Annotated in this window: 47 protein-coding genes and 5 pseudogenes (1 of these 52 only partly in view); 27 read left to right on the top strand and 25 right to left on the bottom strand. The window is 61.1% G+C overall.

Features of this window, described 5'->3' with window-relative positions; genetic code table 11:
• From Q8M42_RS19250 to Q8M42_RS19240, 3 genes are all read left to right on the top strand, one after another.
• The coding region (locus tag Q8M42_RS19250; RefSeq protein ID WP_305285325.1) for a transposase at positions 1 to 164 on the top strand (164 nt) is incomplete at its 5' end.
• A gap of 394 nt (positions 165 to 558) precedes the next feature.
• Positions 559 to 2223: a VRR-NUC domain-containing protein gene (locus tag Q8M42_RS19245; RefSeq protein ID WP_304868449.1), complete on the top strand. Its 1665-nt coding sequence runs from the start codon at positions 559 to 561 to the stop codon at positions 2221 to 2223.
• A complete protein-coding gene (locus Q8M42_RS19240) occupies positions 2220 to 4514 on the top strand; it encodes an ATP-dependent DNA helicase (RefSeq protein WP_304868448.1) in 2295 nt (764 codons plus the stop codon). The genes Q8M42_RS19245 and Q8M42_RS19240 overlap by 4 nt, the downstream gene beginning before the upstream one ends.
• Before the next feature lie 13 nt (positions 4515 to 4527).
• Here the strand turns inward: Q8M42_RS19240 and mnmH are convergent, their stop codons facing one another.
• Both mnmH and selD read right to left on the bottom strand, forming a co-directional pair.
• Positions 4528 to 5628: a tRNA 2-selenouridine(34) synthase MnmH gene (mnmH, locus tag Q8M42_RS19235; protein WP_304868446.1), complete on the bottom strand. Its 1101-nt coding sequence runs from the start codon at positions 5626 to 5628 to the stop codon at positions 4528 to 4530.
• Positions 5628 to 6662 (bottom strand): selenide, water dikinase SelD, encoded by a 1035-nt coding sequence (selD, locus tag Q8M42_RS19230; protein WP_304868444.1) that lies wholly within the window; start codon positions 6660 to 6662, stop codon positions 5628 to 5630. Before selD ends, mnmH begins: the two co-directional genes overlap by 1 nt.
• Positions 6663 to 6834: 172 nt before the next feature.
• On the opposite strand from selD, the gene Q8M42_RS19225 reads away from it, so the two are divergent.
• From Q8M42_RS19225 to phnE, 4 genes are read left to right on the top strand one after another with little or no spacing between them, the layout of a single operon-like run.
• The gene (locus Q8M42_RS19225; protein ID WP_304868442.1) at positions 6835 to 7686 is read left to right on the top strand and encodes a putative selenate ABC transporter substrate-binding protein; all 852 of its coding nucleotides are present in this window, start codon (positions 6835 to 6837) and stop codon (positions 7684 to 7686) included.
• Positions 7683 to 8480 (top strand): phosphonate ABC transporter ATP-binding protein, encoded by a 798-nt coding sequence (locus Q8M42_RS19220; RefSeq protein ID WP_304868441.1) that lies wholly within the window; start codon positions 7683 to 7685, stop codon positions 8478 to 8480. The genes Q8M42_RS19225 and Q8M42_RS19220 overlap by 4 nt, the downstream gene beginning before the upstream one ends.
• On the top strand, positions 8474 to 9301 hold the full coding sequence (locus Q8M42_RS19215; RefSeq protein WP_304868440.1) for an ABC transporter permease: 828 nt from the start codon (positions 8474 to 8476) through the stop codon (positions 9299 to 9301). The genes Q8M42_RS19220 and Q8M42_RS19215 overlap by 7 nt, the downstream gene beginning before the upstream one ends.
• Positions 9298 to 10065 carry a phosphonate ABC transporter, permease protein PhnE gene (phnE, locus tag Q8M42_RS19210; RefSeq protein ID WP_304868439.1) on the top strand — a complete coding sequence of 256 codons (768 nt, stop codon included), beginning with the start codon at positions 9298 to 9300 and terminating at the stop codon, positions 10063 to 10065. The genes Q8M42_RS19215 and phnE overlap by 4 nt, the downstream gene beginning before the upstream one ends.
• A 461-nt stretch (positions 10066 to 10526) precedes the next feature.
• On the opposite strand, the gene putA is transcribed toward phnE, so the two are convergent.
• Positions 10527 to 14468 (bottom strand): trifunctional transcriptional regulator/proline dehydrogenase/L-glutamate gamma-semialdehyde dehydrogenase, encoded by a 3942-nt coding sequence (gene putA / locus Q8M42_RS19205; RefSeq protein WP_304868438.1) that lies wholly within the window; start codon positions 14466 to 14468, stop codon positions 10527 to 10529.
• 540 nt (positions 14469 to 15008) lie between these two features.
• Here putA and Q8M42_RS19200 point away from each other — a divergent pair.
• Complete coding sequence (locus tag Q8M42_RS19200) at positions 15009 to 15296, top strand: hypothetical protein (RefSeq protein WP_304868437.1); 288 nt, start codon at positions 15009 to 15011, stop codon at positions 15294 to 15296.
• Positions 15297 to 15348: 52 nt separating this feature from the next.
• On the opposite strand, the gene Q8M42_RS19195 is transcribed toward Q8M42_RS19200, so the two are convergent.
• The 17 genes and pseudogenes from Q8M42_RS19195 to Q8M42_RS19120 all read right to left on the bottom strand — a co-directional run bounded on the left by Q8M42_RS19195 (position 15349) and on the right by Q8M42_RS19120 (position 32432).
• Positions 15349 to 16590 (bottom strand): EAL domain-containing protein, encoded by a 1242-nt coding sequence (locus tag Q8M42_RS19195; protein WP_304868436.1) that lies wholly within the window; start codon positions 16588 to 16590, stop codon positions 15349 to 15351.
• 3 nt (positions 16591 to 16593) lie between these two features.
• Complete coding sequence (locus tag Q8M42_RS19190) at positions 16594 to 17646, bottom strand: chemotaxis response regulator protein-glutamate methylesterase (protein WP_304868435.1); 1053 nt, start codon at positions 17644 to 17646, stop codon at positions 16594 to 16596.
• Positions 17646 to 18149, bottom strand: a complete 504-nt coding sequence (locus Q8M42_RS19185) for a chemotaxis protein CheD (RefSeq protein WP_304868434.1) — start codon at positions 18147 to 18149, stop codon at positions 17646 to 17648. Before Q8M42_RS19185 ends, Q8M42_RS19190 begins: the two co-directional genes overlap by 1 nt.
• A complete protein-coding gene (locus tag Q8M42_RS19180; protein ID WP_304868433.1) occupies positions 18146 to 18967 on the bottom strand; it encodes a protein-glutamate O-methyltransferase CheR in 822 nt (273 codons plus the stop codon). Before Q8M42_RS19180 ends, Q8M42_RS19185 begins: the two co-directional genes overlap by 4 nt.
• Before the next feature lie 27 nt (positions 18968 to 18994).
• The gene (locus tag Q8M42_RS19175) at positions 18995 to 19528 is read right to left on the bottom strand and encodes a chemotaxis protein CheW (protein WP_304868432.1); all 534 of its coding nucleotides are present in this window, start codon (positions 19526 to 19528) and stop codon (positions 18995 to 18997) included.
• A gap of 149 nt (positions 19529 to 19677) precedes the next feature.
• A pseudogene (locus Q8M42_RS21060) lies at positions 19678 to 20437 on the bottom strand (methyl-accepting chemotaxis protein); the annotation flags it as partial.
• A 204-nt stretch (positions 20438 to 20641) separates the two neighbouring features.
• Positions 20642 to 21172, bottom strand: a pseudogene (locus tag Q8M42_RS21055) (MCP four helix bundle domain-containing protein); the annotation flags it as partial.
• 29 nt (positions 21173 to 21201) lie between these two features.
• Positions 21202 to 23400, bottom strand: a complete 2199-nt coding sequence (locus Q8M42_RS19165; RefSeq protein ID WP_304868430.1) for a chemotaxis protein CheA — start codon at positions 23398 to 23400, stop codon at positions 21202 to 21204.
• The gene (locus Q8M42_RS19160) at positions 23397 to 23735 is read right to left on the bottom strand and encodes a lipid asymmetry maintenance protein MlaB (RefSeq protein WP_304868429.1); all 339 of its coding nucleotides are present in this window, start codon (positions 23733 to 23735) and stop codon (positions 23397 to 23399) included. Before Q8M42_RS19160 ends, Q8M42_RS19165 begins: the two co-directional genes overlap by 4 nt.
• Positions 23736 to 23747: 12 nt before the next feature.
• On the bottom strand, positions 23748 to 24116 hold the full coding sequence (locus Q8M42_RS19155) for a response regulator (protein WP_182834340.1): 369 nt from the start codon (positions 24114 to 24116) through the stop codon (positions 23748 to 23750).
• 30 nt (positions 24117 to 24146) lie between these two features.
• Positions 24147 to 24731 (bottom strand): annotated as a pseudogene (locus Q8M42_RS21050) (methyl-accepting chemotaxis protein); the annotation flags it as partial.
• A 798-nt stretch (positions 24732 to 25529) separates the two neighbouring features.
• Positions 25530 to 26171, bottom strand: coding sequence for a response regulator transcription factor (locus tag Q8M42_RS19145; RefSeq protein ID WP_304868427.1), 642 nt, complete (start codon positions 26169 to 26171; stop codon positions 25530 to 25532).
• A gap of 294 nt (positions 26172 to 26465) precedes the next feature.
• Positions 26466 to 27710 (bottom strand): cyanophycinase, encoded by a 1245-nt coding sequence (locus Q8M42_RS19140; RefSeq protein ID WP_304868426.1) that lies wholly within the window; start codon positions 27708 to 27710, stop codon positions 26466 to 26468.
• 267 nt (positions 27711 to 27977) lie between these two features.
• The gene (locus tag Q8M42_RS19135) at positions 27978 to 28742 is read right to left on the bottom strand and encodes a transporter substrate-binding domain-containing protein (RefSeq protein WP_304868425.1); all 765 of its coding nucleotides are present in this window, start codon (positions 28740 to 28742) and stop codon (positions 27978 to 27980) included.
• Between the two features lie 168 nt (positions 28743 to 28910).
• Positions 28911 to 30191, bottom strand: coding sequence for an OprD family porin (locus Q8M42_RS19130; protein ID WP_304868424.1), 1281 nt, complete (start codon positions 30189 to 30191; stop codon positions 28911 to 28913).
• A gap of 78 nt (positions 30192 to 30269) precedes the next feature.
• A complete protein-coding gene (locus tag Q8M42_RS19125) occupies positions 30270 to 30593 on the bottom strand; it encodes a hypothetical protein (RefSeq protein ID WP_304868423.1) in 324 nt (107 codons plus the stop codon).
• Between the two features lie 72 nt (positions 30594 to 30665).
• Positions 30666 to 32432 (bottom strand): cyanophycinase, encoded by a 1767-nt coding sequence (locus Q8M42_RS19120; RefSeq protein ID WP_304868422.1) that lies wholly within the window; start codon positions 32430 to 32432, stop codon positions 30666 to 30668.
• Between the two features lie 509 nt (positions 32433 to 32941).
• Between Q8M42_RS19120 and Q8M42_RS19115 the strand changes: the two genes are divergently transcribed.
• From Q8M42_RS19115 to Q8M42_RS19045, 15 genes are all read left to right on the top strand, one after another.
• Positions 32942 to 33718 carry an ABC transporter substrate-binding protein gene (locus Q8M42_RS19115; RefSeq protein ID WP_304868421.1) on the top strand — a complete coding sequence of 259 codons (777 nt, stop codon included), beginning with the start codon at positions 32942 to 32944 and terminating at the stop codon, positions 33716 to 33718.
• 93 nt (positions 33719 to 33811) lie between these two features.
• Positions 33812 to 34501, top strand: a complete 690-nt coding sequence (locus Q8M42_RS19110; protein ID WP_304868420.1) for an ABC transporter permease — start codon at positions 33812 to 33814, stop codon at positions 34499 to 34501.
• Between the two features lie 15 nt (positions 34502 to 34516).
• Positions 34517 to 35212: an ABC transporter permease gene (locus tag Q8M42_RS19105; protein WP_304868419.1), complete on the top strand. Its 696-nt coding sequence runs from the start codon at positions 34517 to 34519 to the stop codon at positions 35210 to 35212.
• A 9-nt stretch (positions 35213 to 35221) separates the two neighbouring features.
• Positions 35222 to 36334, top strand: coding sequence for a succinylglutamate desuccinylase/aspartoacylase family protein (locus Q8M42_RS19100; RefSeq protein WP_304868418.1), 1113 nt, complete (start codon positions 35222 to 35224; stop codon positions 36332 to 36334).
• A 20-nt stretch (positions 36335 to 36354) separates the two neighbouring features.
• Positions 36355 to 37122: an ABC transporter ATP-binding protein gene (locus Q8M42_RS19095; protein WP_305285300.1), complete on the top strand. Its 768-nt coding sequence runs from the start codon at positions 36355 to 36357 to the stop codon at positions 37120 to 37122.
• 132 nt (positions 37123 to 37254) lie between these two features.
• Entirely contained in the window at positions 37255 to 38202 is a 948-nt protein-coding gene (locus Q8M42_RS19090) for a MurR/RpiR family transcriptional regulator (RefSeq protein ID WP_304868416.1), read from the top strand.
• 223 nt (positions 38203 to 38425) lie between these two features.
• Positions 38426 to 39220 carry an outer membrane protein OmpK gene (locus Q8M42_RS19085; RefSeq protein ID WP_304868415.1) on the top strand — a complete coding sequence of 265 codons (795 nt, stop codon included), beginning with the start codon at positions 38426 to 38428 and terminating at the stop codon, positions 39218 to 39220.
• A 150-nt stretch (positions 39221 to 39370) separates the two neighbouring features.
• Complete coding sequence (locus Q8M42_RS19080; protein ID WP_304868414.1) at positions 39371 to 39865, top strand: LEA type 2 family protein; 495 nt, start codon at positions 39371 to 39373, stop codon at positions 39863 to 39865.
• 50 nt (positions 39866 to 39915) lie between these two features.
• Positions 39916 to 40257: a zinc ribbon domain-containing protein YjdM gene (locus tag Q8M42_RS19075; RefSeq protein WP_304868413.1), complete on the top strand. Its 342-nt coding sequence runs from the start codon at positions 39916 to 39918 to the stop codon at positions 40255 to 40257.
• A 284-nt stretch (positions 40258 to 40541) separates the two neighbouring features.
• A complete protein-coding gene (locus Q8M42_RS19070) occupies positions 40542 to 41069 on the top strand; it encodes an oxidoreductase (RefSeq protein WP_304868412.1) in 528 nt (175 codons plus the stop codon).
• Positions 41062 to 42645, top strand: a complete 1584-nt coding sequence (locus Q8M42_RS19065; protein WP_304868411.1) for a GGDEF domain-containing protein — start codon at positions 41062 to 41064, stop codon at positions 42643 to 42645. Before Q8M42_RS19070 ends, Q8M42_RS19065 begins: the two co-directional genes overlap by 8 nt.
• Positions 42646 to 42652: 7 nt before the next feature.
• Positions 42653 to 43015: a response regulator gene (locus tag Q8M42_RS19060; RefSeq protein WP_304868410.1), complete on the top strand. Its 363-nt coding sequence runs from the start codon at positions 42653 to 42655 to the stop codon at positions 43013 to 43015.
• A 1-nt stretch (position 43016) separates the two neighbouring features.
• On the top strand, positions 43017 to 43619 hold the full coding sequence (locus tag Q8M42_RS19055; protein ID WP_304868409.1) for a hypothetical protein: 603 nt from the start codon (positions 43017 to 43019) through the stop codon (positions 43617 to 43619).
• A gap of 120 nt (positions 43620 to 43739) precedes the next feature.
• Positions 43740 to 44462, top strand: a complete 723-nt coding sequence (locus tag Q8M42_RS19050) for an ABC transporter substrate-binding protein (protein ID WP_304868407.1) — start codon at positions 43740 to 43742, stop codon at positions 44460 to 44462.
• A 34-nt stretch (positions 44463 to 44496) separates the two neighbouring features.
• On the top strand, positions 44497 to 44691 hold the full coding sequence (locus tag Q8M42_RS19045) for a hypothetical protein (protein ID WP_304868405.1): 195 nt from the start codon (positions 44497 to 44499) through the stop codon (positions 44689 to 44691).
• 18 nt (positions 44692 to 44709) lie between these two features.
• Here Q8M42_RS19045 and Q8M42_RS19040 read toward each other — a convergent pair whose 3' ends face one another.
• Positions 44710 to 45420 (bottom strand): hypothetical protein, encoded by a 711-nt coding sequence (locus tag Q8M42_RS19040; RefSeq protein WP_304868403.1) that lies wholly within the window; start codon positions 45418 to 45420, stop codon positions 44710 to 44712.
• A gap of 316 nt (positions 45421 to 45736) precedes the next feature.
• On the opposite strand from Q8M42_RS19040, the gene Q8M42_RS19035 reads away from it, so the two are divergent.
• The 3 genes and pseudogenes from Q8M42_RS19035 to Q8M42_RS19025 all read left to right on the top strand — a co-directional run.
• A complete protein-coding gene (locus tag Q8M42_RS19035; RefSeq protein ID WP_304868401.1) occupies positions 45737 to 46462 on the top strand; it encodes an endonuclease in 726 nt (241 codons plus the stop codon).
• Positions 46463 to 46534: 72 nt separating this feature from the next.
• A complete protein-coding gene (locus Q8M42_RS19030; protein WP_304868400.1) occupies positions 46535 to 47116 on the top strand; it encodes a DUF1415 domain-containing protein in 582 nt (193 codons plus the stop codon).
• A 326-nt stretch (positions 47117 to 47442) separates the two neighbouring features.
• Positions 47443 to 48636 (top strand): annotated as a pseudogene (locus tag Q8M42_RS19025) (FimV family protein); the annotation flags it as partial.
• Between the two features lie 75 nt (positions 48637 to 48711).
• On the opposite strand, the pseudogene Q8M42_RS19020 reads toward Q8M42_RS19025, so the two are convergent.
• Positions 48712 to 49815 (bottom strand): annotated as a pseudogene (locus Q8M42_RS19020) (hypothetical protein); the annotation flags it as partial.
• A gap of 342 nt (positions 49816 to 50157) precedes the next feature.
• Here Q8M42_RS19020 and Q8M42_RS19015 point away from each other — a divergent pair.
• Positions 50158 to 50517 carry a hypothetical protein gene (locus Q8M42_RS19015; protein ID WP_304868396.1) on the top strand — a complete coding sequence of 120 codons (360 nt, stop codon included), beginning with the start codon at positions 50158 to 50160 and terminating at the stop codon, positions 50515 to 50517.
• Positions 50518 to 50729: 212 nt separating this feature from the next.
• On the opposite strand, the gene Q8M42_RS19010 is transcribed toward Q8M42_RS19015, so the two are convergent.
• The 3 genes from Q8M42_RS19010 to Q8M42_RS21045 all read right to left on the bottom strand — a co-directional run.
• Positions 50730 to 51389 carry a M35 family metallo-endopeptidase gene (locus tag Q8M42_RS19010; RefSeq protein WP_304868395.1) on the bottom strand — a complete coding sequence of 220 codons (660 nt, stop codon included), beginning with the start codon at positions 51387 to 51389 and terminating at the stop codon, positions 50730 to 50732.
• Positions 51390 to 51493: 104 nt separating this feature from the next.
• A complete protein-coding gene (locus Q8M42_RS19005; protein WP_304868393.1) occupies positions 51494 to 52207 on the bottom strand; it encodes a DUF4349 domain-containing protein in 714 nt (237 codons plus the stop codon).
• 194 nt (positions 52208 to 52401) lie between these two features.
• Positions 52402 to 52622 carry the end of a methyl-accepting chemotaxis protein gene (locus tag Q8M42_RS21045; RefSeq protein ID WP_370692729.1) on the bottom strand. It continues 550 nt past the right edge of the window, so the window shows 221 of its 771 coding nt (coding positions 551–771); its start codon lies beyond the right edge, outside the window — the gene reads right to left on this strand; its stop codon occupies positions 52402 to 52404.

The following is a 52622-nucleotide window of genomic DNA, read 5'->3' as shown; positions in this document are numbered from 1 at the left end:
TCGAGCACCCGTTCCGGGTGATTAAACGTCAGTTCGGTTATGTGAAGACGCGCTTCCGGGGCCTGGCCAAAAACACCGCGCAACTGGTGACACTGTTTGCCCTGTCGAACCTGTGGATGGCGCGCAGACATTTGCTGACGAATACAGGAGAGGTGCGTCTGTAATGCAGGGAATAGCGACCGCGAGGTGCTCGCGGCGGCTAAAAAACCAGAAATAAGCGGATGATCTGAGCATTTTTGATCGATTTGCCGCTTTAAAAATCGGCGGGGGCTGAAGTCAGCCAGAAATACATGGCTACTTCAGACCATCCCTAGCCAGAGAAGACTGGCAATGGCCAGAATGGCGCCTTAGAAGGGCGCAGAATTGCTGGTTTTGTCCGGAATAGACCAGCAATGGATAGGTGTCGAACCGGGTTCAAATCCCCCCGGCCCACCAAATAAACATCTAAAGACGTCCACGGACGTCTTTTTTTGTGCCTGAAATTCTGTAAGTTCGGTGCGTCAGCACCCTACCTTCGCGCCTGTGGTTCATGGTTATTTGTTAGACGCAGGTATCTGTATGCCAATCGCAACCGGCACACCCATGCAGTCGCAACTCGATCCGCGCTTCTACTACCTAGCGAATTTCCGTCAGGCCCTCACCTGGCTGCAGGAGCGTTCAGCCGATCTGTTGAGCGAGGCGGAGCATGCCTTCGTGCGGCAGTTTTTCGCCATGGACACGCCCGCCCAGGCCCTGCTGGTGCGGATGATCATGCGCAAGGGCAATCACTTCCGGCTGAGCAAGCTGAGCTATGAGGAGATCGGTTGCACGCGCCTGGCGGCAAGGCCGCTGCTTGAGGCGGGCTGGGTGCGGTATGACGCCGAGCTGTGCCTGGAAGAGCTGTTCAAGCTGCTGCGCAAGGATGAAGTGCTCCAGCATCTGGCGGGTCCCACATCGAGAAAGTCGCAGAACAAAGCCGAACTGCTGGAGCAACTGACCGAGACTTGTGCCGAGCCACGCGCCTTTGCGGCCTGGTGCCCTGGCAGTGAGGAACAGATTGTCTCCCTGACCATCGACGCCCTGTGCGAGCGTCTGCGCCTGATGTTCTTCGGCAATCTGCGTCAGGACTGGTCAGAGTTCGTCCTCGCCGAGCTCGGCATTTTCCGCTACGAGCGCGTAGAGCTGACGGCCGACTCGCGCGCCTTTCGTCACCGGGCGGATGTGGACTGCTACCTGCACCTGCAGCGCAGCCGTGAGCAGTTCGAGGCCGGCGAGCCGCTTGCCAGCGTACTGCAACAGATCAGCGCCCTGGTCTGCGATACCCCCTTTCTGGCCGCGCGACGCAACAAGCTGTTGTTCCACATGGGCCAGCAACTGGAGCGCGAGGCAGACCTGGAAGGTGCGTTGGCGTTTTATAGCGACTGCCGTTATGTCGGCGCTCGCCTGCGGCAGATCCGCGTACTGGAGCGCCTGGGCCGCGCCGAACACGCCTATGAGCTGACGTTACAGGCCATCCAGGCACCGGAAAATGATGCCGAAGCCCAGGCGGTGGAACGTGCGTTGACGCGGCTGGCCCGCCAGCTCGGGCAACCACAACCTGGCAAAGCCAAGCCAGTAACGCCTGCACGGATTGACCTGAGCCTGCCAAGGCCCGAGGCGCAGAGTGTCGAGTTTGCCGTCAAAGCCCACCTGCATGAGCCCCAGGCGCCGGTGCACTATGTCGAGAACAGCCTGATCTGTAGCCTGTTCGGCCTGCTCTGCTGGCAGGCCATCTTCGCGCCGGTGCCGGGGGCCTTTTTCCACCCTTTTCACACCGCACCGGTGGATTTGCTCAGTGCCGACTTCCATACCCAACGCGAGGCGTTGTTTGCCACATGCATCGCCCACCTCGACTCGGATGCCTACAAGCAGGTAATCCGCGACAACTACACGGCGAAATTCGGCATCCAGTCGCCCTTCATATTCTGGGCCGCGCTGGACGAAACCTTGCTGGAGCAAGCGCTCGACTGCCTGCCCGCCGCGCACCTGCGGGCCTGGTTCAAGCGCCTGCTGCTGGACATCAAAGCCAACCGCGCCGGCATGCCCGACCTGATCCAGTTCTGGCCGGCCGAGCGGCGCTACCGGATGATTGAAGTCAAAGGCCCAGGCGACCGCCTGCAGGATAACCAGCGGCGCTGGCTGGCCTTCTGCGCCGAGCACGGCATGCCGGTGGATGTGTGTTACGTGCAATGGGCAGACGCGTGAATTATCAGGTCGCCGTGCGCGCACTGTGCGAATTTACCGCCAAGGTCGGTGACCTGGATTTGCGCTTTACCCCCTCGCCCACCGCCCAGGAAGGTATGACCGGGCACGCCATTGTGGTGGCCAGACGCGGCCCGACTTATTACGCCGAATTGCCGTTAAATGGCGAATACCAGGGCTTGCAGGTACGCGGCCGCGCGGACGGTTACGACCCTGAGGAAAACCTGCTGGAGGAGATCAAGACCCACCGCGGCGATATCAGTCGTATCCCGGAAAATCACCGCCTGCTGCACTGGGCACAGGCCAAGGTCTACGGCTGGCTGCTCTGCCAGGAGCGCGACATGCCAGAGATCAATCTGGCCGTGGTCTATTTCAACGTCATCACCCAGCATGAAACCGCCTTTCATCTGACCGCAACAGCGGATGAGCTGCGTAAGTTCTTCGAGCTCCAGTGCAGCCTATATATCCGCTGGGCCGAGTACGAGCGCGAGCATCGCCGCCAACGCGATGAAGCCCTGCTGCGCCTGCGCTTTCCGCATGCCGAGTTTCGCAGCGGGCAACGCCAGCTGGCCAATCAGGTTTACCGCGCCGCCCGTGACGGCCACTGCCTGATGGCCCAGGCCACCACTGGCATTGGTAAAACCCTCGGCACCCTGTTTCCGCAGCTCAAGGCCTTCCCCGAGCAGCAGTTGGATCGGTTGTTTTTTCTTACCGCCAAAACCCCCGGCCGGCGCCTGGCGCTAGATGCGCTGGCCACTTTGCGCAGTCAGGAAGAGGCGATGCCGCTACGGGTGCTGGAACATGTGGCGCGCGACAAGGCCTGCGAGCACCCTGACAAAGCCTGCCATGGCGACTCCTGCCCGCTGGCCAAAGGCTTTTACGACCGTTTGCCCGCAGCCCGCCAGGCCGCACTCGAAGGCCAGTGGCTAAGCCATGAAAGCGTGCGGGCAACCGCCCTAGCGCATCAGATCTGTCCTTATTATCTGAGCCAGGAACTGTGCCGCTGGGCGGATGTGGTGGTCTGCGATTACAACTATTACTTCGACATGGGCGGCCTGCTGTATGGCCTCACCTTGCTCAATGAATGGCGCATCACCCTGCTGGTGGACGAAGCCCACAACCTGATTGAACGCGCGCGTGGCATGTACACCGCCGAGCTCAATCAACAACGCTTTGAAGCGGTACGGCGCATTGCGCCGAGCGTGATGAAGGCGCCGCTGGAGCGCATCAGCCGGCACTGGCGGCAGCTTGAGCGCGACCAGGAAGTGGCGTATCAGGTCTACCCCACCGCGCCGGACCTGTTCGTCATGGCGCTGCAAAAGGCCGTCAGCACGCTCACCGATCACCTGAGCGAGCAGCCGGCGGGCAATGCCAGCGAGCTGCTGCACTTCTACCTCGATGCCATGCTGTTCTGCCGGCTGGCCGAGGCCTTTGGCGCGCACTCGCTGTTCGATATCAGCCGCGACGAGGGCAGTGGTCAATCGGTGTCCACCCTGTGCATCCGTAATATCGTGCCTGCGCTGTTTCTCGCCCCGCGCTTCGACGAGGCGCACAGCTGCACGCTGTTTTCCGCCACCCTGAGCCCGGCGAACTATTACGCCGACCTGCTTGGCCTGCCCGAGGAAACACCCTGGATCGATGTGGAATCGCCCTTTAGTGCCGAGCAGTTGCACGTCCAGGCTGTCAGCAACCTGTCCACCCGCTACGCCCATCGCGACTACTCGCTGGCCCCCATCGCTGCCCTGATTGCCCGCCAGTACGCGGAAAAACCGGGCAACTACCTGGCCTTCTTCAGCAGTTACACCTATCTGCAGGCGGTGCTGCAGGAGCTGCAGATGGCGTACCCGCAGATCCCGGTCTGGCAGCAGTCACGGCAAATGGATGAAAACGAGCGCCAGGCCTTTCTCGATAGGTTCTCCAGCACTGGCCGTGGCATTGGTTTTGCCGTATTGGGCGGAGCCTTTGGCGAGGGTATCGATCTGCCCGGCGACCGCCTGATCGGCGCGTTTATCGCCACCCTCGGCCTGCCGCAGATCAACCCGGTCAATGAAGAAATCAAACAGCGCATGGAGCTGATGTTCGGCAGCAACAAAGGCTATGGCTACACCTACCTTTACCCGGGTTTGCAGAAGGTGGTGCAGGCCGCCGGCCGAGTGATTCGCACAGTGCAGGATCAGGGCGTGGTCTATCTGATTGATGACCGTTTCAACCAGCCGGCGATCCGCAAGCTGCTGCCCAGCTGGTGGAAGGTCGAACGCTGCCGTTTGCCGTTAAACAAGGACCCGGTTCTCTAGCCGCGCATGCCGTTCAGTGTCGGCCTGCCTTGCGCTCAGTCAGGTAGGCGATGACCGCCGCCTGGTCACCAGCAAACTCGATACGCGCCGCCTTGCTCTCGCGCTGGTAGGCGTACATCGGGTCGTAGTATTCGCGCAGCAGCCCGGCAATCCAGTCGCGGTGCAGCGCAACCGCCCCGCTGCGCTGTTCATCCAGCGCCGCCTGCATGATGGTCAGCAAGCGCTGATAGCGCTCGCCGCCCAGGCGCTTCTGGATATTGCTCAGGCTTTGCAGCAGGCGCTCGGCGTAGAGCCGAAAGCCGTCTTCCTCACCGTGCAGGGCGATAAATTCGGCGCACAGGTTGACCACGTAATCGCGCAGGATGCGCTCGACGCGGTCCTCGAAGGCATCCTCCAGCCACACCAGCGGGTATTGCTGCATGCCCTGGTACAGCGCCAGCGGCACGTTGCAGCTGCCGACCATGCGGCCTTCGTCTTCCAGCACAAACTGCTCGGTGCCACGGGCGCGCTGCTTGAGCAGATCAATGGCCAGGCGGTTCTCGAAGTCGATCTGCGCCGGCTGGCCGCTGGCGCGTTTGCCGAAGCTGGAGCCACGGTGATTGGCATGGCCTTCCAGATCCAGGCTGTTATTGAGCTGCACCAGCACGTCGGTTTTGCCGGTGCCAGTGAGGCCACCGAGGATGACGAAATCACACTTGGCCACGGCCTGCTGGGTGGTTTCCAGCAGAAAGGTGCGCATCGCCTTGTAGCCGCCGATCACCCGTGGGTAGTCAATACCAGCTTCCGCCAGCCACTGCTGGGTGATCTGCGAGCGCAGGCCACCGCGAAAGCAGTACAGATAGCCATGCGGATTAGCCTTGGCAAACGCCGCCCAGGCCGCAACCCGCACGGCCTTGACCTGGCCGCTGACCAGCTGATGGCCGAGCGCGATGGCGGCGTCCTGGCCATGCTGCTTGTAGCAGGTGCCGACCCGCTGGCGCTCGCTGTCATCCATCAGCGGCAGGTTGAGCACACCGGGGAAGGCGCCTTTGCTGAACTCGACCGGAGCGCGAGCGTCCATCATCGGCAGATCATTGAGGAAGATCTCGCGGTAGTTGCTGCTGTTGTCGCGCATCACAGCACCTCTACCGCGTAGCACTGTCGCTCAACCAAACGGCCGATGGGCGCCAGATTCAAACCCAGCTCGGCGGCCACGGCGAGAAACTCCGCCTCGCCTTCTGGCGTCACGGCAATCAGCAGGCCGCCGCTGGTTTGCGGGTCGCACAGCAGGTCGCGCTGCTCATCGGTAATAGGCGCGATCTTCTCGCCATAGCTGTCGAAGTTGCGCAGGGTGCCGCCCGGCACGCAGCCTTCGGCTAGGTAGTAGTCGACCCCCGGCAAACGCGGCACGGCGGCGTAGTCGAGCTGGGCGGTGAGATTAGCGCCATCGGCCATCTCCACCAGATGGCCGAGCAGACCGAAACCGGTGACATCGGTCATCGCCGTGACCCCGGCCAGCTTGCCGAAACGCGAGCCGGGCTTGTTCAGAGTGCACATCCAGTCGCGCGCCAGGCCGACATCCTCGGGGCGCAGCTTGGCCTTCTTCTCGGCGGTGGTGAGGATACCGATACCCAGCGGCTTGCTCAGGTACAGCTGGCAGCCGGCGGTGGCGGTGTCATTGCGTTTCATATGGCGCTTGTTCACCACGCCGGTAACAGCAAGGCCGAAGATCGGCTCTGGGGCGTCGATGGAATGACCACCGGCCAGCGGAATACCCGCTTCATCACAGACCGCGCGGCCGCCACGGATCACTTCACGGGCCACTTCCGGTGGCAGCAGGTTGACCGGCCAGCCGAGGATGGCGATGGCCATCAGCGGATCGCCGCCCATGGCGTAGATGTCGCTAATCGCATTGGTGGCGGCGATGCGACCGAAGTCATAGGGGTCATCGACAATCGGCATAAAGAAGTCAGTGGTCGACACCACCCCACGCTCGTCGTCCAGGGCATACACCGCCGCATCATCACGCGAGGCATTGCCGACCCACAGCTTGGGGTCGAGGTTCTGCGCGCCACTGCCGGCGAGAATCACCTCCAGCACTTTCGGCGAAATCTTGCAGCCGCAGCCGGCCCCGTGGCTGTACTGGGTCAAACGGATCGGCTCGCTCATCGGTCAGGCTCTCGGCAAATCGGAAACAGGCCGGGGATTCTAGCAAAGCAGACCTTTGTCAAAGCGTTCCATATAATCGCGCCACATCGACTACCCTGACCACGACGCGCAGGCCTGCACATCTTCGGACCTGTTATTTAGATCCTTTCCGCTATTGAACCGGAGAATCCTCATGCTCACACGTACCCTGGCGCTCGCCGCCGGCGTTGCCCTGTCCTTGTCTGCCAGCCTGAGCCAAGCCGCCGAAGTACTACGCGTCAGCGCCATTCCGGATGAGGCACCGACTGAACTGCTGCGCAAATTCAAACCGCTGGGCGCCTACCTGGAGCAGCAACTGGGCATGAAAGTCGAGTTCACCCCAGTCGCCGACTACCCAGCCGTGGTCGAAGCGCTGGCCACTGACCGTTTGGACCTAGCCTGGCTCGGCGGTTTCACCTTCGTGCAGGCACGCCTAAAAACTGGCAATGCCATCCCACTGGTGCAGCGCGAGCAGGATGCGCAGTTCACCAGCAAGTTCATCACGGCCAACCCGGACGTGACCTCCCTGGCCGACCTCAAGGGCAAGACCTTTGCCTTCGGCTCGGTGTCGTCCACCTCCGGCAGCCTGATGCCGCGCTATTTTATGCTGCAGGATGGGATCAAGCCGGAAGACTTCTTCAGCCGCGTGGGCTACTCCGGCGCGCATGACGCCACTGCCGCCTGGGTTCAGGCCGGCAAGGTCGACGGTGGCGTGCTCAACGCCAGCGTGTGGGACAAACTGGTCGCTGCCGGCAAAGTCGACAGCAGCAAGGTCAAGGTCTTCGCCACCACCCCGACGTACTACGACTACAACTGGACCGTGCGCGGCACCCTCGACCCGGTACTGGCCGAGAAGATCAAAGCTGCCTTCCTCGCACTCGACCCAGCGAACCCCGAGCACAAGGCGATCCTCGACCTGCAGGCCGCCAGCCGCTTTATCGCAACCTCGCCTGAGAACTACAAGGGCATCGAGGACGCTGCGCGCGCCGCTGACCTGCTGAAATGACCCTGCGCCTCTGCGGCGCCAGCCTCAGCCACGGTAACGGAGTCCACGCCCTGCGCGGCGTGGACTTACATATCGCCGCCGGCGAGCGCGTCGCCATCATCGGCCCGTCCGGGGCCGGCAAGTCGAGCCTGCTCAACCTGCTGGCGACTGCCCTGCAACCCAGTGGCGGCGATATTCAGGTGCTCGGTGAGCAGCCGTGGCAACTGTCTAGCCGCCAACGCCAACGCCTGCGTGCGCGCATCGGCCTGGTGCATCAGGCGCCGCCTCTGCCGGCGCGCCAGCGGGTGGTTACTGCGGTGCTGGCCGGCAAGCTTGGTCAATGGGGCTTGGGCAAAAGCCTGCTGAATCTGTTGCACCCGCTGGATATCCCTGGCGTTCGCCGTGAGCTGGCCAAGCTGGATATGGCCGACAAGCTGTTCGCCCAGTGTCAGCAACTTTCCGGTGGCCAGCTGCAACGCGTGGGCATCGCCCGCGTGCTGTACCAGGCCCCCGAACTGCTGCTGGCCGATGAGCCGGTGTCGGCCATGGACCCGGTGCTGGCCGAGCACACGCTGAACGTGTTGTGTCGGCATGCCGAGCAGCATGGCGTGACCCTGGTCGCCAGCCTGCACGCGGTGGAACTGGCCCTGGCGCACTTCCCGCGCATCATCGGCTTGCGTGACGGGCAGATCCTGTTCGACCGCCCTGCCAGCGAAGTCGATCAGACCCAGCTCGACGCCCTGTACGCCAATGAGCAACTGCTCTCGCCGCCAACGCCCAGCGTGACCCTGAGCCTGCAGATCCCGCGATGCTAAACCGCGACACCCGCGACCCGGCCGCCCTGCCCCGCCTGCTGCTCACCCTGCTGGCACTGGCCCTGTTGTGGCCGGGTATTCAGCTCAGCGAGCTGGACCTGGGCGTGCTGCTGCAAGCCGACAGCCAGAGCGAGATGGGCCGCTTTGTCGCCGCCTTCTGGCCGCCGACCCATGACGCGGACTTTTTACAGTTACTGCTCGACGCCACCCTGCAAACCCTGGCCATTGCTACCGCCGGCATGGCCCTGGCGCTGCTATTGGCGATTCCGGCCAGCCTGCTGGCCAGCCGCGCGCTGTCGCTGTCGGCGGCGTCCCGTGGCGGCCGCCCCAAACCGCTGGCGCAGTTGCTGCGCTGGCCGGCGCGCAGCCTGCTGATCTTCCTGCGCAGCGTGCCGGAAATTGTCTGGGCCCTGCTGTTCGTCCGCGCCGTCGGCCTCGGCCCCACCGCCGGGGTGCTGGCCATCGCCATCACCTACAGCGGCATGCTCGGCAAGGTCTATGCGGAAATCTTCGAGTCGGTCGACCAGCGCCCGGCCCACGCCCTGCTGCAGGCCGGCAGCGGCCGGCTGGCGGCATTCGTCTACGGCATCCTGCCGAATGCCGCAGCGGAGCTGACCTCCTACACGGTGTACCGTTGGGAATGCGCGATCCGCGCCTCGGTGGTCATGGGCTTCGTCGGCGCCGGCGGCCTGGGCCAACAGATTGACCTGTCAATGCGCATGTTCGCCGGCGGTGAAGTGGCCAGCATGCTGCTGACCTTTCTGTTGCTGGTACTGCTGGCCGATCAGCTCAGCCGTGTGCTGCGCGGGAGGCTGGCATGAACCGGCTGATCAACCTGTTGCTGCTGTGCGGCATCGGCGCGGCGGTGATCGCCTCATTCGTTTACCTGGGTATCGATCTAGGCGCATTGATCAGCGGCGACAGCCTGGGGCAGATGTCCGGCTATGTGCGGCGCTTTCTCAGCCCGGATCTGAGTGCCGAACATCTGGCGGCCATCAGCCATGGCGCAATGGAAACCCTGGCCATGTCGGCCCTCGGCACCTTGCTCGCGGCGGTATTCGGCCTGTTGCTGGCCTTGCCCGCCGCAGGGCGCTTCGGCTGGCCGCTGCAGAGTGCGGCACGCTTGCTACTCAATGCCCTGCGCGCAATTCCGGAATTAGTCTGGGCTGCGCTGATGGTGCTGGCTGCCGGTCTTGGCCCAAATGCCGGCACCCTGGCCCTGGCCCTGCATACCGCTGGCGTACTCGGCCGACTATTTGCCGAAGCGCTAGAAAACACCCCAACTGCACCGGCCGAAGCGATTCGCCTGCAGGGCGGCAGCCAGATTGCCGCCTTCTGCTACGGCACCCTGCCCAACCTGTGGCCACAGCTGTTGGCCTACTGCCTGTATCGCTGGGAAAACAATATCCGTATGGCCAGCGTGCTGGGTTTCGTCGGGGCCGGCGGTTTGGGGCAAATGCTCTATGTCAGCCTCAGCCTGTTTCAGGAGCCTCAGGCAAGCACGGTGATCATCGCCATGTTGCTGCTGGTATTCGGCGTCGATGCGCTGAGCAGCTGGAGCCGGCAGCGCTGGATTCGCGCCTGATTCTGCAAACCGTAGGATGGGTTAGGCACCCACAAATTGACCTGCCGTTACCGAACAAACGTGCCGTAACCCATCATCGATATTCGCCCCACAAACGGGTACAGACATAAGCCACCCGATGGGTATCGCTGCGCTCAACGCCATCCTACGGTTAGTGGCTACGGCAGGATTTCGCACAGACTTGAACGTCGACAATAAGGGGGAGTAAGGCAGGTGGCCGATGTGGAACGGAGCGGGTAGCTCCGTTCCTGCGCCGCCGGGTAGGCGGACGCAGTGCATCGAAATGCCAGAGGGGAAGAAACGCATCGTACCGGGTGGGTAACCCTCCGTTGCCGGATGTACGACGGGCGCTGCAGTGCAGCATCAGACACCTGGGCAAGGTGCCTGGGGGTGGCGGTAAGCCGGTGTTGCCAACCACCCCGGCCGGCGAACCGGTCGGGGTGGGATGCTCGTAATCCCTGTTAGCCGATGGTCATCAGGCTGGCGTTGCCACCAGCTGCTGCGGTGTTGATGCTCAGGGCGTGTTCGATCAGCAGGCGCTCCAGCGGGATATCCGTCTCGCCTTTGTGCAAACCATGCACACCGATGATTGCGCCAGGGCGCTGAGCCGCTAGCTGGCAGACTTCGCGCAGCTGATCGGAGTCACCGTGATGAATGATGGCGTCGAACGTAGTGTCGCTTTCGCTCCACTGGCTGAGCACTGTGATGCGTTGCTGCACGGCCTTGGGCAGTGCAGCAAACAGCTCGCGGGTCAGCTCGCCTTCCTGCCACAGTACCTGGCAACCCACGGCCAAGGCCGCTGCCAGCTGCACCAGCAGGTCGCTGCGCTCATCAGCCAGACACAGCACATGCTCACGCGGCAGCAGGCTGTAGCTGTTGCGCTCACCGGTTGGGCCGTTGAGCATCTGCACGGTGCCGCTCTGCGCCAGCTCAACATACTGCGCGCTCAGGGCACTCAGGCTCGGCTCATGCTTGGCAGCCCAATCCTGCAGCGCCTGAATCACCTTGGCCTGCTCGGCCGGGCGCTGGATTTCGCCATTTTCCTGCTGCAGCTGCTTGGCCACTGCATCCTGCGGACGGGTCGCCAGCAGGCGGTACATATACAGCGGGCCACCAGCTTTCGGGCCGGTGCCGGACAAGCCTTCGCCGCCGAATGGCTGCACGCCAACCACTGCGCCAACCATATTGCGGTTTACATACAGGTTGCCGACCTTGGCGGTGTTGACCACCTGGGCAATGGTTTCGTCGATGCGCGTGTGCACGCCGAGGGTCAGACCGTAGCCGCTGTCGTTGATCTGCTGCAGCAACTTGCCCAGATCAGCACGCGGGTAGCGCACCACGTGCAATACCGGACCGAAGATCTCACGCTGCATCTCGTCGAAGCTGTCCAGCTCGATCAGCGTCGGCAGCACAAAGGTGCCGCGCTTGATGTCTTCACCCACGGCGCGGGCGGCCTGGAACACCTTGCGGCCCTTCTCGCGCATCTTCTCGATGTGCTGGTCGATATTGCCCTTGGCTTCCGCGTCGATCACCGGACCGATATCGGTGCTCAGGCGCTCCGGGTTGCCCAGGCTGTATTCGGCCATGGCGCCCTTGAGCATGTTGATCACTCGATCCGCCACGTCTTCCTGCACACACAGCACGCGCAGTGCCGAGCAGCGCTGGCCGGCGCTGTCGAAGGCCGAAGCCACCACATCGACCACCACCTGCTCGGTGAGCGCCGAGGAGTCAACGATCATGCTGTTGAGGCCGCCGGTTTCGGCGATCAGCGGAATGGTGCGGCCCTGGGCGTCCAGGCGACCGGCGAGGTTGCGCTGGATAATCCCAGCCACTTCGGTGGAGCCGGTAAACATCACGCCACGCACCCGCTCGTTGCCGATCAGGCCAGCGCCGACGGTTTCGCCACGGCCCGGCAGCAGTTGCACGGCGCCGCTCGGCACACCGGCGTCGAGCAGGATGCGTACAGCTTGAGCGGCGATCAACGGGGTCTGCTCGGCCGGCTTGGCCAGCACGGTGTTACCGGCAGCCAGAGCGGCGGCAACCTGACCACTGAAGATCGCCAGCGGGAAGTTCCACGGGCTGATGCACACCACCGGGCCCAGCGGGCGGTGGCTGTCATTGCTGAAGTGGTTGCGCGCCTGCGCCGCGTAGTAGCGCAGGAAGTCCACCGCCTCGCGCACTTCGGCAATGGCGTTGGCGAAGGTTTTGCCGGATTCACGCACCAGCAGGCCCATCAGCTGCTGCATTTCCGCTTCCATCTGGTCGGCGGCGCGATCGAGCACGGCGGCGCGCTCGGCCGGCAGGGTCGACTGCCAGATCTGCCCGCTGGACACGGCGCAGAGCACGGCGTTGCGTACATCCTGCTCACTGGCCTCATGCACATGGCCAACGATGTCGCGGTGGTCCGCCGGATTGCGTACCGGCTGCGCTTCACCCAGCTCAGGCGCTTCGCAACCGAGCAGCGGCATGGCCTTGTAGGCGTTGTTGGTGCTGCTCAGCAGCGCCGAAGACAGCGAACCCAGGCGGTGCTCGTTGGCCAGGTCGATGCCTTCGGAGTTCAAGCGGGCGTCGCCATACAGCGCACGCGGCAGAGCAATGCGCGGGTGCGGCAGGCCAAGGCCGCCTTCCTGGGTGGCCATCTGCTCGACCTGCTGCACGGGGTCGAGCACCAGCTCTTTGATCGAGATGCTGTGGTCGGCAATGCGGTTGACGAACGAGGTGTTCGCGCCGTTTTCCAGCAGGCGACGCACCAGGTAAGCCAACAGGGTTTCATGGCTGCCCACTGGTGCATAGATGCGGCACGGACGGTTCAGCTTGCCATCGGCCACCTTGCCCACCACCTGCTCGTACAACGGTTCACCCATGCCGTGCAGGCACTGGAATTCGTACTGACCGGGGTAGTAATTCTGCCCGGCGAGCTGGTAGATGGCCGACAACGAGTGGGCGTTGTGGGTGGCGAATTGCGGGTAGATGGCTTCCGGCACGGCCAGCAGCTTGCGCGCGCAGGCGATGTAGGAAATATCGGTGTACGGCTTGCGGGTATACACCGGATAGCCTTCCAGACCTTCGACCTGGGCGCGCTTGATCTCGCTGTCCCAATAGGCGCCTTTTACCAGGCGGATCATCAGGCGGTGACGGCTGCGCTTGGCCAGGTCGATGACGTAGTCGATCACATACGGGCAGCGCTTCTGATAGGCCTGGATGACAAAGCCGATACCGTTCCAGCCGGTCAGCGCCGGGTCGAAACACAGACGTTCCAGCAGATCAAGGGAGATTTCCAGGCGGTCTGCTTCTTCGGCATCGATGTTCAGGCCGATGTCGTAGTGCTTGGCCAGCTTGGTCAGGCCGAGCAGGATCGGGTACAGCTCATCCATCACCCGCTCGTACTGCGCGCGGCTGTAGCGCGGGTGCAGCGCCGAAAGCTTGATCGAAATGCCCGGGCCTTCGTAGATGCCACGACCATGGGAGGCCTTGCCGATGGCATGGATGGCCTGCTCGTAGGACGCCAGGTAGCGCTTGGCGTCTTCATCGGTCAGCGCGGCTTCACCGAGCATGTCGTAGGAATAACGGAAGCCTTTGCTTTCCATGTTGGTGGCGTTGGCCAGGGCTTCGGCGATGGTTTCACCGGTGACGAACTGCTCGCCCATCAGGCGCATGGACATGTCCACGCCCTTGCGGATCAGCGGCTCGCCGCCTTTGCCGATAATGCGATTGAGCGAGGTCACCAGGCCGGCTTCATTGTGCGTGGCCACCAGTTTGCCGGTGATCAGCAGGCCCCAAGAGGCGGCGTTGACGAACATCGACGGGCTGTTACCCAGGTGCTGACTCCAGTTGCCGTTGCTGATCTTGTCGCGGATCAGCGCGTCACGAGTGGCCTTATCCGGAATACGCAGCAGCGCTTCGGCCAGGCACATCAGCGCCACACCTTCCTGCGAAGACAGCGAGAATTCCTGCAGCAAGCCCTGCACCAGGCCCTGACGGCCACCGGCGTTCTTCTGGCTGCGCAGCTTCTCGGCAATGCCCATGGCCAGCGTGTTGCTGGCCTCGGCCATGTCCTTGGGCAGGCGCGCCTGCTCCAACAACATTGGCACGGCTTCGGTTTCCGGGCGGCGATAAGCGCCGGTAATCGCCGCGCGCAATACCGATTGCGGCAGGATGCTTTCGGCAAAATCGAGGAACACCTGCAAGCCTTGCTCGGTCAGAGCGTCAACCGACTCTTCACCGGCAACTGCCGCCAGACCCGAATGCTCGGCCGGGGTCAGACCACCCTCGATCTGCTCGAGATAATTGAAGATCGCCTGCTTGATCAGCCAATGCGGCGTGCGGTCAATCGACTGCGCAGCCTGCTTGAGGCGATCACGGGTTGCATCATCGAGCTTTACGCCAAGGGTGGTAGTGGCCATTGGTTTGTCCTGTATGGGCTGAAGCACGGCAAAAAATCGCCGAAAGCAATTTGCGCTACCTCCGCAACCAACCAGGGTGGCTGCCATAGAAGGCGAGGCGCAAAAAATCTGGCGAGAGATTAAACCGCAGAAGGCGCGAGGTGCAACTAGGTGCAACCAAACAAAACCAGAGTTTTTTACGGCCTTCAGCAGCGCTGAATCTTAGTACCTTCTGGCGCAAGCCCAGTTCTACCGCGGTTCCAGTGAAAATCGCACGCTAAGTAAGCAAAACGCTCGTTTTAAAAAACCGCAGTGCTTCCGACGACAGGTACAACCGCAACAGCCAGTAGGTTGCACCACATACTGTATTCACGCCTTAACTGAGCAAAGCACAACAGGCCACTATCCGCGCAGTGGCCGACGGAGTGCGCGCACAACCGGCCGGCGGACGCTAAACAGAAGGCATACACAAGCCAGGCGGTAGGACTCAGGCGATGGAGCGGATAGCCGGGCGACACAATGTCGCGCTAAGCTCAGGGCGGGATTCACAAGGAGATGACCATGACTGCCAAGGAAGCGCAATTGACCGAGTTGCTCAGCCTGTCCACGCGCACCCTCACCCACCTGACTGCCGCCATCACCGCGATGTCGTTTGAACTGCTCAACACCCAGGACAGCGCCGTGAACGCCACTGCGTGCAAAATGATCGAGCGCATGCTGGCAATCAACAGCGAGCTGGACCAACAGTGGCAATTGCTCGGCCAGCTGGCCGGCACGCAGCCAGAGCCCGGCAACGCACTGGAACAGGTGGTGCTACAGAGCCTGGAAACAACCGAAGACGAGCGTTGATTCACGCCCGTTTAGACAATCACCCCAGCAGCCAAGCAACTATCGGCCTGGGTTAAGAGGTTGCCATCACCAGGCCGCGCAAGCGCGCCTCATTGCTGCGCCACCAGGCCAGCAGCGCATCACCCGGCATCGGCTTGGCGACAAAATAGCCCTGTACTTCACCACAGCCCAGATCACGCAGCAGCTGCCAGTCCTGCAGGGTTTCCACCCCCTCGGCGACCACGCCCAGGCCAAGCTTGCTGGCGATATCCAGCGCGCTTTCCAGCAGGATGCGCAAATGCAGACTCTCACTGGCACCATTGACGAAGGCGCGGTCAACCTTAAGCTCCGTGCAGGGCACCCGCGACAGCTGCAACATGCAGGAAAACCCGGTGCCGTAGTCGTCCACCGACAGGCCAAAGCCTTTCAGACGCAGGCGCGCCAGGGTGCCGAGGGTAATACTGAGGTCGGTCATGATCGCGCTTTCGGTGATTTCCAGAATCACGTACTGCGGCTCGATACCACTGGCCGCCACCCGCGCAATGATCTCGTCGGCCAGCTTGGAATCCGCCAGCGAGCGCGCCGACACGTTGAAGGAAAAACTCAGCGGTAGACCGGCGTCATGCCACTGCCGGCAGTGCGCCAGGGACATGTCGAGCATCTGCAGGGTCATGTCCGAGATGTAATGGCTGCGCTCGATCATATCGACGAACAGCCCCGGCGCCAGCAGGCCATGCACCGGATGCTGCCAACGCACCAGCGCCTCGACGCCTTTCAGGCGACCGTTGGCCAGGTTGATCTTGGGTTGGAAATAGGCGACGAACTCATGCTCACGCAGCGCGCGCTGCACATCCGCCTCAGTCAGCTGCGGCCAGAGCGCGCGTGGCGCGGCAAATTGCTCAGCCTGCACTGCCTGTACCGCAAAACGGCTCAGGCTGGCGGCCAGCTGCTCATGGCTGATGGGTTTCTGCAGCACGCCGAGCAGGTGCAGGCCCAGGCTGCGGCCCATGCTCTCGACCACATTGAGCAGCACACTCTCGCGCGCACTGGCCACCACCACAGAATGGTTCAGCGCCAGGCGGGCCATTTCGTGCAGCACCTGTACGCCGTCCATGCCGGGCATCTCCAGATCGAGCACGATCACCTGAATTTGCGGGTTGGTTTTCATCTGGGCAATCGCGTCGAAGCCATCCACCGCCTGCAGGATGTCTTCAATACCCATCTCGCTGCACAGCTCAGCGGTAAACTGGCGCTGCAGTTCGCTGTCATCGATCACCAGCACATGCTGGGGAAATCTGTTGACTGCCTCTTCCACCTGCTACCTCCAGCTCATCAGAACGTTCGGGATGTCATCCAGCGCGACCACCTGATCGACACCGCCCAATTTGATTGCCTCTTTGGGCATGCCGAACACCACGCAACTGGCTTCATCCTGGGCGTAGGTTTTGGCCCCCGCCTCATGCAAATCTTTCAAACCGCGAGCGCCATCGTCGCCCATGCCGGTCATGATAACGGCCAGCACATTGCGCCCGGCCTGCACGGCGGCAGAGCGGAACAGCACATCAACGGAAGGACGGTGACGACTGACCAGCGGCCCATCCTTGACCTCCACGTGGTACTGACCACCACTGCGTTTGACCAACATATGCTTGCCGCCCGGCGCAATCAGCGCCAGGCCCGGCAGTAGCCGGTCGCCGTTCTGCGCCTCGCGCACTTCAATGGCACACAGCGAATCCAGGCGTTCGGCAAAGCTGCGGGTGAACTTCTCCGGCATGTGCTGAACGATGGCAATCGCTGGCGCGCTACGTGGCAGCTGGCTCAACACCTGCTCAAGCGCCTGGGTACCGCCGGTCGAGGTGCCCAGCACGACAATCCGTTCACTGGTGCGCTGATTGTGCAGCCCGGCACTCGGCGCACTGACGACCGCATCAACACTGTTTTTTTCCAGTGTAGGCACTGCTGCGCCACGCACCCGGGCTTTTGCCGCGGTACGGATGGCGGCAAGCATTTCCTGGGCGCTGCCCTGGAGAAAATCACGCAGGCCCATGGTCGGTTTGGTGATCACCTCCACCGCGCCGGCCGACAGCGCCTGCAGGGTAATGTCCGCGCCCTTCTCGGTCAGGGTCGAGCAGATCACCACCGGCGTCGGCCGAGTGGCCATGATCTGGCGCAGAAAAGTGATGCCGTCCATGCGCGGCATTTCCACATCGAGCAGGATCACGTCCGGCCACACGGTTTTCATCTTCTGCAGGGCCAGCAGCGGGTCCATCGCGGCGCCAACCACTTCGATGTCCTTGTGCGGCGCCAGCAGCTGCTGCATGACCTCACGCATCACCGCCGAGTCATCAACAATCATCACCTTGATAGCCATTACTGCAGCGCCTCAAGCGGTTCAATACTCAATGCCGCGCCACGGCGCACCCAGACTTCACCGCTGGCCAGCTCGAAGCGCAGAAAACGGCAACCCTCACCGCCCAGGTCACGCCCGGCCACCTGCACACCCAGCTCAGCCATCAGGTTTTCGACGAAAGCGATGTTCTGTGCGCCGATATCGGTACGCAGGTTGGAGCCGGGCTTGCTCAGGCTGCGCGCACCGCCGAACAGCTTGACCTGGGCCTGCTCCAGACGCAGTGCGTGTACGCGCATCTGCTGCTTCAGCCAGACCCAGGCATCCACCCCGTAGCGCCCATCCAGATCGCGCGCGTGCTCACTGACGCGGCGCAGGCCGGGCAACTGGAAGTGGCACATACCGCCCTTGGCAGCCTCGGGAAACCACAGCACGATGGAGACGCAGGGCCCCAGCAGGGTTTCCACGCGCACATCACCACCGCCGAAATACAGCTCGCCGGGTTTGAGAAAGCAGCTGCGGCTCATACCGCCACCTTGCGGTAGATCGACGAGGCGACCATTTCAATCGGCAAGCCGGTGTCATGCAGCGCCTCGGAGTGGCCGACCATCAACCAGCCGCCGGGCTTGAGGCGTTGCACCACGTTGTGCAGCACCCGCTGCTTGGTGTCCTGATCGAAATAGATCAGCACGTTACGCAGCATGATCAGCTCGAACAGGCCCAGCTCAGGCGCCGGCAAGTTGAGATTGCCCTGGCGAAACTCGACCCGCTCCCGCAGCCCGCGTTCGACCAAAAAGTAGCCCTTGTACTGATCCTTGCCCTTGAGGCAGTAGCGTTTGAGGTAGTGCGTGGGAATCTTGCTGCCGCGCTCCATCAGGTACAGGCCACGCTCGGCGCTCTGCACCACCTGACGGCTGATATCGGTGCCGAGCACGCTCCAGCCCAGGTGCGGGCGCGCTTCGTGCAGCAGCATCGCCAGGGTATAGGCCTCCTCACCGGTGGAGCTGGCCGCGCTCCAGGCGCGAAAATCCGCCTGGCCGGCACAGGCCGGCAGAATCTTCTGCTGGAGGAAATCGAAGTGCTTGGGCTCACGGAAAAAATAGGTTTCGTGGGTGGTGATCAGATCAATCGCAATCTCCAGCTCGGCCGTGCCCTGTGGCGAAATCAGGTGCTGGTAATAGCGCTGATAGCTGCTCAGCCCCAGCGCCGTCAGGCGTTTGGACAGGCGCCCACAGATCAGCGGTTTCTTGACCGGTGGCAGCTGAATGCCGACCCGTTCATAGAACAGCGCCTGCAGCTGACGAAACTCCGGTTCGCTCAGCGCAACCTGTGTGCCTGCATTCATTGCCCACCCGCCATCAGCCATAACGCCTCACCCTTCACTGTGCTCAAGGCCGCCCACCAGCTCGGCAAGCTCATCGAGTGACAGCACCTGAGGAATATCCAGCACCACCACAAACTGCTCATGGTGCTTGAGGATGCCGGCAATAAAATCTGCGCGAATCCGCGCGCCAAAGGCCGGGCGGCTTTCCAGTTGATGGCCTTCCACGGCCAGCACTTCGTTGACTGCATCGACGATGATGCCGAGCAGCTGCATGCTGTCGCCCTGCTCGACCTCGACGATCACGATGCAGGTGCGCTTGGCAATTGGCGTGCGCTCACGGCCGAAGCGCACGGCCAGATCAATCACTGGCACCACCGCGCCGCGCAGGTTGATCACCCCGCGCAGGAAAGTCGGCATCAGTGGAATTTCAGTCAGGCCGCCAAACTCGATAATTTCGCGAATATGCTCAATCGGCAGGGCGAACAGCTCCTGGCCCAGGGTCAAGGTCAGAAACTGCTGGGTCAGTGGCGTTTCCACCGGGGCCGCAGCGCGGCCCTGGATATGGGCTGGCAAGGTACTCATGGCAGCCTCCTAGAAGCGGGTGAACGCCGACTCATCGACCTGATCATCGTGCAGATGGCGGCGTACCGGCTGCGTCGGCTTGCTCATGGCCGGTGGCCGGTTTCTACCGGTCGGCGTGCCCTGTATCTGCCGCGCGGCGACTTCCGCCAGCTGGAAGAACTGAATCATCTCCTGCAGCTGCACGGCCTGGCCGCTCATTTCCTCGGAAGTCGAGGACAGCTCTTCGGAAGCCGAAGCATTCACCTGAGTGATCTGCGCCAGTTGGCCAACCGCTAGGTTGATCTGCTCCAGCCCGGTGTTCTGTTCACGCGAGGCGGCGGAGATTTCCTGCACCAGATCGGCGGTCTTGCGGATCGACGGCACCATCTGCTCCAGCAGTTGCCCGGCGCGTTCGGCCAGAGTCACGCTGTCGCTGGCCACCGCGCCGATTTCCTGCGCGGCTATCTGGCTGCGTTCGGCCAGCTTACGCACCTCAGCGGCCACCACAGCAAAGCCTTTGCCGTGGTCACCGGCGCGCGCCGCTTCAATCGCGGCGTTAAGTGCGAGCAGGTTGGTCTGGTAAGCGATGTCATCGATGATGCCGATCTTGCCGGCGATCTGGCGCATGGCATTGACCATCTCGCGTACAGCCGCGCCGCCTTCCACCGCATCCTTGGAGGACTGGCTGGCCATGCCGTCGGTGACCTTGGCGTTCTCGCTGTTCTGCGCCACGGTGGCGGCAATTTCTTCCACCGAGGCGCTGGTTTCCTCAACGCTGGCGGCTTGCTCGGAGGCGTTCTGGCTCAGCGCCTGGGCCGAAGCTGCGACTTGCTCGGAGGCCGAAGCCAGCGAGTCGGCGGTCATGCGTACATCGCCCATGATGGCGCGCAACTTCTCGGTCATCCGCTTCATCGCTGCCAGCAGACTGGTGTTGTCGTTATTGCGCAACTGGACATCGATGGTTAGATCACCCTCGGCAACACGGCTGACCACTTCGGCGGCATAGGCTGGTTCTCCGCCAAGCTGCCCTACCACAACTCGTGTGACCAGCAGCCCCAGGGCGATGGAGATGATGAAGCCGCCGATCATCAGACTGGTCAGCAGGGTCATGATGTCGCCGATTATCGCATCGGACTGCGCGTTGGTGGTGGCCGCATTCTTGGCCATGATTTCGGCCAGGGCGGCACGGTGCTCACGCACCTCATTGAAGTAGACATTCACGTCACCGCCAAGGTACATGAGGGCCTCGCCCTGACTACCCTGCGAGAGCATGTTGGTGAACCGCTCAACGGCCTTTTGGTACTTTTCCTCAGCGGCATCCAGCTTGGGTACCACGGCCTCTTCTTCGGGTGATAGCACCGTTGCCAGGTAGTGTTTGTAGCCTTGGGCAATTAAACGATTGCTCTCAAGAATCTTTTCCTTGATCTGCTCTACTTCGCGCGGGCTTTGGGTGTTGGCCATCTGGTAAAGGCGGCGGAAGTTGTCAGCACCCTGGGCACGGATATTGCCGACGTCATGGATCGGCACCAGCTGATTGGCATAGATGTCCGTCATCATATCGTTGACGGTATTGACACTGCGATTACCGACAAAGCCAATGGTCGCCGCGATAGCGGCAACGATCAGGAAAGCCATGATCAGCTTGGTCGCCAATTTCAGATTCATGAACCATTGCATGGTGGATCTCCTGACCTTCAGTGAGTTATTGCAGCCCTTTGCACCGCAGGGCTTGTTGTATTTTCAGCGGCCGTACAGGCGCGCTGGATCAAATTCGGCACATCAAGAATCAGTGCCACGCTGCCATCACCAAGAATGGTGGAGCCGCTGAGCACCTTGTTTTGCGCAAAAATCTGGCCCAGGGGTTTGATTACGGCCTGGAATTCGCCAATCAGTTGATCGACCACCACGCCCGCGCGACTACTGCCGTACTGCAGCACCACCAGGCTCTCGCGCGCGCCGACACTCGGCGGCAGGCCGAACAGATTGCGCAGGCGCACATAGGGCAGCGGTTCGCCGCGCAGGTTGAGCAGGTCATGCAGCTCGACCTGCGGGCCGAGATCAACACACTCGACCACCTGATCCAGCGGCAGCACGAAGGCCTCATCGGCAACCCGCACCTGGAAGCCGTCGATAATGGCCAGGGTCAACGGCAGGCGAATGCGCACTGTGGTGCCCTGGCCGAATACGCTGAGCACCTCGACCTCGCCGCGCAGTTTTTCGATATTGCTGCGCACCACATCCATGCCCACGCCGCGTCCGGAGAGGTTGGTCACCGTCTCGGCAGTCGAGAAACCGGCCTCGAAAATCAGGCGGAACACTTCACTGTCACTGAGCACCTGGTCAGGCTGTACCAAGCCCTTTTCCAGCGCCTTGGCGAGGATGCGTGGGCGGTCCAGGCCACGGCCGTCGTCGGTCACTTCAATCACAATGCTGCCAGACTCGTGGTAGGCGTTCAGGCGCAGTGCGCCGCGCTGGGTCTTGCCGGCAGCCAGGCGATCGACCGAACGCTCGATACCGTGGTCCATGGCGTTGCGCACGATATGCATCAGCGGATCGGCGAGCTTTTCCACCATCGACTTGTCCAGTTCGGTGTCCGCGCCGGTGATCAGCAGCTCGATATCCTTATCCAACTCCTTGCTGATATCGCGTACTACCCGTGGGAAGCGCTGGAACACTTCACCGATGGCCACCATACGCAGCGACAGTGAAGCATCGCGAATATGCTCAACCAGATTCGCCACTGCCTCATTGGCCTCACCCATGGCTGCCGGATTGCCCTGGCGCAGCGACAGGCTAGCTGCAGCACCCGCGATCACCAGCTCGCCCACCAGGTTGATCAGCTCATCCAGCTTGCCAACCTCAACCTTGATAAACACCTGCTCGTGTACGCGCTTGTCGTCGGCTTGCTTCTGCTTGCTCAGCGCCGCCGACACCAGCGGCGGCGCCACCAGCTGTTCTTCCACCAGCAAGGTGCCCAGTGGCGGCGCCGGCTGTGGCGCGGCGGACTGCAGGGCGAGTACGCGCTGCAGTTCGTGGGCAGTCAGCGCGCCGCTCTTGAGCAGGATTTCGCCGAGTTTGCGCGGCGACTCGGGCAGGCTGACGATCAGGTTGAGGTAGGCCTCGATCTTGCTGTGCGGCGGCAGGATCAGCAGCTGGCTGTCTTCGCGAATAAACTCGAAGGCATCCTCGACTTCCTGCTTGCTGGCCTGGGATTCGAACTCGATCTCAAAGCCCAGGTAATTGCTTTCGGCGTCGAAGGCTTCAGCCTGCGGCAGGGTATCGGTCAGGGTATGCAGGTAGACGATGCGCCCCAGCTTGCTCAAGTAGCGCAGAAACGACAGCGGGTCCATGCCGTTGCGCAGCACGTCGTTATTGGGCCGCAACGAGATATGCCAGAGGTCACTGCCGACTTCTTCGCCGGTCAACACATCGACCTTGCCGCTCGGCACCTGCGACAGTTGCGTCTGTTCGGGAAGCGCCGGCGCGGCAACGGGCTCGATGCCTTGCTCCAGGTATTCATTGAGCTGGCTGATTAAGTGCGCACGCAGCTCGGGGTTGGGGTCGATGACTTCGCTGCGGTCTTCGACGGCGGTGATCAGGCTGCCGATGTAATCGCCGCAGGTCAGCAGCAGCGAAAGCATGCTGCCATCCAGGGATTTTTCGCCGTTGCGCACCTGATCGAGCAGGCTTTCCACCACATGGGTGAAGTTGATCAGCGACTCCAGACCAAACAGCCCGGCCGACCCCTTGATGGTGTGCGCGGCGCGGAAGATGGCGTTGACCCGCTCGGCGTTGTAGCCGTCGCTTTCGATTTCCAGCAGCGCATTTTCCATGTCCACCAGCAGTTCGCGGGCTTCCTGAACCAATGCACCACGGGCCTGATCAAGGTTCATGGGCGACCTCCACGGGCATCCAGCGGAATCACCACAGGGTCGCCGAGTTCGGCCACCAGGTTGAGCAGATCGAGCACTTCGCGCACTGCTGGCGAGTGCTGGATAAAGGCCAGGCTGCGGCCCTGACGCTGCGCTTCGCGCTTGAGCAGCAGGAGGATCTGCACCCCGCTGCTGTCGAAATCCTCGACCGCGCCCAGGTCAATCTCCAGCTGCTGATGGCTGCCCAGCAGGCCGAGCAGTTCATCCTTGAGCTGGCCGGCGCTGTAGATATTGAATTCGCCTGCTATTTCAAAGATGTACCGTCCAGTTTCTTCACGACTGTTTATTACGGTCACGGGGGGGCGTCCTCAGGGCAGGATCAGTTTCGACACGGCATCGAGCAGCACCGGCGGCTGAAAGGGCTTGACCACCCAGGCGCGCACGCCAGCGGCCTTGCCCTCGGCCTTCTTCGCCTCACCGGCTTCGGTGGTGAGCATGATCACTGGGGTGAACTTGTAGGCCGGCAACAACTTGGCCGATTTGACGAAGGTGATGCCGTCCATGTTCGGCATGTTCACGTCCGAGACAATCAGGTTGATCTTGCGACCATCCAGCTTGCTCAGTGCGTCCTTGCCATCACAGGCCTCCAGCACGTCGTAGCCGGCGCCCTTGAGGGCGATGCCGACGACTTGCCGAAAACTGGTCGAGTCATCCACTACCAAGACCGTCTTTCCCATTACTGTGCGTCCCGTGGTTCTGAAGTTGCGTTAAAAGAAGGTGACCGAAGATTGCTCGACGCCGGCGGCGCGCTGACCGCTGTGCACGCGCTGCTGCTCCAGGGTGGTGTAGCTCGACTCCAGGCGGCGCAGCCAGTCGCGGCTGGCCGGCACCACCGGCTCGGCGAGGCTGTCGCGCAGGCGCTGCATGTCCTCGCTGATATGCGAAATGATCTGGCTGACGCGGTCCTGGAACTGCAGGTCAACCAGTACCGCGTTGACCGTCTGCTCGACCTCGCGGCTGTTGCCCTGGAGCATCTGCAGGCGCTGCTCCAGCTGCGCCACGCCATCGCCCAGCTCACCGAGCACCTTGCCGACAATGCGCTCGGCGGCCTCGATGCTGGCGTGGCTGCTGCTGTCCATCTGCTCGGCCCGCGCCACCATGGACTCCATGGAACGGCCCATGATCTGCACCTTCTCGGTGATCTTGGTGCCGGTTTCACCGGACATCGACGACAGCTTGCGTACCTCATCGGCCACCACCGAGAAGCCGCGCCCGGCCTCGCCAGCCCGCGCCGCTTCGATGGCGGCGTTAAGTGCCAGCAGGTTGGTTTGCGAGGCGATCTTGGCGACATCCTCAGCCATGCCATGCAGCTCGGTGACAAAACGGCTGAGTTCGCGGATCTCAACCAGAAAGCGCTCGCGCTCACCCCGAGTATCGTCAAGCGCCTTAACCGCCTGCGGCAGCTCGACCTGGGCACTGCGCAGCACCTCGAACACCCCGCCACCGTCTTCGCCGGCGCCAAGATCCAGGGCCTGGCTGATCTGCTGGCTCATGCTGATAAATTTCTCGGTCAGGCCACCAGTGGCGCTGGAGGTCTGGCCGTTGACCAGCTCGATATGGCGCATCCACAACGGCAGCACCGCATCGAGCAGTTCGCGCAGTGCCGTCAGGTTACTCTGCACCTCGCCCAGTGCCTGGGCCGATACCTGCGGCTCAGCGGCAGCTTGCTCAAGCGCCGGGCTGGCCACCAGCAACCACAGCCACAGCAGCAACACGGCGGCGGCCAACAGGCCGTGCCACCAGACACTGGCGAGCAACACGCAAGCGCCAGGCAACAGAACCGCACCGGCCACCAGCCAGGGACGCGAAACGTAAGCAAACAGTCGTGGATGCTTGGTCATAGGATTTCTCGGTACTGACGAGGGAGGTCACCGTTACTCGTGTTACGGCACAGCGCGCACAGGCCGCGCTGGAAAAACTATAGGTCAGGCTCAGAGCATCAGCGAACCGATCGCCAACTTAATGGCGACAGGCCATCTGATGGCTTACTGCCATCGACTACAGCGAGCTTATAAAATTGACGCCAAAAGGCTTATCAGTGATTTACCGGTGGGCGCAGGTAAATCTACCTAGACAGGAAACCGAGGGTTTTACTCGTCCAGTTTGATAATGCCGCGGCGCAGGGCATACATCACCAGGCCGGCCAGGTCGCGAATGGCCAGGCGCTCCATGATCTGGGCACGGTGGGTGTCGACCGTCTTCACGCTGAGGTTGAGGATAAACGCCACTTCCTTGTTGCTTTTGCCCTTGGCCAGCCAGTACAGCACCTCCTGCTGTCGGCTGGTGAGCAGCTCCAGTGGGTCTTCACCACTGCGCCCAGAGGCGGCATCAATAACCTGACCGGCAACACGCGGGCTGAGATAACGGTGGCCGCCCAGTACCGATTGCAGGGCCAGTTGCAGCTCGATCACCGCCGCATCCTTAAGCAGATAACCGCTGGCGCCCATCTGCATGGCCTTGAGCACATAGTCGCGGGTGTCATGCATGGACAGCAGAATCACCGGCAGCTGCGGCCAGCGTGAACGCACCATGGTCAGCGCCTCCAGCCCCGAGCAGCGACGCATGGTCAGATCGAGCAGCAGCACATCGGGCTGATGACGCTCGACCAGCGCCTCTACCTGATCACCGTCACTGCCCTCGGCCACCACCTGATAGCCTGCCTCGATCAGCAGCGCGCGAATGCCCGCACGGACCAACTCGTGATCATCGACCAATACAACCCGCGCAGACATTTACAGACTCCTCAGACGGGGCATACCCCGGTACAACTGACAGAAACCTCTCCCTGGCTTGGCATGGTTATCGTGCAACGCCTGCCCGCTGGCTGACCAGCCGCAAACGCGCGGCGCATTCTGCGTGAGGGCCAGCCGCCGAACAATCAGCCAGTTACTGAGGCGAAATGTAGGGCAGATGCGCACATCGTGCAGAAAACCTTGACCATCCAACTGAAATAGCCAAGCCACTTTCAAACAGAAAGTGGCTTGGCTCAGTTGTCGCTGCCAGTAAAAGCCGGCGCCTCAGTTCGCTTAGTTAGGACGAAAATCCATCAGTAAACGCAGGTAGGACAGCATGTTCTTGCCACCAACGGTGCCCTGGTAACCGTGGCTGTCGAACTGGCTGCTTTTGATCAGGTCGACGCGAAAACGCGGATTGGTCTCATAGGTACGCCCCAGGGTGCTGGTCGCACGGCTGTCGAACAGGTCGGCGCTGACTTTGACGAACTCACGTGGATTGCGCCGACCAGCGCTGGTGCTGTTGTTCGGGCTGCTGAAAATATCGCTGGTGGCGGTCATCGCCGAGCTGTAACGCTCACGGCCACGCAGGCTGGTCTTGCCGCTGGCGATGACAAACTGACCCGTGACCGGGCGATAGCGATCACCCGCCGTCAGGTAGCTGCCCAGCACGTCATACAGGATGTAGCTGCTACCCGCACCACGCGCCTTGTTGCGCAGGTCGAAGATAAATACGCCATTTTCACCGACCACCTCCATCTCCACCTGACCCAGGGCGGGGTTGTTCTGCACCAGCAGAGCGGTGTTTTCATCGACACCGAAGGCAAACGGCACCTGGGTGTGATCGGCCAGGCGCACGATGCGGCCCTGACGACCACGCTCGCTAAAGTGGGTATCGAGCAAACCGTAGTTGAAGAAGCCGAAACCGCCCTGCATGTCGTAGGACAGGTCGTCGCCACCCGGTGAGGTGTACACGCCATAACGCAGCGCGTTATAGCTTTCACCGCCGGTGACCATCGGCCCCTGCACCATGATCGCAGTGCCGGCACTGGTGCCCGCCAATACCGCACCAGCGTTGTGCCGCGCACGAATGGCCGCCAAGGCAGGGCTATCAGCACGGGTCGCGGTTTGCAGGGTCTGGGTCAGACGCGACTGGTCACCACCGCCGAAAAAGAAGCCGGTCATGCTGTTGATCTGCGCGATCACCTGCGGGTTGCTGTTGTTGCTGATTTTGTCCAGATCAATGGGAATCCACTGCGCATCGACAGCCCCGTAGGTCTTCAGCAACTGGGCATAGAACGCGCCATTGGCTTTGGAGTTGGCGGCATTGGCCGTGCCCGCTGCCGGGTCGGCACTTTCCGGGATCGAGGCCGCGGTGATGACGCCAATCCGCGCCTGGCCACTGCCACCGGCCAGCTGAATCAGGCGTTGATAGATCGCCGTGTTGTCATCCTTAAGGCCGCCGCCAATCAATACCAGCGGGCCGGCGCTGTAACCGGTAATGGGGAGAAGAGCGAGCAGCAAGACACTGCACCGCATAAAGGATCTGATCATGGTTCGAGTTCTCCGATGTGCGCTCGGCGCACGCTTGTTGTGAGAGTTGTAAAACGGGAACTGCTGCAGATAACGCGACATGGCTCTCTGGGTGGCTGACTCCTTCGGCTAGCAGGCCGTTGAAAAGCGTTGACGAGGCAGCCAGCGCAAGGCAAAAACAGGCGAAAAAGCGGAGTTTACGAGTTGTAAATGAGCATTTTGAGCCTGTTTTTAACGCCGCGATGGCAACGTAGGTAGTTTTTCAACAGCCTGCTAATACACCGTGAATTGTTTGAAGTATTGCTTCTCGATGCGCTTGTAGACGCCATTGCTGAGAATCACGCTTAGGGCTCTATCCAGCCGCTCACGCAGCACCTGATCGCCCTTGCGCACGGCGATGCCCTGGCCTTTGCCAAAGTGTTTGGGGGCAACCACCTGGTTGCCGACCTGCTCGAAACCCTGGCCCTGGGCCGTGTCGAGAAAGCCGAAATAGCCGGACACCGCGTCATCCAGCACCAGGTCGACGTGCCCTGCGCCGAGCGCCTGATACATGCCCTCGGCGGAATCGAAGCGCAGCACCTCGGTGTGCTGCTGGTATTTGTCAGTGAGGAAGCGGTCATAAGTGGTGTCGCGCTGCACGCCCAGACGTTTGCCGGCTATACGTCTTGGGGTGATGATCACCTGATTGACCAGGCCCTTGCGGGCAAAGAAGAACGCCGGGGTCTGCGCATATTTGGCGGTGAAATCCACACGCTCGGCACGTTGTTCGGTGATCGACATGGACGCCAGAATCAGGTCCGCGCGCTGCTCGTTAAGCGCCGGAATCAAGTCGTCCCAGGCAAACCTGACCAGCTGACAATCCGCCGCCATGGCCTGGCACAAGGCCTGGGCGATATCGACATTGAAGCCGCGCAACTGGCCTGTCGCATCGATTTGCTCGAAGGGCGGGAACTGCCCTTCCATGGCGATACGCAGAGGCTGCGCCTGAACGCTGCTCAGCAGCATCAAGCCCAGCAGAAATAGGGTTGTTCGTAGCATTCGGTGCCCCTTGCAAGCGCTGTCAAAGCGACAGCCTGGGGTCAGAGGCCAGGCTCCAAGCCGAGAAAACAGGCGCCGCACAGGGCGCCTTAAGGCCAAAGGAGCAATGGGAGCTGACCTTGAATAACCAACCGGCCGCTTCACCAGCATGAGCGGCCGGCGACTGCCTTACAGAATGCTCAGCGGGTACTCGATGATCAGACGCACTTCGTCTAGGTCGTTGTCGAACGCAGTGGAGCGATGCGAGGCCTGGCGCAGACGCAGGGACAGGTCCTTGGCGGCGCCGGACTGCACCACGTACTTGGCCTCCAAATCACGCTCCCAATGTTTCTCGTCATCACCCGCCCAACCGGCGAAGGCACCATTCGGATCGGCCTTGGTGCCATCGATCTGGTCACCCTTGATATAGCGCGCCATAAAGCTCAGGCCCGGTACGCCGAAGCTCGCCATGTTCAGGTCGTAACGCACCTGCACGGAACGCTCATTCGGGGCGTTGAAGTCGGAGTACTGCACGGAGTTGGCCAGCCAGATCGAGTCGCCACCGATGTAGTCGAAGAACTCATCGCCATTGACCTTCTGGTACGCCAGGCTGAGCTTGTGCGCGCCGAAGCTGTAGGCCGCTTTCAGCGAGTAGGTCAGGGTATCCAGTTCACCTGCCAGCGCCTTGCCCTGCTCATCGGTCTTGTAGGCCACCAGGTCGAAGTTCAGCGACTGATCGTCAGCCAGCGGGATGGTGTAGTAGACGTTGGCGAAGTACTGACGCCAGATGTCTTCGGCTTCGCTGCCATAGAGCGCCACACTGAGGTTGTCGGTGAAGTTGTAGGTGCCGCCGACGAAATCGACGCTGCGTGCTTCGACTTCGGCGTATTCGCTGGTCAGCTCGCCATCGGAGTTGCTCGAGTTGCGGCGATTGATCGCGGTGAAATGACCCGCCTCAAGGGACAGGTTGTCGATCTCACTGCTCGACAGCTGAAAGCCGGTGGCAGTCTCAGGCAACAGACGCGAATCGCCAGTAGCGAAAACCGGCGCAGTGGGGCGCTGCTCACCGAACTTCAGCTCGGTAGAAGAGATACGTGCTTTGACCGCACCACCGATATGCCCGGTGTTGTCTTCGATACGGCCATCACCGTCGACCGGCATGATGCCATTGCCACGGCTGCCACGACCGCCATCCAGCTTGATCCCACCATAGGCATAGGCATCAGCACCCACCCCGACGGTGCCCTGGGTGAAACCGGACGAGTAGTGCAGCTGCATGCCATGCGCCCACTCATCACGGGTGTTGCGCTGGCTATTGAGGTAGTTGCGCTGCATGTAAAAGTTGCGATTAAGCAACTTCAACGTGCTGTCTTCGATAAAGCCCTTGGACTCCTGCTGCTCACCGGCAACGGCAAATTGCGAGCCGGCGGCGACCGCGAGGGCGATCAGGCTCAGTTTTACGACTTTCATGGCTTACTCCATTGGTTTTTTTATTGAACATCTCGAAAATCCGTCGCGGGTAGCGACGCACTCCTTGCAGCACTGGCGCTAAGCAAACTGCTCCAGCGACAGTTCGGGCGGGCACACGCCCTTGCTGATCACAGCCTCCAGGCACAGAGTCGTTTCAGACTCGGCCCAGCAAACGAAATAACCTTTTGCTTTCAATCGCTTAAGCTTGAACGACCATTCCAGCTCGGTGTGGTCCTGCAGCGCCCGCAGGCTCGCCGGCAGTTGGATAATCGAGTAGAAGCCAGCTGCGGTTTGCACTCGCTCAAGCACCCGCAAAGTGGGCTGCGCGGCGACTAATGCGTGGTTGCTCTGGGGCTGCAACAGCTTTTCCAGGGCGAACGATTCCAACCTGCTGATTTGCATACAGGGCTCTTGCTTGAATGCGGATTAGGGAGTCAGCGCCGTGGACAAGGCGGCGCTGAGCGACTTAGGTCATCACTTGAGCAAGCCACTGACCTTGGCCAGCGTCTGCGCCACTTCGGCTCGGGTCACCGATGCATTTGGGTTGAAGCGGCCCTTCTCCGCCTGCAACCAGCCCTCGCCCACCGTCAGGCTGGCCGCGTCGGCGAAGGCTTTATCGACGCCAGCGAGATCCGTCAGCGCGGCGGTTTTCGCCAGGCTGATGCCCTGATAACGCTCCACCAGCGCCTTGCAGGCCAGCGCCCACTCCTTGCGAGTGACCGGCTGGTTACCGGCGAAGGCATCCGAGCTGGTCATCCAGCCATTGGAAAGCACCACATTGAGCTGATCGCGCATCGGATCATCGGCGCCGATGTCTGCGAGTTTGGGCAGTGCATCTAGCTTGGGTTCTGCGGCGAGCGTCATTTGCAGGGCATTGGCCAGCTCCAGGCGACTGATCGGCCGCTGCGGCTCGAAGGCGTTCTGCTCGTTTAAGGTCATCAGGCCCCGGAAACTCACGGCGCGAATCGCATCGCCTGCAGCACCTGCGCCGGCATCTTTCGGTGCGCTGCTCGCTGGGTCGCCGAGGTTGGCGTTGACCGGGCGAATATCCAGGCGCACACCGTTGACGCTGTAGTTGGTCAGCGAATCGTAGAACTGGCTGTGGGCACTGAAGTCAGCGGTTTTGCTGAACTCGAAACGGTAGCCATAGTGGTAGCCGTTAAGCGGGTTGTAGCGGGTCATCAGGCCGACCTGACGCATCGCGGTGTTATCCGCCAGGCCATAGAGCACCGCGCGGCCAATTGCCGAAACGGCCGACAGATCGGTGATCAGCTGGTTGCCCACAAGGTATTCGTTGCCGGCCTCGATGGCGGCTTTGCCTTCGGCGGGCTGCACCTTGCCGTTGGCCAGGTCATAACGGTCGCCGTTACCGAGCATGGCCAGGCGCACATTGCTCAACTGGGTGCCGTACACACCGAATTTTTTCTCGGCCTGGCTGGCGTCCATCACCGTCAGGTAGCCCTCGCCCAGCACCTGCACCTGGCCCTCGGGGTTTACCCACATAGCGGTGTTGGTATCCAGGCCGAAGCCGCGGGTGGACTTCTGCTCGGCGAGGTAAGCGGCCATGCGCGCAGCGCGGCCGGTACTGGTTTCTTCGATCTGGTCGAGGTGCTGATCGATGATGCCGCCGCTGAACAGGCCCGAGCCTTTCAGCACCGCTGCGCCGCGCTGGTCGGCCTTGCTGGCCACGCCAAAGTCCAGGGTATCCATAACCACACCATAAGCAGTGGGCATCTGCGCGCCGAGGATGCTGGCACCCGCGCTGGTACCGGCGACCACGCCGCCTTTGTCATACACCTTGCGCACTTCCTGCATCAGCAATGATGGGCTGCCATCGGCATTAAACAGCGCGCGAGCAATACGCGCCTGATCGCCACCAACAAACCACACCGCGCTGGCCTCACCCAGTGGCTTGACCACGGCCGCGTCATTCATGGTGGTCTGGTAGTTGCTCTTGTCGATGCCGACGATGCTGATGCGCTCGGCCGGGATGCCCAGCGCCACCAGCTCACTCATAAAGCGCTTGCTCGAACTCTGGCTGCCGCTGGCGGTTGGCATGATCACGATGCGTGCCTCTTTCTCCCCGCCCGCCAGTTCGATGAACTTGGCGTACACCGGCGAATTACTGGCCCGCAGCATGCCACCGACGGCCAGTAAGTGCCCTTCAGCCAAGGCTGCTGAGCTTGCACAGGAAAGGATCAGGGCGGCCACCGCCACGCGCTTGTTCAGCTGCTTTTTCATTGTTATTGCTCTTGTTATGAGAACTCGTGCGAGCCGGTGTTCCGGTCCCGTCAGCGCCTCCCTGCAGCAGGTAAAACACCACGCCAGTCCTGGCTTTTCGGCTGTGAATTTAAATTTTCACAATCTCGCTTTGTGAAATTTTATATACCAACAAGAAAACCCGATCAAGCCTTTAGCGCTGGCATATGGCCGTTCCAACGGTGCCAAAAAAATCTTCACCAGCAGCTATCCGCCGCGTTAGAGCGGCTTGAGCCATTTATCCGACAGAACGCATTTGACACAAATATTTCTAATAAGTAGCTTTATGAAAATAAACATGTCACACATATCCACACTAAAACCTCAGGTCTGGCCTACCTAGCCCGGCCGCAACGAACAGAAGCCCACAAGGCTTCAGGTTGCACGCCGCGCCATCTGGCGAGGCCATCGCTGCAGGCAGTACCTGCTGATCGCAGGCTAAAGCATGACGATTAGCACTAACCCAAACCGCCCCATCAGGAGTCAATAAGATGAACAAGATCGCACTTCTCGGCGCTCTGGCGCTCAGCGCCGCCAGCACCTTCAGCTTCGCCAGCCAGGACAACCTGCGCATCGGTATCGAGGCGGCCTACCCACCCTTCGCCTTCAAAACCCCTGACGGCAAGATCAGCGGTTTTGACTACGACATCGGCAACGCCCTGTGCGCCGAAATGAAGGTCAACTGTGAGTGGGTTGAGCAGGAATTCGATGGCCTGATCCCCTCGCTGAAAGTACGCAAGGTCGACGCTGTGCTGTCGTCCATGTCGATCACCGAAGACCGTCTGAAGTCGGTGGATTTCAGCAAAAAGTACTACCACACCCCCGGCAAGCTGGCGATGAAGGCCGGTAGCGAAATCAAGGACCCGCTGGTTGACCTCAAAGGCAAAAAAGTCGGTGTACAGCGCGCGTCTACCTACGACCGTTTCGCCAGCGACCAATTCGAGAAAGCCGGTATCGAGGTGGTGCGTTACGCCTCGCAGAACGAAGCCTTCCTCGATCTGGCTTCCGGTCGCCTGGACGCCACCCTGGCGGACATCATCAACATCGATGAAGGCTTTATCAAAACTGACGCAGGCAAGGGTTTCGCCCTGGTCGGCCCGGACTTCAACGACCCGAAATACTTCGGTAACGGTGCCGGCATCGCGGTGCGCAAAGGCGATAGCGAAAACGCCGCCCGCATCAGCGCCGCCATTGACGCAATCCGCGCCAACGGCACCTACCAAGACGTGCAAGCCAAGTACTTCGAGTTCGATATCTACGGCAAGTAAGTACTGCTAACGCACTGCGGGTGCCTCCATATGGGAGGCACCTTTTTCTCGTTGTAGCGCAGGCCACTCGGCCTCTGCGTGAGGAACCCCATCATGCTCCATGGCTACGGCTCGACCATTCTCGAGGGCGCCTGGCTGACCCTCAGTCTGGCCCTGACTTCCATAACCCTGGCAATTGCCCTGGGCCTGGTTGGCGCAGCGTTTCGCCTGTCCCCGCTGAAATGGCTGGCACTGCTCGGCGAAGGCTACGCCACGGTTATTCGCGGCATTCCTGATCTGGTGCTGATTCTGCTGATCTTCTACGGCGGCCAGGACCTGGTAAACCGTCTGGCCCCGCTGCTCGGCTACCACCACTACATCGACATCAACCCCTTTATCGCCGGGGTTTGCACCATGGGCTTTATCTTCGGCGCCTACCTCTCGGAAACCTTTCGTGGCGCCTTTATGGCCATTGCCAAAGGCCAGGCTGAAGCCGGTGCGGCCTACGGCATGAGCGGCATACAGGTGTTCTGGCGGATTCTGGTGCCGCAGATGATCCGCTTCGCCATTCCCGGCTTCACCAACAACTGGCTGGTGCTGACCAAGGCCACCGCGCTGATTTCCGTGGTGGGCCTGCAGGACATGATGTTCAAGGCCAAGAACGCCGCCGACGCCACCCGCGAACCCTTCACCTTTTTCCTCGCGGTTGCCGCGCTGTATCTGTTGCTTACCACTGTGTCCCTGCTGGCCCTGCGTCTGCTGGAAAAACGCTACTCCGTGGGCGCCCGCCTGGCCGAACTCTAAGCGAGACCTTCTACCGTGCTCGATTTCCAATTGATTGCCGACAGCCTGCCGCTCTACGGCAGCGGCGTACTGGTGACCTTCAAACTGCTGTTTATCGCCCTCGCGCTTGGCCTGGCGCTGGCCATTCCATTGGCGCTGCTGCGCGTGTCGCGCACGCCCTGGCTTAACGGTCCGGCCTGGCTCTACACCTATGTAATCCGTGGCACGCCGATGCTGGTGCAGCTGTTCCTGATCTATTACGGCCTGGCGCAGTTCGAGGCGGTGCGAGAGAGCGTGCTGTGGCCGTACTTCTCCAGCGCCACCTTCTGCGCCTGCCTGGCATTTGCCATCAACACCAGCGCCTACTCGGCGGAGATCCTGGCGGGCAGCCTTAAAGCCACGCCCCATGGCGAGATCGAGGCGGCGCGGGCCGTGGGCATGTCGCGCGTCACCCTGTACCGCCGCATCCTGCTGCCATCGGCCCTGCGCCGGGCGCTGCCGCAGTACAGCAATGAAGTGATCATGATGCTGCACACCACATCGCTGGCCTCGATCGTCACCCTGATCGATATCACCGGCGCGGCGCGCACCGTCAGTTCGCGCTACTACATGCCATTCGAGGCCTTTATCACCGCCGGGCTGTTCTACCTGGTGCTGACTTTTATCCTGGTGCGCCTGTTCAAGCTGGCAGAAGGCCGCTGGCTGGCTCACCTGGCCCCGCGCAAGAACTAAGGGAACCCCATGCAACATATTCAGCACCAGCTGCCCTGGAGCACGGCGGGCACGGAACGCCGGCTTTCGGTGTTTCGTTTTGGCAGCGGCCCGCGTAAGGCGTATATCCAGGCCTCCCTGCATGCCGATGAGCTGCCGGGTATGCGCGTGGCGGTGGAGCTCAAGCGCCGCCTGGCAGAGCTAGAGCAACAGGGCCGCCTTCACGGGGTAATCGAACTGGTGCCGGTAGCCAACCCGATTGGCCTGGGGCAGATGTTTCAGGCCACCCATCAGGGCCGCTTCGACCTGGCCAGTGGGCAGAACTTCAACCGCGACTTTCCTGCGCTGGCTGAGCTGATCGCGCCACGGCTGGAAGGCCGCCTGGGCGACGACGCCCAGGCCAACGTGACGCTGATTCGCAGCCTGATGATTGAGGCCATTGCCGCGCTGCCGCCCGCCAGATCGGAGCTGGACGGTCTGCGCCGCCTGCTGCTGCAACAGGCCTGCGACGCGGATCTGGTGCTCGACCTGCACTGTGATTTCGAGTCGATCATGTTGCTCTACGCCTTGCCGCAGCATTGGCCAAACCTGCAACCACTGGCCGCCCGCTTGCGCGCCGGCGCGGTGTTGCTGGCTGAAGACAGCGGCGGCAACTCCTTCGATGAAGCCTGCGCCGTACCCTGGCTGCGCCTGGCCGAGCGTTACCCGCAGGCGCAGATTCCACTGGCCTGTATGGCGACCACCATCGAGCTGCGCGGCATGGCCGACACCGAGCGCACGCAGGCGCAGCACAGTGCCGACGATATTCTCGGCTTTTTCGCCGGCCAAGGCCTGATCAGCGGCGACTGGCCCGCCGCGCCGTTCACCTGTTGCGAAGCCACGCCCTTTGCCGGCGCGCAGTACGCCTATGCGCCGCATCCCGGCGTGGTGAGTTTTCTGCAACCGCTGGGCGCGCGGGTCAATATCGGTGATCCGTTGTTCGAGGTGATCGACCCGCTGAGCGATCAGCACTCCGTGGTGCATGCCACCACCTCAGGAATCCTCTACGCCCGCGAACGCCTGCGCTATGCCCAGCCAGGCCTGTGGCTGGCCAAGGTCGCAGGCGCGCAGCCGATTCGCCAGGGCCGCCTGCTTACCGACTAACAACAAGAGAATCCACTGCCATGTACACCTTGCACATCGACAACCTGCACAAACGCTATGGCACCCATGAAGTGCTCAAGGGCGTGTCCCTGACGGCCAAAGCCGGCGATGTCACCAGCATCATCGGCTCCAGCGGCTCGGGTAAGAGCACCTTCCTGCGCTGCATCAACCTGCTGGAGCAACCGCACAGCGGGCGCATCCTGCTTAATAACGAAGAGCTGAAACTGCAGCCAAGCAAAGCCAGCGGCGCGCTCAAAGCCAGCGATGCCAAACAGCTGCAACGCATGCGTTCACGCCTGGCCATGGTCTTTCAGCACTTCAACCTGTGGTCGCAGATGAGCGCCCTGGACAACGTGATGGTAGCACCGGTGCATGTGCTCGGCATGAGCAAGAAGGACGCCCGGGAGAAAGCCGAACACTACCTGGCGAAAGTCGGCGTCGCCCATCGCAAGGACGCCTACCCCGCACATATGAGCGGCGGTGAGCAACAACGCGTGGCCATCGCCCGCGCCCTGGCGATGGAGCCTGAAGTGATGCTGTTTGATGAGCCGACCTCGGCGCTGGACCCGGAGCTAGTTGGCGAGGTGCTCAAGGTCATGCGCGACCTGGCCGAGGAAGGCCGCACCATGGTGGTGGTCACCCACGAAATGGGCTTTGCCCGCGAAGTGTCCAACCAATTGCTGTTTCTCCATCAAGGCCGCGTCGAAGAAAGCGGCTGCCCGCGCGAGGTGCTGGCCCAGCCCAAGTCTGAGCGTCTGCAGCAGTTTCTCGCGGGCAGCCTTAAATAGACGGCGCCTACAGGCCGACCGCGCGCAGTGCCACAGCCTCGGTCGGCTTCGGATACACTTCAGCCGCAACGACCCAGGCCCGCCCCGACCCGGCGCGCACGCCCAATCCCTCAACGTGCTGAAAGCCCATCCATGCCGACCTCTGCCAAGAACGTAACTGTCTACGCCGCCCCGGTGATGCGCAAACTGGCGGAAATCGCCCCGCACCTGCAGCCCTCGCTGCGCAAGGTGGCCGACTTTATCCTGCGCCATCCATTGAAAGCCGCAACCCTGACCATCGAGGAAATGGCGGTGGAAACCGCCACCTCGGCGGCCGCCGTCAACCGCCTGGCCAAAGCCATCGACCTGGGCGGCTATACCGGGCTGAAAGCCGAGCTGGTCAGCACCCTGCAGCAGATGGTGTCGCCGGTGGACAAGCTGCGCAACGAACTGGCGCATCGCCCGGACGGCGCTTTCGGCTTGCACGAACAGGTGCAGATCGCCAGCAGCAACCTGGCCACCGCCGGCGCCAATAACAGCGCGGACACCTTTGAAGCCTTTGTCAGCTGCCTGATCCATGCACGCAAAATCTACATCCTCGGCTTCGGCAACAGCGCCTATATGGCCGGCCTGGCCGCCGCCAACCTGGTGCCGTTCTGCGCCGATGCCACAGCCGTGAGCATGGAAGGCGGCAACGAAAACGCCGCGTATCGCCTGGCGGCCATCACCGAACAGGACGTGCTGCTGTCGATCTCTCTGCCGCGCTATTCCCTTGATACGCTGCAGCTGTCGCGCTTTGCCAGTGAACGCGGCGCGACCGTGCTGGCGATCACCGATTCGCCCGCCTCGCCGCTGACCACCATCGCCACACACGCACTGTTTGCCCCAGCCGATCACCCGGTGCTGATCAGCTCCAACACCTCGGTACTGGCGCTGATCGAAGGCCTGGTCGCCGGCGTCATGGCGCGTAACAAGGAAGCGGTGCAACTGGCCGCCGAGCTGACCGAAAGCGTGATGTCCTACCTGCATGTAGCGGGCAGCGACAAGCCGGTGCGCAAGCCGATCAAGCGCCGCACCAGCACCACGCCGCGACAGAGCTAGCAGGCGCACCAACTTAACGCCGAAACTGTCCAGCCGATCAGTTATCAGTGCATACAGCGTATGTACATTCCCCCGGAAACCACTAGAGTGCGCGCCCGCAGCGCTCTAGTGGCGGTGCCGTCGATAAACTCAGGACTTGGCCTTGTTCTTGCTGAAGCTCCGACAGCCTGACCACTCAGACAGGTTTAAAACGATAATTCAGCACTTTGGGGAGCACCACTCGATGAACCGTACTCTTTCCTCTTTGGTCCTGGCGGGCGGACTGCTGGCGGGCGGCCAGGCCGTAGCGGGTGACCTGCTGCACTGGCAGAACAACAGCCTGACCTACCTCTATGGCCAGGATTACAAGATCGACCCGGAAATCCAGCAGACCATCACCTTCGAGCACGCCAGTGGCTGGGCTATCGGCGACCTGTTCTTCTTCGTCGACACCATCAAGTACAACACCGACGCCACCAATGGCGCAGGCGACGGCCACACCTTCTACGGCGAGTTCTCACCGCGCCTGTCGTTCGGCAAGCTGTTCAATAGCAAGCTGGAATTCGGCCCGATCAAGGACGTGCTGCTGGCCGCTACCTACGAGTTCGGCGAAGACGATGTCGAGTCCTACCTGATCGGCCCAGGCTTTGACTTGGCGATCCCCGGCTTCGACTACTTTTCGCTGAACTTCTACAACCGCACGACCGATGGCAAGCGCGACGGCGATAATGTCTGGCAGATCACCCCGGTGTGGAGCTACACCATTCCGGTGGGCAAATCCGATATCGTGATCGACGGCTTTATGGATTGGGTGGTCGACAACGACAAGAGCTACCACGCCAACCTGCACTTCAACCCGCAGATCAAATACGACCTGGGCAAAGCCATGAGCTGGGGCGAGAAGCAGTTGTATGTCGGCATCGAATACGACTACTGGAAGGACAAGTACGGCATCAAGGACAGCGGTTTTGTCAGCGACAACTTCGTCGGTGCGACTGATCAGAACACCGCCAGCCTGCTGGTAAAAGCGCACTTCTGATACGCAGTTGCACACCCGCCAGCCCCTGTACTTGCAGGCCGGCGGGCTTCCTCGATGTCACCCTTCCCAGGCTTATTTGCCCAGCTGCGGCGTAATCGCCGCAGTATCAAGGTCTTCTACTCTGTGATGACTCAGCAGTGGAAACCCAGTATGCCCAACGCCCTTCACCGCACATTCGCCCGTACCCTGCTTGTCAGCCTGCTGCTCACCCTGGCCGCGTGCAGCACCCTGGCGCCGCGCGACCCATTGCGTATTGAGCTGGTGGGGATCGAGCCGCTGCCCGGCGAAGGCCTGGAAGCACGCTTCGCGATCAAACTGCGGGTGCAAAACCCCAATGACCAGCCCATCGATTTCGACGGCGTAGACCTGGAATTGCAGGTCAACCAGCAGCCGCTGCTCAGTGGCGTCAGTAACCAGCACGGGCAAGTGCCCCGTTACGGCGAAAGCATCCTGCGCGTACCCGTCAGCCTTTCCGCCTACGCCGCATTGCGCCAGGCCTGGGGCATGGCCGGCTATCAGGACGGCCAGGGCCTGCCCTACGAACTGCGCGGCAAACTGGCCAACGGCCTGTTTGGCACCTGGCGTTTCAATGACCGTGGCACGCTGAACTGGCCGCAATTGCCCGCGCCCGGCGCAGCGCGATAAAACCCTATACAATATGCGGCCTTTTCTTATCGACCCATCAAGGACCCGCCGTGAGCACGTTGCCGCCCTGCCCTAAATGCAACTCCGAATACACCTATGAAGACGGCGCCCAGCTGGTCTGCCCGGAGTGCGCCCACGAATGGTCGGCCACTGGCGCGAGCGACGCGGCCGATGACGCCAAGGTGATCAAGGATTCGGTGGGCAACGTGCTACAGGACGGCGACACCGTCACCGTGATCAAGGACCTGAAAGTCAAAGGCTCATCCCTGGTGGTCAAGGTTGGCACCAAGGTCAAGGGCATCCGCCTGTGCGACGGCGACCACGACATCGACTGCAAGATCGACGGCATCGGCGCGATGAAGCTGAAATCCGAGTTCGTGCGCAAAGTCTGAGCGCAGCACCTGCCAGAAAAAGCCCCGGCCAGCTGCCGGGGCTTTTTTCTGCGCGCGAGACACACCGGTAAAACCACCTAGCAACGCACTACAGGCTATTACTGACCACCTAGTCGAACTACCCGCTTTGCAATCCTGGGCTACCCTTCTGGCTACACTAGCGAGCCGGCAATGCCCAGGCACGGGACAATTAGCTTGGTTGTCGCCCACGACAACTGCATAAAGATTGGAAATCTAAGTTCAACAATTAAACAGTGGTGCTATCGCCCAAGGTAGATTCAACAATGAGTGTGCGGTTCATTATTCAGCATATTGCTATCACCACCCTGCTCTCGCTGCTTTATTCGATTAGCGCCAGTGCGACTCAAGGCCCGGAACCCACCCGCAGTAAAACCCTGCTGGCCCTGCACTGGGTCGATGACCAGGGCGTGCCACGGCAAACCCGCCTCAACCTCGAAGATTTGGATGCCCTGCCGCAAAGCACCCTGACCCTTGAGCTGCCGGAGACTTTCGGCATCCAGGGCAGCCACAGTTGGCAAGGCATCAGCCTGCGGGAGCTGCTCAAGCTGAGCGACAGCAGCGGCCAGTCGATTCGTCTGCAGGCGCTGAACGGTTATTACGCAACCCTGCCGATCAGCGATGCTGAACAATTCAATCCAGTTCTGGCTTATCGGCGCGACGGACAGAATTTGACCATCCGCGAGAAGGGCCCGTTTATCCTGATCTACCCATTCAATAAATTTAAGCAACTTGGCCAACAAGTTTATATAAACCGCTCCGTCTGGCAGATCAATGAAATCCATATTGAATAAGACCTATCTGAGCAGACTATTCAAACAACCGACGCGTGGCAGTTGGCTGACTGAAGCATTACTGTTGGCCGTTATTCTGATGGCCGTCGCCACACTCTATGCACTGCGCATTACCCAGCTGGAAATGCACACCCTGGCCAAACCGCAGCAGAACCATGACCTGTGGTACGTCACCAACACCGCGTTGGAACTGCACAACCTCGGCCGGGTGGCCCGCAAAGCCGACGCAACCGAGACGCTGCAGGATGCGCGGGACGAACTGGAGGTGCGCCTGGATGTATTGGCCAGCCTGCTTAAACCCGCCGAGTTTGCGCCGAAAGTATCGAAAACCATCCTGCACACCCTGCCGCAGGCTCAACAAACCCTGAATGCACTCAGCGAGCGCATCGAGGCCTGGAGTTATCGCCTGGCCAACAGCGCCGACCCGGCCCAGGTCATTCAGGAGATCGTCAATCAGGCCGACGCCCTCTCAGAAAACCTGCGCCATGTGGTACTCGCCGTGCATATCGCCAGCACCAACGCGCAGGACCAGGCGCGCATCAAGCACTACGAGCACTTCGTGCTACTCGCCTGGATTCTGCTGGCCCTGCTGATCGGCATCACCCTGCTGGTGATCAAGCTGATCAGGGACCGGCAAATCATGAAACGCCTGTCCAGCCACCTCGAAGCGCTGAACAAACGCCTGGAAATGCGCGTCAACCGCCGCACCCGCCAACTGGCCGAGAGCAAGGCGCTACTGATGTTTATTCTCGATGCCAGCCCCAGTGAAGCGGCGCTGGTAAATGCCGAAACCGGCGACGTGCTGTTTATCAACAAGACCCTGCTCGACAAGCTGGAACTCAGCAGCCCGCCAGAGCAACTGTTCCTGAGAAGCCTGCTGGTCGACACCGTGCAGGGCGAGGCGTTTCTCGACGAACTCGATCAATACGGCCGCGTCGACAACTGGGAAGCCCAGGTCATGCCGCACAAGCCGTACTGGAGTTCGTTGTCGGCCAAGCTGGTGGAGATCGAAGGCAAGCTCGCCCACCTGCTCTGGGGCTTTGATGTCAGCGAGCACCGCAGCCTGCTCAACCTGCTGGAAACCCAGGCCAATACCGACTCACTGACCAAACTGTACAACCGGCGCGCATTCTACAAACTCGGCGAACAGGTGCTCGATGGCTGCAAACGCTATGAACATCCGTGCAGCGTGCTAATGATCGACATCGACCACTTCAAGCAGATCAACGACACCCACGGCCATGCAGTAGGCGATGAAGCCATCTGCAGCCTGAGCCAGACCTTGCGCGACACCCTGCGCGAAGCCGATATCATTGGCCGCATGGGCGGCGAAGAGTTTGCCGTGCTGTTGCCGCACACCGACCAGCAACAAGCTCTGGAAAGCGCCGAGCGGCTGCGCCAGGCCGTTGCCGCCACCCCAATAAACAGCACCACCGGCACCCTGCAGATGACCATTTCGATAGGTGCAGCCGTGTTCAACCCGCAACACAGCACTACCCTGGAGCAGATGTTGATCACGGCTGACAAAGCGCTTTATCAGGCCAAAACCACTGGCCGCAATCGCGTGGAGATTTGATACCGCTATGGCAAAGAACTTTCTGATCGTCGATGACAGCATGGTCTCGCGCATGATGACCAAGAGCATCCTCGCCAGCCTGCAGCCCGGCTGGACGGTGTTTGAAGCCGCCAGCGGCCAGGCGGCTATCGAGACCTGCCGCGAGCACGCCATCGACCTGATCAGCATGGACCTGAACATGCCGGGCATCAGCGGCCTGGAAGCCGCAACGGTGATTCGTCAGGAGCATCCCGGCATCAGGATTGTCATGCTCACAGCCAATATCCAGTCGGCCATCCAGGAGCAGATCCAAGCCCTTGGCCTGCCCTTTCTGGCCAAACCGATAACCGCCGACAAGGGGCCAGCGCTCTTGCAAGCGCTGGAACAGTGACATGCTTAAACTATCGACACTGCAAACGGATGTGCTCTGCGAGATGTTCAACATCGGTATCGGCCGCGCCGCTGCCGCCATGAGCGACATGCTCCAGGATGAAGTGCTGCTGTGCGTGCCCGAGCTGCACTTTGTCACGGTCAGCGAAGTGACCGAACACCTCGGCAAAAAAAGCGCCTCGATGTACTGCATCCGCCAGCCATTCACCGGCATGTTCTCCGGCAACGCCCTGCTGATCTTCCCCGAGGACAAGAGCCTGGAGATGGTCAAGATACTGATCGGCGACGTACCGCCTGGCACCGAGCTGCTGCAGATCCAGCGCGACGCCCTGCTGGAAGTGGGCAACGTGGTACTCAACGCCTGCCTGGCCTCGCTGGCGGAAATGACCCGCACACCATTTGAATGCAGCCTGCCCTCGGTCGATGCCGGCGACACCCGCAAAGTGCTCGGCACCCGCGTGCAGAACCATGTGGTGATGCTGATTCATATCCGCTTCGAGCTGAAAAAACAGGATATCGAAGGCTTCGTGGTCTTCGTGATGAACTCGACCTCCTACGAAGACCTGCTGCAGGCGGTCAACCGCTTTATTGCCACGCTGGGTTAACGACCAGACGGTTACATAAAGACGCTTAAAACAGCACAGCGCCAGCAGCATCTGCCGCGTAATTGGCTAGCATCAATACAGAGCAAATCGCTCATTCGAGGCGCCCGCCTGGAGGACCTCATGCGTATTGTTGCGCTGTGCCTGACGCTGCTACTGCCCTGGGCTGCGCAGGGCGAGACGTGGAAAGTGGTAGGCGATGAACAGTTTGCGCCCTACAGCTTTGTCACCATCGAGGATGACCAGCCGCGCGGGCTGGATGTCGAGCTGGTGGAGGCGGTGATGCAGGAGGCCAAAATCCCCTACAGCCTGCGCCTGTACCCTTGGGAGCGGGTCAAACGCATGATTGATCGCAGCGAAGTGGCCATGGCCTTTCAGTTCGCCGGCACCCCTGAACGGATGCAGCAATATGAGCTGGTTGGGCCGATTCGCACCGGTTCCACGGTGTTTATGACCTCGCGCAAAATCACCCTCAACGACTGGGCCGAGCTTGACGACCTGCTGCCCTACACCATCGGCCAGGTACGCGGCTACGCCTACCAGTCGGACTTCGACAAGGCCGAGCTGTCACGCGACATCAGCGCGCAGAACCCTCGGCAGCTGGTGTCGATGCTGCTGGCCGGGCGCATTGATGTAATAGTTGGCGATCGGGTGCAACTGATGTACTTCGTGCGCGAGCAACGCGCCGAGCAAAATGTACGCATCCTGCCTAAACCACTGGTGGAAATGCCGCGTTATGTGGCCTTCGCCAAGGGTGATAGCGCCCGTGCCAAAAAGTTCTCGGCAGCACTGGAGCGTTTAAGACAGGCTGGCACTCTGGATAGCATTCACAAGCGCTGGCACTAAGCCGCGCCTTTTATACCTTTGTTCAGGAGCCACCATGCGCATCGCCCTTTCGTTATTACTGCTATCAACCACCCTCAGCCTGAGCGCCTGCGGCCTCGGCGAAACGGCGGCCACCGCCAGCCTGCAGGCCGAGCAAGCGGCGCAACTGCAGCAGCAGGCCGAACAACTGAAACAACAGATCGAAGCGGCCAATGTGCAGAGCAATAAGCGTTTGGAAGAAGGCTACTGAGAAAGGACGGAAACGCCCTTACTGCACCGGTAGGAAGTTCAAAAACAGCAGGCCCTGGGCATAGCTCACGCCCATACGCCGATAGCGCTCATCCAGCACATCGGTGAGCAGATCCAGGCGTGCGACTATCTTGCCGAACTCCACGGCATAGCTGAGGTTATGCCCCGCGGCGGAAATCTCGTTGGACAGCAGCCAGGGTTTGCCCCCGGCATCTGTGCGCTGCGCAAGCATCCAGCTGGCCTTCTCGAAATTGCGCGCGGCGTTATGGATAAACTGCGGGTCCAGCGTGTCGCTTAGGTAGTACTCGGTGCGCCCACCGTGGGCGGTAATCAGCATGCTCGCCAGCGAATAGATAAACGCCCCCACACGGTCGCCTTGGTACTCGGCGCTCAGGGCATAGCTCAGCGCCGCCACATCAGTGCGCCCGCCCAGTTGCGGCAGCGGCTGATCGAGTTCGATGGCGCGGTGTACCGCACGTTTGACGGACTCCACATCAGCCAGACCAGTCTTGCGCCACTCCCGCGGGTTGCGCAGGTACAGCTTGTCCATCAGACGGTAGAGGCTATTGAGGTTGTTGCGCATGCCCAGGGTGGCCATGCGGTCGGCATGGCTTTGGAAGAATTCGGTGGGTTTGATCGCGCTGCGGTTGCTGATGATGGTCTGATGATCCTGCCGAGTTGAGCAACCAACGACAGCCAGCAACAGCAAAAGCAGCACCGACAGGCGCATTGCCACAGCACTCCCGCCCGACCAGGCGGGGCCCGTTTTCAGCCATTGCCAACGCTGCACAGTGCTCATCAGAGGAGGTCGTCCGCTGCGGTGTGATGGGGTAACGCTAGCAACAAAATCCAGATTGGCCAGTTTTCCTCCCAAATACATGACTTTCAGCACAATCAAGCACCTAGCTGCATAAGCTCAGGTGGACTGCCAACAGACCGCATCACAGGCAAAAGGTTGGCGACCACTGATCAGCGCGCCTTCAAAAGGCCCGTCGCAGAGCGCTTTAAGCGGTATGATCCGCAGCTTTTTGGCTGCCGAGTGCCCCATGCTGCGTCTGTTTGTGCTGTTTTGCCTGTTAGTCACCCTGCCCGCCTTCGCCGATGCTCCGAAAACCTTCAACGCCGCGAAGAAAATCGCCTGGCAGTTGTATGCCGAGCGACCCAACACCTTCTATTGCCAATGCAGCTACAGCGGCAACCGGGTTGACCTCGGCAGTTGCGGCTACAGCCCGCGCAAACAGCTGCGCCGGGCCGAGCGCCTGGAGTGGGAGCATGTGGTACCGGCCTGGGTGATCGGCCATCAGCGGCAATGCTGGCAGAACGGCGGACGCAAGAACTGCGCGCGCAACGAGGCCAGCTTCAAGGCCGCCGAAGCCGACCTGCACAACCTGGTGCCGAGCATCGGCGAAGTAAATGGCGACCGCTCCAACTACGCCCTCGGCATGCTCAGCGACAAGCCCACGCAGTACGGCGCCTGCCCGATGGTAGTCAACTTCAAGGCAAAAACCGCCATGCCGCCAGCCCACGCGCGCGGCGCGGCAGCGCGCATCTATCTGTATATGGCTGAGCGTTACCAGCTGCGCCTGTCCAAGCTCGACCGCCGCACCTACGAAGCCTGGAGCCGCCAATACCCGATCAGCGAATGGGAGCGCTGGCGCAACCAGCAGGTCGGCTGCGTGATGGGCCACGGCAACCCTTATGTCGGCGCCATCGACCTCGGCCGTTGCAGCCCGCTCCGCCGCGCCGGCAACCCGCAATACAACAGCGGTTAAACCTCAATCCCAAGAGCCTGCGCGCAGCTATTGACGCTAAACTTCACGCCACGCCAACCCGAGTATCGCCCTATGCCCAGCACCGCCACCCCGAGCGCCGCCCACGCCATTGCCGAAACCCGCGCCTGGGTTGATCGTGCCGTGATCGGCCTGAACCTCTGCCCGTTCGCCAAGGCGGTGCAGGTCAAAGGGCAAGTGCGCTATGTGGTGTGCGCCAGTGCCGAGCCGGAAGAGCTGCTCAGCGCCTTGATCGATGAGCTGCACGCGCTCGCCAACTGCGAGCCCAGCGAAACCGACACCACCCTGCTGATCCACCCCGCCGCGCTCAACGATTTTCTCGACTTCAACGACTTTCTCGCCGTGGCCGACGACACCCTCGACCACCTCGGCTATGCCGGCATTCTGCAAGTGGCCAGCTTCCACCCGCAGTTCCAGTTTGCCGACACCGGCGTAGACGATGTCAGCAACGCCACCAACCGCTCGCCCTACCCGACCCTGCATATCCTGCGCGAAGCCAGCATCGACCGCGCCGTCGCCGCCTTTCCCGACCCGGAGACGATCTTCGAAGCCAATATCCAGACCTTGGAAGATCTCGGCGCCGAAGGCTGGGCTTCCCTGCAGGCGCAATGCCGCAAAGACGCGCAAAACAGCTAAGCCGCAAACGCGGGGCTGCCAGAAACACCTGACAGCGCAACAGCCTTACTTATCTCCCCGGAGCCCACGCCCATCCGAACGAGCGCGCGGACGCTGCGTACCCGACGAATGGACGCTATTAGCCGCAGTTCTCAGCAAGAACCTTGAGAGATTTGCAAGCTGATCAACACAATTAATCGGCGCAACTCCATAAAATCCCCAGCTCTTTCGAGGCGGCCAATACTGGCCGAGTTGATTGCCGAGCGCGCTTACCTCTGCGGGCAGACGGCAACAACGCTCAAGATCCTCTCGCTGGTCGAGAAACAGACAACACAAGGGATAACGCTATGGCTCGGGTTCGTAAACTGGTGCTGGCAATCGCAGCGGCTTCTGCGCTGTCATCCGGCATGGCGCACGCGCTAGGGCTGGGTGAGGTGACGCTGCAGTCAGAGCTTAATCAGCCATTGGTAGCTGAAATCGAGCTACTGGAGAGCCGTGGCCTGGATGCCAACGAAGTGATCCCGACCCTGGCATCCCCAGAAGCATTCAATAAGGCCGGGATTGATCGCCAGTTCTTCCTGACTGACCTGACATTCACCCCGCTGATCAAAGCCAATGGCAAGAGCGTTATCCGGGTGACCTCGAATAAGCCGATGCGTGAGCCTTACCTGAACTTCCTGGTACAGGTGCTCTGGCCGAATGGCCGTTTGCAGCGTGAATACACCCTGCTGCTGGACCCGCCGCTCTACACCGCGCAAAGCGTGATCCCTGCTGCTGTACAACAGCCGGTAACCGCCGCATCTTCTGCGCCACGCGCACAGTCACCTGCGGCGCGCTCAGCGGTTACTGCAACTCAGCCAGCCGCCCCCGGCACTGCTGCCGGCACATCGCTGGCAGGCAATGAGTACCAGACCACCGCCAACGACAACCTCTGGGACATTGCCAACCGCGCGCGGGCTGGCGGCAGCGTGCAGCAGGCCATGCTGGCGATCCAGGCGCTGAATCCGCAGGCCTTTATCGATAACAACATCAACCGCATGAAAAGCGGCCAGGTGCTGCGCCTACCCGATGCCCAACAAATCAACAGCCGCACACAAAGCGCCGCCATCGCGCAGGTTAACGAACAGACCGCAGCCTGGCGTGAGGGCCGCAGTGTTGCCGCCAGCGCCCGGCAGCTGGATGCCAGCAAGCGCAATACCGCAGCCGCTACGCCAGCCACCATTGAACGCCGCGACAACCTGAAACTGGTTGCGGACGGCAGCGACAAGGCGGGCGCCGGCAGTGACAAAGGCAGCGCAGGCAACAAGGCCCTACTTGATCAGTTGGCGATAACTCAGGAAAGCCTCGATTCGACCAATCGTGAAAACGCTGAACTGAGAAGCCGTATTGCCGACCTGCAGAGCCAACTCGACAAACTGCAGCGGCTGATCCAATTGAAAGACGATCAGATGGCCAAACTACAGGCTTACCTGGCCGCGCAAAATCAGGCTCCAGCTGTAACGCCTGACGTGTCAGCGGCTACAGCTGAAAATCAAACGCCTGTGATTCCTTAATCCTTAAGCCCAAGAGCGATCAAAGCCCACAGCAGTAGGCTTTGATCACGGCACTTAGCTACTCGCCGGGGTGCACTTGGCCTGCGCCGCTTCGGCAGTCAGGTTACGCACCGAGGTGTAGAACAGCTCGCAGGTCTGTAGTTTTTCAGTGACCTGCCATTTCTCGCTGCAGCTGCTCAGCACCGGGCTCGCGCTCTGATTGGGTTGTTCGCCCATGCGTGCCTGCCAGCAGGCCGCGCTGAGATCTTGCCCCATAACCTTGAGGCCGGCAGCATCGGCTTTCTGCTGATCGCCGTTATAGTTTTCCGGGTCAGCGGCGTACCAGATGTAACTAGGGTGGTTGGCGCCGAGCACGGCTACCTGCTGCCCAGCGGCCGGGCTGATCTGCGCCAGACCGAGGACATCGACAGAAACCCCGTACTGCTGATTAACCCAGCTGCGCACCGGGCTGCCAAAGGCCACCATGGGCAACGCCTGGCCGTCTTGGCCAGCGGTCAACTGCATAACCATCTGCGTCTGGTAGGCATTGAAATAGCTGTAAACCCCCTCAAGCGCGCTACCGGCGTTGGCCGGCGCGGCAATCGGGGCAATGTCGATGATGGTCTGAAAGGCCGGTGTCTGCGCGGCATTGATGCCGTTCTGGGTCAGCAGATCAGCCCAACGGTTTGTGGTGCTCGACTCTAAATAGTCCTGCGCCTGGGTCAACGAGTAATCCGGCGGGAAGTGCAGCAACTCAACGCTCTTGCGGTTATCGAGTGCCATGCCCAGCGGCAGGAACAACGACCAGTTGTATTGCCACTTGCCATCCTTGTTGAGCAGTTTGGCGCCACTGTAAGCCAGCTCTCCGGTCTTCAGCAGTTGCTCGAGTGGTTTACCGTAGCCCTCGGGCACCTCGGTAAATTTAGCGTAGAGATCTTGCTGCTCGCGGTGCACGCTGACCTTGGCGGTGGCGTAACCATCACGCTGCAAGCTCTGACGCAGGTAGTGCTCGGCGGTCTGCTCCAGCGTCCAATCGCGATAGCAGATCACATTGCAGTTATTGGGGTAGGCAAACAAACGGGTAACGCGCTCGGTGCTGCCCAGCTTGACCGTGACATCCGCAGCTTGAACATGACAGGCCAACAGCCCAGCGCCTGCGGCAAGCAAAAATCCTTTGCAACTCAACATAAGCGACTCCTTGAATGAGGTGGCTTTCTGCGCTTCCGGCTCCAAGCCTAGGGCTAAAGTGCAAAAGCAAAGGCGGCGGAATGAATTATTTTTTGCTCCGCCAGCCTGCCGATACTGCCAAATATTTCCTTCTGCAGCACAACTGAGCTGCTTTGAGTTTCAGCACTGCCCTAGCCAGTCGAGCATAAATACACGGTAGCGTTTTGAGCGGTTTGCCCTGCACCTAATCAGCCCACGCCGCCCTGTTTTACACAGGCTTTACATTGCGCCCTGCAATGCCGCGCAACACCCAGTGTCGAAACTACAAGCCGGGAAAGACCGGTTTGCAGAGGAGTTTCGATCATGCTGTCGCGTATCCCCCTTATCACCGGACTGGTGGCCAGCCTGGCGCTGTTTGACCAGGCGCAGGCTTCCAACCGTGACGCAGCGATTGCCGGGGCCGTGGTGGGCGCAGTGATTGGCGGCGTTATCATCAGCCAAAGCCGACCCGTGCAGGTCTACACCCCACCACCACCGGCGTATTACCCACCACCGCCAGTGGCCTATTACCCGCCGCAACCGGTGCATTACCCGCCACAAGCGATCTACTACCAACCGGCACCGGTGTATTACGTGCAAGAACGGCCGCGCCACAAACGCTGGTATGGCCAAGAACACCGTCGACACGACGGGCGTGGCCATAGACATGGATATCGCTGGTAAACAAAAAAGCCCCGCAATTGCGGGGCCTGCCTATCAGCATCCTACGGATCTGAACACAAAAAATGCCGCCTCCCTGACAAGGGAGAAGCGGCATTTATCTTATGTGAACAGCATTGGGCTTCTGGACATCCATCAGCCAGAACACCAACCGGCCCCTGCGCTCCGGCAACACCGGCAACACCGGCAACACCGGCAACACAGAATGGTGACACTCAATCGTAAAGCTGCTCGACAAAGAATTCGTAATTGTCGGCATTGTCAACGGCACGACCTGGGGTATTCGTGGCCAGGTTCGCTGCGTTAACCGGGCCATAGCCACCAGGGATATCCTCGGTATTACCAATCGAGTGGGTCATTTCATGCAGCACGCTGCCGGCCTGGGTATCGAAGCCCACGTTGGCAGGCAGCGCAAAGAAGGCATTGCAGAACCACACATCAAAATCACCGCGCACACGCGCATTCGTCGCCGCAATATCACCAGGCTGGTCACAAGGCACAGCCGGATTGATCCGGCAATAGGCGGTCAGCGTGCTGTTTGAGCTGAGCTTGAAACGCACACCATCCAGCACGCCGCGTACTCGCTGATAGCGGCCCTGCTCGAAGGTGCCAAACCAGGTGCGATAAGCGCTCGGCGCGTTATTGCGCAGTGCCTGCTCGTTGTTGTTCACCAGGTTGTAGGCATCATTTGCCCAGGTCGTGGCGCGCGCCACCGCATTGGCGACGGCAAGGCGATCAGGCGCGTTAGCGCATGAGCCGTCGTAAACGATGTTTACCGCCATAGCCGGCTGCGCCAGCGCCAACAGCAACGCCAGCCCGCCCAACAGGCGTGCAAGGGACAACGGAGTGAAGGATGAAACAGGGGTGATATCCATAATTGGCTTCCTTGTGCAGGTTAAGGGCAACCATCGCAGTTGCGGATGGCAACCCCTTGTAAAACCCTGCACGCGACGCAATCAGCAGGAAGCCTTTCCGCAGACTATTCGCGGATGATGAACAGCTTGGTGACAAACCACTCGGCGCCCTTGTACAGATAACCCAGCGGGCCATAGATAGTGGCGGGCTTGGCCGGCACCTGCTGACGCAGCTCAACGGTCAGGGTGGACATCTGGATCTGATCTTTGAGGATGCGCATGCGCGCGTCCATCGAATCGATTTCCGACTGCACGCGGTTAAGCTCACTCTCGATCTGCAGGATGTCTTTCACGTCTCGGGCCTTGCCGAGTAGCTCTTTAAGGCGATCACGCAGCGCACGGTTATTGTTCAGACGTGTCTCCACATCGACGTACTGCTCGGTAACATCCTCACCCTTAACATGGCGCCGCAGCACAGTGCCGCTCTGCTCGACGCTGCCCATGGCCACCTCGAAAGCATCCTTGGGCACACGGTAAACCAGGCTCTGGCTGTCATCGCCGTAATCACTGGTATCCTCAACATACCCACCCAACGCCAGCATGCGCTCGGTGAGCTGAGCCTTAGCCTTGTCGAGTTCAACAACCTCCAGGGTAAAACTGGCGGTCCAAACCAGTAACCGCCCAGCCGCCTTGCCTTGCAACTGTGTACCCGGCACTGCAGCCTCGGCGGAAGCAGCCGCCCCGCCCGGATAATCGCCACCGCGCGAAGCGCATCCCAACACACTGCCCAGCAGCACGCAGAGCACCCAGAACTTCCATTGATTCAGGTATCGCTTCATCCGTAAGGCCCTCTCTGACCCGCACAGTAAATAAGCCGGCGATCATACGGGGCGCGATAGAACAACGTCATGTGCGACAGGTGCGCTCTGCTAACTCGACCAGCTATTAGCCAGTGGGTTTGCGCACGTCAATGGATATAGCAGGCAGAAAAAACCCCGCATTTGCGGGGCTTTATCTGGGGATTAACCCGCGCTTACTCGGTGCGGAAACGCACCACCAGTTGCTTCAGCTCACTGCTCAAGCCGCTTTGCTCTTGGGCATAGCTCTCCACTTCCGATGCTTGAACCGATATCTGCGTCACCGCATCGTTGATGGCGACGATGTTCTGGTTGATTTCCTCGGTCACCAGGTGCTGCTCCTCAGTCGCCGTGGCGATCTGCATGGTCATGTCGCGGATCATCTGCACCTTGCCCT

It is taken from the genome of Pseudomonas sp., assembly GCF_030684895.1.
Taxonomy (GTDB): Bacteria; Pseudomonadota; Gammaproteobacteria; order Pseudomonadales; family Pseudomonadaceae; genus Aquipseudomonas.
The sequence above is the reverse complement of the archived record's forward strand: the minus strand, read 5'-3'. Positions and strand labels throughout refer to the sequence as shown.

What these genes read in the sequence shown, in the direction of transcription:
- Q8M42_RS19085 (WP_304868415.1), top strand. Translation starts at nt 38,426, where the DNA reads ATGAACCGTACTCTTTCCTCTTTGGTCCTGGCGGGCGGACTGCTGGCG.
- Q8M42_RS19005 (WP_304868393.1), bottom strand. Translation starts at nt 52,207, where the DNA reads ATGAAGCGATACCTGAATCAATGGAAGTTCTGGGTGCTCTGCGTGCTG.
- Q8M42_RS19165 (WP_304868430.1), bottom strand. Translation starts at nt 23,400, where the DNA reads ATGAACCTTGATCAGGCCCGTGGTGCATTGGTTCAGGAAGCCCGCGAA.
- Q8M42_RS19180 (WP_304868433.1), bottom strand. Translation starts at nt 18,967, where the DNA reads ATGAATGCAGGCACACAGGTTGCGCTGAGCGAACCGGAGTTTCGTCAG.
- Q8M42_RS19080 (WP_304868414.1), top strand. Translation starts at nt 39,371, where the DNA reads ATGCCCAACGCCCTTCACCGCACATTCGCCCGTACCCTGCTTGTCAGC.
- Q8M42_RS19060 (WP_304868410.1), top strand. Translation starts at nt 42,653, where the DNA reads ATGGCAAAGAACTTTCTGATCGTCGATGACAGCATGGTCTCGCGCATG.
- Q8M42_RS19220 (WP_304868441.1), top strand. Translation starts at nt 7,683, where the DNA reads ATGACCCTGCGCCTCTGCGGCGCCAGCCTCAGCCACGGTAACGGAGTC.
- Q8M42_RS19055 (WP_304868409.1), top strand. Translation starts at nt 43,017, where the DNA reads ATGCTTAAACTATCGACACTGCAAACGGATGTGCTCTGCGAGATGTTC.
- Q8M42_RS19095 (WP_305285300.1), top strand. Translation starts at nt 36,355, where the DNA reads ATGTACACCTTGCACATCGACAACCTGCACAAACGCTATGGCACCCAT.
- Q8M42_RS19040 (WP_304868403.1), bottom strand. Translation starts at nt 45,420, where the DNA reads ATGCGCCTGTCGGTGCTGCTTTTGCTGTTGCTGGCTGTCGTTGGTTGC.
- Q8M42_RS19030 (WP_304868400.1), top strand. Translation starts at nt 46,535, where the DNA reads ATGCCCAGCACCGCCACCCCGAGCGCCGCCCACGCCATTGCCGAAACC.
- Q8M42_RS19175 (WP_304868432.1), bottom strand. Translation starts at nt 19,528, where the DNA reads ATGAGTACCTTGCCAGCCCATATCCAGGGCCGCGCTGCGGCCCCGGTG.
- Q8M42_RS19200 (WP_304868437.1), top strand. Translation starts at nt 15,009, where the DNA reads ATGACTGCCAAGGAAGCGCAATTGACCGAGTTGCTCAGCCTGTCCACG.
- Q8M42_RS19050 (WP_304868407.1), top strand. Translation starts at nt 43,740, where the DNA reads ATGCGTATTGTTGCGCTGTGCCTGACGCTGCTACTGCCCTGGGCTGCG.
- mnmH (WP_304868446.1), bottom strand. Translation starts at nt 5,628, where the DNA reads ATGCGCGACAACAGCAGCAACTACCGCGAGATCTTCCTCAATGATCTG.
- Q8M42_RS19115 (WP_304868421.1), top strand. Translation starts at nt 32,942, where the DNA reads ATGAACAAGATCGCACTTCTCGGCGCTCTGGCGCTCAGCGCCGCCAGC.
- Q8M42_RS19070 (WP_304868412.1), top strand. Translation starts at nt 40,542, where the DNA reads ATGAGTGTGCGGTTCATTATTCAGCATATTGCTATCACCACCCTGCTC.
- Q8M42_RS19145 (WP_304868427.1), bottom strand. Translation starts at nt 26,171, where the DNA reads ATGTCTGCGCGGGTTGTATTGGTCGATGATCACGAGTTGGTCCGTGCG.
- putA (WP_304868438.1), bottom strand. Translation starts at nt 14,468, where the DNA reads ATGGCCACTACCACCCTTGGCGTAAAGCTCGATGATGCAACCCGTGAT.
- Q8M42_RS19010 (WP_304868395.1), bottom strand. Translation starts at nt 51,389, where the DNA reads ATGGATATCACCCCTGTTTCATCCTTCACTCCGTTGTCCCTTGCACGC.
- Q8M42_RS19140 (WP_304868426.1), bottom strand. Translation starts at nt 27,710, where the DNA reads ATGCGGTGCAGTGTCTTGCTGCTCGCTCTTCTCCCCATTACCGGTTAC.
- Q8M42_RS19015 (WP_304868396.1), top strand. Translation starts at nt 50,158, where the DNA reads ATGCTGTCGCGTATCCCCCTTATCACCGGACTGGTGGCCAGCCTGGCG.
- Q8M42_RS19035 (WP_304868401.1), top strand. Translation starts at nt 45,737, where the DNA reads ATGCTGCGTCTGTTTGTGCTGTTTTGCCTGTTAGTCACCCTGCCCGCC.
- Q8M42_RS19215 (WP_304868440.1), top strand. Translation starts at nt 8,474, where the DNA reads ATGCTAAACCGCGACACCCGCGACCCGGCCGCCCTGCCCCGCCTGCTG.
- Q8M42_RS19100 (WP_304868418.1), top strand. Translation starts at nt 35,222, where the DNA reads ATGCAACATATTCAGCACCAGCTGCCCTGGAGCACGGCGGGCACGGAA.
- Q8M42_RS19225 (WP_304868442.1), top strand. Translation starts at nt 6,835, where the DNA reads ATGCTCACACGTACCCTGGCGCTCGCCGCCGGCGTTGCCCTGTCCTTG.
- Q8M42_RS19120 (WP_304868422.1), bottom strand. Translation starts at nt 32,432, where the DNA reads ATGAAAAAGCAGCTGAACAAGCGCGTGGCGGTGGCCGCCCTGATCCTT.
- Q8M42_RS19110 (WP_304868420.1), top strand. Translation starts at nt 33,812, where the DNA reads ATGCTCCATGGCTACGGCTCGACCATTCTCGAGGGCGCCTGGCTGACC.
- Q8M42_RS19125 (WP_304868423.1), bottom strand. Translation starts at nt 30,593, where the DNA reads ATGCAAATCAGCAGGTTGGAATCGTTCGCCCTGGAAAAGCTGTTGCAG.
- Q8M42_RS19135 (WP_304868425.1), bottom strand. Translation starts at nt 28,742, where the DNA reads ATGCTACGAACAACCCTATTTCTGCTGGGCTTGATGCTGCTGAGCAGC.
- Q8M42_RS19130 (WP_304868424.1), bottom strand. Translation starts at nt 30,191, where the DNA reads ATGAAAGTCGTAAAACTGAGCCTGATCGCCCTCGCGGTCGCCGCCGGC.
- Q8M42_RS19045 (WP_304868405.1), top strand. Translation starts at nt 44,497, where the DNA reads ATGCGCATCGCCCTTTCGTTATTACTGCTATCAACCACCCTCAGCCTG.
- Q8M42_RS19190 (WP_304868435.1), bottom strand. Translation starts at nt 17,646, where the DNA reads ATGGCTATCAAGGTGATGATTGTTGATGACTCGGCGGTGATGCGTGAG.
- selD (WP_304868444.1), bottom strand. Translation starts at nt 6,662, where the DNA reads ATGAGCGAGCCGATCCGTTTGACCCAGTACAGCCACGGGGCCGGCTGC.
- Q8M42_RS19155 (WP_182834340.1), bottom strand. Translation starts at nt 24,116, where the DNA reads ATGGGAAAGACGGTCTTGGTAGTGGATGACTCGACCAGTTTTCGGCAA.
- Q8M42_RS19090 (WP_304868416.1), top strand. Translation starts at nt 37,255, where the DNA reads ATGCCGACCTCTGCCAAGAACGTAACTGTCTACGCCGCCCCGGTGATG.
- Q8M42_RS19245 (WP_304868449.1), top strand. Translation starts at nt 559, where the DNA reads ATGCCAATCGCAACCGGCACACCCATGCAGTCGCAACTCGATCCGCGC.
- phnE (WP_304868439.1), top strand. Translation starts at nt 9,298, where the DNA reads ATGAACCGGCTGATCAACCTGTTGCTGCTGTGCGGCATCGGCGCGGCG.
- Q8M42_RS19185 (WP_304868434.1), bottom strand. Translation starts at nt 18,149, where the DNA reads ATGAGCCGCAGCTGCTTTCTCAAACCCGGCGAGCTGTATTTCGGCGGT.